Below are 57,671 nucleotides of genomic sequence, written 5' to 3' on the forward strand. Positions count from 1 at the left end.
TAAATAAACTGAATTCAAATAAACTAATTCAAGTAAACTAAAGAAACTAAACCCCTGAGAGGAATCTCGGGGGTTTTTTTATACTCTATTACCTTATCTTAGCCTCTTATTTTCTCTCACCATAATTAAAATAAACGACTGGCTATTTCTTCTATCTAATGAGTAAAGCTAGATGAAGTATCCCTTTATATTTCCTGTCCTTATCCGTATAATATGAAAAAATTTCCCTTAAAAAATAAGAAGAATTACGCCTTCAAAAAATTCTTAGTTTTAGTACTTTTACCTGACCAAAGAATAAAGCCCTTTAAATCAACATTAAAGAGCGTTTAAATTACCTAAAACTTATAGACCAAGTTATCTTCATACTTATCTTCCTGCATATACTCAATAAAGCGAATAAACCTGACTTTGTTGAGCTAAAGAATATATTAAGTCGGTCGAGTAGTGTTGACTAACCGTAAGAAGTCAATCAAATCAAAATGCCGAGCCAGCTTATAACTCTCTTGGCGAGTGTATAAGTATGGCGGATCTAATACAAATAGCACCTTTTGATCATTGCTAAATTTAGGTGATAGGGTGTGAAACGACTCACCAATCACCTCCTGTAGCGAACCATAAAAAGTGCGAAAATTCCAAGCTGTTATTTTTTCGTTGTTTTAATGATTTCACAACCATTCATCAAAACGCTAAATCTTATGGTTTAGCGTTTATTTTTTGCTAATTTAGCTTTCAGGCGACAATATCGCCTTTCAGTTTTCCTATCTTCAATTAACACTTGCTATTAGCTTTATTGAGAGCGACAGTCGTGCTGTTTTCAATCATTGGTTGATTTCTGCAATATGCTGCAACCGCTCGGTGTAGCCATCAGAATCGTTGTAAATAACACGATCCTTTGGTTTGTGATGTTTGGCTATGTGGCTCAATAAACCACTACCACCAAAAATATCGACAATCGTCCAGCCTTCGCCATCGCTTGGGATATGGCTTAATACCTTCTGAAAATGGTTTAAAAACATTCTTTTTTGACCGATAAACGGCAGTGGGGTTTGTTTAAACATTGTTTGATTTGCCATAGTCTGTCCTTTTCTATGGCGTTCTGGCATTCTTGAAAGTTTATTTGCAACCAGTCCTAATTCATTTGCCGAGCTTTTTAAACCATTCCAAGCAAACCGCACACCAAGTGAGCTAACTCGCATTGCTACAAGTGATGTACCAACAGCCATAAGCCCTTTGACCAGTTGAGGGTTTGCGGCTGCAAAATCAATCACAGCATAGATTAAAGGGCGAGCATCATCGGTTAATTCATTGATAGCAGGTAGTAAAACCTTTCCTGTCGTGACACCTAATTCACGAAAACTATTTTTAAGTAGCTTTAAATTATTTTCAGTCGTCGCTGCACGAGCGGCAAATTCTCGCTCCATTGAACCAAGATATTTTAATTTGCCGTTTTCGTCAGTTTCTTGTAGGGTTTTTAAACTCTTTTCTAGTGCTTCAACATTGCCTGTTAAGGTGGATATATCATCGGCATATTCCAAACCAAATAAATCAACAAGCACGCCCATTCGATTTTCTTTTGGCAATTTTTCTAACCGCTTGAGAAAATCTGTTAATGCACCTTGCCCATCTTTCGCTATATTGGCTTTTAATTGTTTCGCTGAAATACCGACTTCTTTTAAAGCAGCTTGGAATGCCTTACCCCCTTTATCGGCAGTCATTAGCTTGGTGAGCATTCCGTTGATTGCAGTACCTGCCACTTCAGGGGATTTACCTAATGAAATAAAACTGTTGGAAAGTGCGGCTGTCGCATTTTGGGTTAATCCAAATTCTTTAGCGACACCACCGACACGCCCAAGCGTGTTTACAATATCACTAGCTTTAACTGGCGATGAATTAGAAAGTTCATTAATTGCATCACCAAGCTCACTAATTTTCTCCATAGGCAGAGCGTACACATTGGCAAGTTTTGCCATTGCATCGCCACTATCTGAGGCAGACATATCAAAGGCAGTGGACATTTTGGCAATGGTTGTGGTAAAAGATTTAAGCTCTTCTTCTTTTACACCTAACTGTCCTCCACTTGCGGCAATTTGAGCTAATTCATTTTCAGTTAAAGGGAGGGTTCGAGTCAGCTCTAATAAATCCTTGCTCAGATTTTTAAAGCCCTCAGGGGTTTTAAAATCTACCACTTTTTTAACATCTGCCATCGCAGACTCAAAATCAATGGCAAGTTTGATTGGCACAGCAGCGGTCATCACCATTCCTGCCGTCCCTAACACCTTACCTTGCAACTCTTCTCGTTCGGCTTTTAATGCTTCTCGTCTGGCTAAGCCTTGATTTAACGAGCTTTGCTTAGCTTTCAAACGATCGATGCTTGAGCCTAATTTGTCATATTTACGGGAAAGATCACCGACAATGAGGTCAGATTTCCCCATATATTTTTGAATAGTAGAACCGAGTTCAACGTGTTCACGTTCTAGCTTGTTAGTCAGGCTCGTCAAACCTTGCATTGACTTACCTAAGGATTGAAAAGCACCAACGGCACTCACTTCGATAGCTATTGCTAATTCTGTTGCCATAATTTATCCTATCCAGAAAGAAATTTAGGGGGTCAAAATGATGACATCGTTACTGGCGTTTACTTTTACTCTGTTAGGCTTTGTACTTATCGCCTACATTTTGTTTGCCTTTCCATTTCTATTTATCTTGTTATTGCCTTTTGCTGTATATAAAGTGATGAAATGGCAACAAAAAAAACAACAAAACAACCAAAAACCGCATTACCAAAATAGTGGGGTAATGCCTCGTGGCGTAGAGGAAGATCTGACGAATGAACCACTTTCATTTCAACCAAAACGTTAAACAATAAAAGTCGCTACATAGCGACTTTTGTGTATTTGGCGTTAATTTGCCGTTGGGCTTGGTTAAGCCACCGTTTAATTTCTTCTAAAGTGAGGTTTTCTAACTCGCTAGGTTGCCACCCATACCACCACGCCAAATCCGCTAATACGGCATCAAGTGCTTTAAGACTTACTTTCCCTCTTGAATTTCAACCAAGACTTTTTGAGCATTGAGATAATCCGAAATATCTAACTCATCAATATCTTCTGGCACTAACCCCGTTAAGCGAGCGAGCAAACGCATTTCACCTTCAACAGAGTTTCCTTGCATTGTTTGGCGAAAATCTTTTGCTTTAGCACGGCGAATTTTTAGCTCTGTAATCTCATTGCCTTGACCGTCTTTAATGGGGTAATTAAGTGCAATGGTTTTAAAAATAAGTAGGTCATCTAATTTTTCAGCCATAAAAAACTCCTTTGTGAGTGGTTAATTTTCACAAAGGAGTGTAATGAAATCGCCATTAAATGGCTTTTAAAGCGGTTTAGGAAAGACGCTAGAAGCCAATGTTTTGACGATACGTTGTTAAAACATCTTCTCCATTAACTCGCCATTGGTTAGTCAACACATCAAAAAACAGTACTTCTTTGCCATTTAATGACTGCTTCACACTGGATGCTTGGAAGGTCATTGCATATTCCGCCGCCTCTTTGGGCTTGTATTCCCCTTGTGGGATTTTGCTAAATGTGCCGTTTAAGGTCATCACTAAAGGCACTTCAGCAGCCAGCCCCTGTGCATTAAATACTTTGACATCAGCACGCACCATCAACTGCGGATTTTTAAACGGATTATTGGCAATGGCGGCAACGTCAGGATAGAAACCGTCCCAAATGATTTCAGCCTCCATGGCACTGACACCTGCTGGGACTTTTAGCGTGCCGACCATACCCAATGTTTTATGCTCTAGCATCTCGACTTCAAACTCAGGCAATTTAACCGATTTTGCCTTGCCGAGAAAACTGTTGCCATTGATATAGATGTTGGCGTTATCAACTTGATTAATTGTTATGCTCATTGTGTATCCTTAACTATTTTGAGGGGGTATTGCAATGGGGTTAGCTTGAACGCACCAAATTCACTAAATATTTGCGTGTGACACGTGATTCATTGCTGATACGTTCAGCAGGAATTTTAGGCGTAAAGGCATATTGAATGGGGACATTTCCCCGACTAAAGGCATCAACAAGGTCAGCATCAGGATCTAACTGCACCGAGAAGCCAACAATAGATTGTAACGTTCCCATATAGGTCTCTACCGTCGCCAACAAGCTATCTAACAAGGCTTTGTCAATAGGGCGGTCAATAAATTGCAACTCAACACGACGAATGGATTCATCAATTAAATCCGCACTGCGTTGCACGGTTTCAAAGTTGCTGATATGGGTGACCGTTGGGAAATTGGCAAGACGGTTTCCCCACAAGCGAAAGCCTGTGCCATAACTATTAAAGACGGTGGTAATACCACGAGCGTTAAGCAGATTGGTTTCAGACTGCACATCATCAACCCTTGCCGTTAAAGGCACTTCCACGCCAATTACGCCTTGTAAATTACGGTTTGAGGTAGAGAACCAATATCCGTGCTCTACATCGGTTTTCAAACGCAAACCTGCGGCGTGGGTGGCAAGACATTCCAAAGTGTTATGCTCGCCAATTACGTGCGGATAAAATAGATGCACTCTATCACTGGCGGTTTGAAAATTAATCGTACCGCTTGCCCCTCGTCCGCTTAATGCTTTTGCCAGCGTAGTCGCTTTGGGGGCTTGCACATAGGCAATCGCCCCCATCTGATGAGCAAGGGTTTCTAGGGCTGTTGACAGTGTCGCTGTGGTGCCATATTGTGGGCAGATTAAAATTTTGGCATCGGCACCAAAAAGATTAAATCCCGTTCGCAGTAACTCAAAACCTGTTCTTGCCCCAGTACTCACATCAATGCTGCCTTTAATATCTTGCTCGGTGACTTTAGTCGGATCGGCATAAGTATAAGTCGCTGTGAGGTTTTCTTGGGTTGCATTTAGGGTAATTTCCCCTGTTAGCAGATTGACTTGATAATCACTATTTACATTCAACGGACTGCCATTGGAATGGAGGGTCAGCTCAATTAAACCTGCTTGAGCGGTTTGGGTACGTAATGTTTGTGCATCTAGCGTTAAAGGCTCATTGCTTACCTCTGTGCGGTGGCGTGTGGGGTCAAGTACATTGATAACATAAACCTGCCCACTGGCATAACGGCTTAAAATATCGACTGCATCGCATATCGAATACCCTTTATCCAATACATTGCCAAATTGAGCAAAATCTTTTTTCGTTTGGCAAAGTTTTAGGATATTCACTTCACCCACAGGGGCAGAGCCAACTAGCCCAATAATTGCACCCTCTGCACTGCTTACAGGCACAGCACCTGCATTGACACGTTTAGTTTCTGTTCCGTGATGAAAGGCGACTGCCATTTTTACTCCTTATCGCCCTTTGGGGCGTTCATTTTTAATCGTTTATCAAGGGGGGAGCCTACATCTCTTGCCATTAAATTGACAAATTTTGGCGTAGAACTGACCGCTTGACACTGTTCAACTTGTACGGTATCGGCTTGTATAATCAACTGATACTGCCAAATACCTGTTTCTTGTTGTTGCCCATTATTAAATTCATCAACGAGCCAACAAGGATTACAATCAGGTGGACGAAATCCCACCACAGCCAAATGCAGGCTATCCAATAAATTCAACGCCCCCTCATCATCGTGAAGATGGCGAGTGAGGACGGTCAAGGCGACCTGTATGTGTCGGTTTTGAATAATGTGTTGCGTTGGGCGAGGGCTTTCAAATTTCGAGCCTAAATAGCTTATCAATACTGCTCCGTGAGGGTGGGAGAGATAATAGCTGTCAGGGTCGTTTGGAAACAGCTCAATTTGCCAATCAGGTAAGTGTATTTTTAAATGCTGCTCAATTGCCGTTAAAATCGCTTGTGTGCTTGCCATTTTTCCCCTCTATTGAATTAATAACCGAACGTGTCAATGCGTTGACTGCTACGCACGGTATATTCGCTTTCATCAGCGATGACATCTCCTGATGCCCTATGACCTACAGCGGTATTGGCTGTCAGTGTGGCAATACCAAGATGTAGCTTGCCGTTTGCAATTTGCTCCAGCTCTTTGAGTGCTTGCTGATAAGCGTCCTTCACACCCTCAGGCATCTTGGTTTCAGGTCGTCTAGCATAAAGCCAATAGCGAGCAAGGGTTAAAGCCTGCTGGGTGATGAGGGTGGAGACATCACTTAATGGCAGTATATAACGTGCTCGTAAGGCGGCATCAATCCGCTCGCACGCCAATTTAATCGCCATTTCAAGCACGTTTAAATTAGGTTCGGTGGCACGAGGCGAATCATTGCTGATTTGTACCATCGTGTGATGACTAAATGCCTCCATTAAATGTGCTGTCGTGATGTACATTCTCCCTCCTTAGTAGCGGTCTATTTTTGCTTGGTTTTTGCTTTTCGCTTAGTAGGCTCTGATGTTTCAGTTACTTCGGTTACTTCGGTTACTTCAGTTACTTCAGAGGCTTCAGCGTCTTTAATCGACGCCTCTGCCAGCTGGACATCTTCTTCAGTGATGATCGATTGCAAATCTTGATGATTGTTTGCCTTTTCATCTAAAACAGGGCTAAGATAAATGGCAAGCTCATCAGCCTGAAGCTGTTCAAGTGCGATCGTATCACCAAGTGCATAATAGATACCGTCATGCAAAATTGGCGAGCGTATTACCGTGAATTTGGGCATAGTGATTTCCTTTATGTGGGGTGTTTTTTTACACGGCTTCTTTAATTAAATAGCCTGCTGATGCCCCCAATAGATGCGGACGTGAAATATCGGTGGTGCGAATATATTCCACTTTGCCGCCGACATCTAAGTAGCTATCGACAAATAAGCCTTTTTTACGGCGGACGGTATAGCCAAAAGACGGCTTGTAAATACTGTGTTTAGGGGTATCCCCTGCCGCTGTTTCAGGCACATAAGCCAAGATAATCGCCTTTGACCAGATATCTTTCAGTACGCCTTGGTCTTCGTAAGTGGCTTGACCGATTTTCACTGTTTTCACATCAATTAACTCTGCAAACAGTTGTGGCGTGATAATCGCTTTTTGGCTGTATTTGATTTTCTCAATCACCGCAGGGTGAGCTTTTAACGCTGCCCATACATCACCTGAAATGATACAAACATTGACATCGTGACCGATTGAGCGTTTGACAGCGTTTTTCCCTGCCTCAATCACGGCAAACGGATCGGAGTTGTCATAATCATTAAATTTCGATGTGCCACTTAGGGTGATTTTGTTGGTCGTCTCATAGTTGGCTTCGTTAAGGGCTAAATCGGCAATCGCTTTTTCACGACCGAGTGCAATCACATCTTGCGTGGTCATCGTGGCGTATTGTCGCAGCGGAAAGTTTGCCTCTGCATCTTCACGATAATCAATTGGATAGGCGATATCGTGTTCTTCTAAAGTTACGTCAATTGAGGTAATATCTTCAGGGGTTAGCACATTCGAGCCTGCACGCAATGCACGAGCGGTCGTTTGCAGACGGAAAGCAAGGCGACCAAATTTAGGCACTTTGCCTGCTTCTTTTTCAATTTCAGCTACAGGCATTAAGGCAAGCCCAACTAATTGATTGTTGTCATAGCCTTGTGCAAGATTGGTTAGAACAGGGTCTTGTACACGCAGTTTGCTTAATTTTGCTTGGTCTGTCATTTTGGTTTCCTCTTAATTGTTAAAAATGGCGTTAAAGGCAGTGGTATAGCTGACGCTATGCTGTTTCATATAAGTGCGAACCTTTTGGTCGGCTTCAATTAATTGCGGACTCACCCCCTCACCATACTGCACCACATCGACATCTTGTGAAAATACTCGTGCTTGTGTCGCTTCCTCCCCAAAGCGAAGTACCTGCGGTTGAGCGGCGAGAAATTGCTTGGTGAGTGTGTGCAGATTTTCCCCTTCATTAAAATCAACGGTTCGACCTGCACTCATCGCAGCGGAATAATTCAGTAAAGCCAGTGCGGCTTCTTTGGCGATAGGGGCAAGCTTGCCTTGGTTCATTAAACCTTCGCAGAAATTGGCATTATCCGTTTTGACCGCTTCCAGCTGTGCGATGGCTTGAGCTTCCTCAGCAGCAGCTTTTTCGGTTTTAAGTTGAGCGTTTTCTTGCTCCGCTTTTGCCTTGGCTTGTGCCATTTGGGCTTTTTCTGCCTCCGCTTTCGCCTTGGCTTGTTCTGCTTGTGCCAGTTTTGCTTCTAATTCGGCAACTTTGTCTTTATCCATTAAGTTATCCTCTTGGTTAGGTGATAAGAAATTTTGTGAAAATTCCACAATACCGTCGTCGCCTTCTTCGTTAAATATCGGCGTTCGCAATCCTTTAACCGCAGGAGGCATTGCCCCTAAAAAGCCAATATGGCGTAGGTAGAGCGAGCCTTTTTTCGGGTTATTGGGATTGTCAGGTAGGTAGAACGACGCTGAAATTTTTTTAAAACGCCCGCTATTAACCATTTCAGCAAAGGCGGGGTCGACTTGCTCTGGTTCAGCCTTCAGTACATCGCCCTCTAATCGTAAAGACTTCGCCCAGCCATAGGCAGGGTGGTTGTCTTTTGGGTGTCCAATAACAAAAGGGGCTTCGTGAAATTTTGGGTCGTAAGCAGCGACAGCTTGCTGTAGCATTTCCGTGGTGATATTAATCTCCACCCCTGAGCTATCAGGGCGTTTGCCTGCCTTAAAAATATCAATTAGGTTCATATTGCCTCCGTTAAGGGCAATCATAGAGCAGAAAGGGGGAGCTGACTTTTAAAGGAGTTTAGGAAAAACTATTCCTATTACGCCCTAAAAAGCGTGAAGGGCGATTGGTTAAAGGCATATCACATTCAAATAGCGTTTAAATGGCGTTTAAATGAGCGTTAAAACGTTTAAATTTATTGAGCTATACATTGAGGTAGCCAAATGGAAAATGTTTAAATAAGGCGATTTTAGGCGTTATTTTGAATTTAATGACGATAAAGTCATTTATCCCAGCTTTCGGTTAAGGTGGCGATGGGCTTTTTCAATCAATAACCGCTCCTCCTGACGAGAAACGCCAAGCCACGGACGAGCAGGTATAGCCACTTTCTTCGCTCGTCCAGCCTTGCCACCAAATTGATGTAGGCGAGCGTATTTTCTAGCTGAACCAAACTCCACTTTATCTGCTTTGACGTTGTAGGCGGTTGTATCGGCAAGATAACCGTCTTGGCGTAAGATTTTAGTCGATTTCCCTCGCTGGCGTTTGTGTTCTAGTGTACGAGTTGAAAGCGGTTGCCATTTATTGCCATCAGGGGCTTTCTCTGCCTTAAAACGGTTCGTGTGAATTTTCTTTAAGGTTTCGCCCAGTACGCCATAGAGCTTACGAGGTTGCTCTAGTTGGCTTGCAATTTTTTGCAAAGCACTGACCGCTTGGGTGTCGTTGAGGGTGATTTTAATCATGGATGTTCTCCGATAAAATAAAAGCGAGGTAATGTTGCCACGCTTTAAATAAGGGAATTTATATGGAAAAAGAAACCCAAATTTTAGAAGATATATTAGTTGCTAATGTACTTACGCTTGCTAATGCTATTGCAGCTAAAAAAGCACAGAGTAACAGTTGGTCTTCTGATGGATATATTAACGAAGCGTTGAACGAGCTTGTTCAAAAGCGTCCTGCCATTCTTGAACGGTTGCGTCAAAAGCAGCGGGATCAGGTTCAAAGACTTGCAAATTTAACGCCTGTTGAGCCATCATCTGACTAATCAAGTGAATTTCATTGAGATTAAAGCCTTTGAGTTGTGCCAATAATTCAAGGGCTTTTGTCATTAATTCCGTTTCGTGTTTCATTTTTTCTCCTATTGATTAAAAAATAGTTTAGGCGTATAGTTACTTTGCTGCGGTAGGGGTTTCCTACTGGAAAGGTTACGATTGGTTTGTCGCCCGTATTATCCTGTTCGAATCAGGCAAGCTATCGCAAGTTCAATTCTCTGTAAGTGGGTTATCAAATGGAAAGAGTCCGGTGCATTTAGCAGTCCGATTATCCTGTTCGAATCAGGCAAAACTTACAGAGAACCCCATAACACCTTAAAGCTCCGTAAGGTTTCTAGTTGCTTTTCTTTTCCTAAATCTACTACACTGGCAGTTCTTACTACATTGAGTTTATGTGACGTTTTTTTGCCAGTTTCAGTATCTTTAATTTTTACTTCATAATCCATTTTTACCGCTACTTTGCCTTTGTCAGTATCAAACACAAACAACAGAACATCTGAGGCGTTTTTATTGCGTTGCTGTTCTTTCGCTTGTAGCAAAATCGCACTTGGATTTCGCAGTTTTTCTGGCAGTTTTTCCCAAAATTCCGTAGGTAGGTTAATGCCTTTGGCTTGTTTACTATCACGCAAAGCGTGCAATATATCATCATCACGCACTGCAATTACGGCAGATTGTGGGGCTTTGTGGAGTGTAGCGAGCTTGTCAATCACCTCTGATGGCAGTACACCCACATATTTTAAATTGCCTCGTGCGATTTTCTCACTTGCTACAGCCTCTACCATATCTTTCATTGCCGCATTTAACATCTGCACCGCTTGAGGGCGTTTTGTCAAAATATCATCAATCAGCAAGCTGGCAAATTTGGGGGCAGCCGTAGTGAGTTTTTGCATCAGTACGCTATCAATGCTGGCATTTCGTCCTGCCTTAATATTGTCAAAATTATGTGGCGTAAAGCCGACATCAACCCCTTTAGGCACTGCAACGACTCGTGGGTTACCTGAACGTACGCCCACCGTTTTTTCCTCAAACTCAATCTGAGGCGTTGGGCTGAGTTTTTTGCCATCGGCTTAGCACAGCCGTGTGTCAATGTGCTTAAGGTGTGCAACAATTCACGCCCTGCCTCATCTTCAATCAAGGCTTCTAAATGCAAATGCGTATGGCAAATGGGGCAACGGCATAATTTCATACGCTTACCCCCTGACGTTTTGCCCACGCTTTGAGGGCTTCAAGAACTCTATATGCTTCCTTTGCGTTTAAACGATGAAGATGATATAAGGTCAAGATTTCGCCTTTTTTGAGTTTGCCACGGTTGAGCATGGCATTAATGCAACGATTCAACCCTTTTTCGCTCGGATCTTTTAACATACCCGCCTTGCCCATGGTTATCCAGATTGCTCGGATTTAGCAGTTGATTTGTATGTTTTTTGTGAAATTCATATTTTTCTTCATTTTTATGGTTTTTTACAGCTTAGTTCACATTTTTTAATTTTGCTTACTGACAATTTGAATAAAATCAGTAGAGTGTTAGATTAGTTTTGAATTGTTAGGAAATGTTATGGAAAGCTACTCTTTTCCCGATTTAAATCAAGTTATCAAAATCATACAAATTACAGATACTCATCTTTTAGCCAATGGGGATCAAGAACTTCTTGGAGTAAATACTGCAAAAAGTTTTCAAGCTGTTATTGATGGCATTCATCGTGGTGAATTTGCCTATGATTTTATTTTGGCAACGGGTGATTTGGCACAAGATCAGTGTAGTCAGGCTTATACTCGTTTTGCTGAAATGGTAAAGCCATTAGAAAAACCTGTTTTTTGGCTGGAAGGTAATCACGATATTCAGCCTGCTATGTACCAAGGATTAACACCATTCCCACAAATTCAATCGGAAAAACACATTTTAATGGGTGAAAAATGGCAAGTTTTGTTGCTAGATAGTCATATTCCAACACTTTCTAAAGGAGAGCTGAGTCAGGATCAACTTAATTGGTTAGCTAGAAAACTTGAGGAATATTCAGAGCGTTTTACATTAATTGCTTTGCATCACAATATTTTGCCTACAAATTCTGCGTGGTTAGATCAACATAGCCTTGCTAATAGTGAGGCGTTGACGACCATTTTAGCCCAATTTTCAAAAGTGAAAGCTATTTTATATGGACACATTCATCAGGAGGTGGATCGCTTTTGGCTTGGTTACCGTGTACTGGCTACGCCCTCAACTTGTATTCAATTCAAACCGAACTGTGATCGATTTACTCTCGATCCAATGCCTCAAGGCTGGCGAGAGATCTCTTTATTTCCTGATGGTAATATAGAAACCACCGTCAGGCGGTTGAATGAGAACAATTTCTTGCCGAATTTTCACGCAACAGGTTATTGATTAATATATGCAGTAAAAATCATTGATGGCAAGCTTCGTAAAATGGTACTAATTCAGAAATAGTATTCGCAATAAAGTTCACTGCATTAATATTTGCTAAATCTGCTTTTTCTACATTGCGTCCAATGCACCAGAAGTCGCTCTTTTTTGATGGAATTAACTCATCGGCTTGCCATATTTTCACAGAACGAAAATCTGAATATTCACTCTCTGCTCCAGCCCAGAGATCGAAATCCGCATCACGTTGCCAATCTAATTTATCCAGCCATTGATTATATTGTGAAAGATTGATTTGCGAACGGCTTTCACGGTAACAATGCCAATCTAAGCTCACAGAGAGACGGCGGCGATTTAAAATTACAGACAAAATAGCGGCGGAATTTTGGTAAAATTCATACTTATAGTAGGCGAAAAAATGGGCTCTAACTTGCCAGCCATTACACCATTTTTCAATATGCGGTGGAGCAAAAGGTTGCCCTAATTGACGTGAAACAGCAAGATTCAATGCTTTCCACGTTTCCCAATGGGTTTTGTATTTTGCCTTAATCAATGGGATTTCATCAGAGCAGAATTTTTTCATTTGTGAAAATTGGAAAAAAGGAATATCGAACAATTCACAATGTTGAGAGTTGAGCATTATTTCTCCATTATATTCATTCTTCCCAATACAATAGCGGTTTCATTTTGAAGAAATTTTGCAAAAATTCTTTAGATCATCACCGCTGCTGTTGAATTAACCTTCAAGAGTAATTGCGTCCTTAATTTTTTTCAAGGCTTGATTTTCCAGCTGTCGAATGCGCTCTGCGGACACACCATATTTATCTGCTAATTGGTGTAGCGTTGCTTTATTTTCATCAGGATCAAGCCAACGAGCTTTAATAATATCTTGGCTGCGTTCATCTAGGGTAGAAAGAGCATAAGCGAGCTGAGCAGTTGCCCTTCCGTTGTGTTGCTCATCTTCTAGGTCATCAGCAAAATTTGAACCATTGTCTTCTAAATACATTGATGGCGTGTAGTTTTCATCTTCATCGCTCCCCACAGGCAAGTCAAATCCTAGATCTTGTCCTGTCATACGAGATTCCATCTCTTTCACATCTTCTGGAGAAACTCCCAGTGTATCAGCAACGTGCTTTGCTTCTTCTTCGTTAAACCACGCTAGACGCTGTTTATTTTTACGCAGATTGAAGAATAATTTACGTTGTGACTTAGTCGTAGCCACTTTAACAATTCGCCAGTTACGCAGCACATATTCGTGAATTTCAGCCTTGACCCAATGCACAGCGAAAGAAACTAAACGAACACCAACATTGGGATCAAAACGTTTAACTGCTTTCATTAATCCAATATTACCTTCTTGGATTAAATCTGCCAGTGGCAAGCCATAACCTAGATAGCCTCGTGCAATGTGAATAACAAAACGCATATGTGACAGAATCAACTGTTTTGCAGCCTCTAAGTCTTCGTCATAGTAATAACGTTCGGCAAGATCTTTCTCCTGCTCCGCCGTTAAAATTGGATATTGATTTGCCATTCGGATATAGCTATCAAGATTACCTTGCGGAACAACCATTGTGCCAGTCAGAGCAGAATGTGCTTCAGATTGGGTATTAAGTAGTTCAATTTCAGGCTCAATGACATCAATGAGTTCAGCACCTTCAAGGTCTTCAATTTGATCTTCGGAAATTAATGTTTTCATCGTAATCTCACTACAAAAAATTACTGCCATATTACAGTGTTTAAGCATAATTGCCAAATAGTCGGGCAAGTTATATTGTGCTAGACTAGATAACCTTTTTCATTGTAGGAGGATTTATGAAACTTTGGTATTCCACAACTAGCCCCTTTGCTCGTAAAGTGTCTGTGGTCATTAAACATCATCAATTGGAACAACAGATCGAAATGTGTAGTATCAGCTCTTCTTTTGATCCTAATTCACCTCATAATCAAGATAATCCACTAGGAAGAATCCCTGTGCTGCAACGAAATTGTGGACGTTGGTTATTTGGCAGTTTATTAATCGCAGAATATTTGGATCAAAAAGGGGCAAAAGCACCACTCACTCCAAAAGAAGGTAAAGCACGTTGGAACACCCTTGCATTACATAATTTAGTTGATGGCATTTTAGAAAATACCTTACCGATGATCGCAGAGAAAATGCTTCGTCCTGAAGAAGAATGGTGGATCAATCGCCATAAGCAGTTGATGGATCGCAATATAAAGAGTTTTACACAATTAGAATGTTCTCTTGAGGAATTTGGCTTTGAACTCAATATAGGCACTCTCACAGCGGTTTGTATGATCGATTGGTGGCAGTTTAGAATGGAAAAACTTGGTTACGATCTTGCAAAAAATCACCCTAAATTGACCGCTTGGGCAAGTGAAATGAATGCAATGCATACTGTTTTAGCAGAAACTAAACCTGCGTTATAAGCATATTTTTAAGTTATACCGAAAATTTTTGCAAAAAAGGGCAGGTTGCTTTACAATTACCAAGATTTTGGGGCTGATTTTGGATTCGACGGGATTAGCAAAGCCCAAGGTGCACGTCGAGGTGCGGTAGGCCTCGTAAACAAACCGCAAAAAAATAGTCGCAAACGACGAACAATACGCTTTAGCAGCTTAATAACCTGCTTATCGCCTTCACTCCCTAGCTTTCGCTCGTAAGACGGGGATCAAGTGGAGTCAAACCCAAACGAGATCGTGTTGAAGCCGCTGCTTTAGGATCGAAGCACTAAATTGAATAAAGCTAGTTTACTGATAGCGTGTCTGTCCGCAGTCAGTTTACGAATGTAAAGACCGACTAAACGTGTAGTGCTGAAGGTAGAGTGATTTCGGACGGGGGTTCAAATCCCCCCAGCTCCACCAGAACATTGTTCTATAAGAACCTATCAAATACTAAAGAGCCTTGAAATTCAACTTTTCAAGGCTTTTTTATTGTCCTATGCGTACCTATAAGATACTATGGAAGCCGAAGATTTTAGGAGTACACCTGAAATACTCCTAAAAACCATACTCCTAAAACTTAAAAAAGCTTGATATGGCAAGGGAAACAGCACTTATTTTATGTTTAAGTTCACGGCTTTTTCGACAATAGGAATACCTTTTTTATAAGTTTGCATAAATAGCTCATAGCCTTGACAGATGGCTTTGTCTGGTTGAATCAGGTTTATTTGTGTCGTGTTAAAAATTTGTTTGTCTAAATAGTCTTCCAAACTATAAGCATCTGAAATCGTGAGGAAATTGGCCAGTAATGCGATTCCCCAAGCCCCGCCATTTGATGCGGTACTTGCGGTAGCCAGTGGAATATTTAACGATGACGCTAGGATTTTCTGGGCAACCCCTTCGGTTCTAAAAATGCCTCCGTGTCCTAAAATCCGAGAAATCTCTACTTTTTCTTGGTTGATGAGAATATCCATTCCTAATTTCATTGCGGCAAAAGCAGTATAAATATGTACTCGCATAAAATTGGCTAGATTAAATTGAGATTTAGTTGGGTGTAAAAATATTGGGCAGCCTTCGGATAACCCAACATTGTGCTCGCCTGAATGGAAACCATAAGCAAGAAGCCCTCCACAATCTGCATCGCCTTGTAGGGCTTGTAGAAATAGCATCTCATACAATTCTTCCTTGCAAACGTTTACGCTAAAAGTATCTAAACATTCACCAAATAAGTTTACCCAAGCATTGATATCAGGCGTGCAGTTATTAGCGTGAGCCATTGCAACTAATTTGCCTGCAGGTGTGGTAACAATATCAAGTTCTGCATAGACTTTCGAGAGTGCTTTTTCTAGTACAATCATTGCAAACGCTGAAGTACCTGCTGAAATGTTGCCAGTTTTCTCTTTAATGCAGTTAGTGGCAATCATACCAGTGCCAGCGTCGCCTTCTGGTGGGCAGAGTGGAATTCCCGATTGTAATATGCCACTTGGGTCAAGTAATTTTGCCCCTTTTTCGGTTAATTTGCCTGCTTGTTCTCCAGCCACTAGTACTTTGGGGAGAATAGATTGCAATGTCCAAGGCATTGCAAATTTCGTGATAGCGTCATCAAATTGCGTTAGCATTTTTCGATCATAGCTATTTGAATGAGTGTCAATGGGAAACATGCCCGATGCATCACCAATTCCCAACACCTTATTATCAGTCAGTTGCCAATGAATATAGCCAGATAATGTCGTTAGGTAATCAATTTGAGGGAGATGTGCTTCTTGATTTAGTAGGGCTTGATATAGGTGAGCAATACTCCATCTTTGTGGAATTGGGTATTGAAAAAGTTCGGTTATTTTCTTGGAGGCATCTAAGGTGGTATTATTTCGCCAAGTGCGAAAAGGAACAAGCTGATTACCTTGTTTGTCAAACGGCAGATAGCCGTGCATCATTGCACTGATTCCGAGAGCTTTAGCCGTGCGGATAGCGGTATGGTATTTTTCTTTGACCGTTTTATTTAAATCTGCATAGACCGCTTGTAATTTTTCCCATATTTCGTTTTGGTGGTAAGTCCAGACCCCATCAATCAGTTGATTTTCCCAATCTGCACCGCCAGTAGCAAGTATTGAGCCATCTTTACTAATCAGCACCGCTTTAATGCGAGTTGAACCCAATTCGATTCCAATGACAACATTGCCCTGTTCAATAAGCTGTTTTGGATTTTGCATAAACCACCACCTTAATGCGTTACTTGGAAAAGACGATTTTTTTGTAGGAAAATAAAGAGCAGCAATATACTGCCCCATAAGATCATCGTTATATAGCTACTGATTCCTAGCATATTTAAACCACTTTCGATCACTTGTAATAATACGAGAGCTAACAGAATACCAAGCAATTTTCCTTTGCCGCCATCAGGATTAATGCCCCCCAATACAGTGGCTAAAATAGAAATGAGCAAATAGGAATCGCCATAAGAAGCTTTGGCGGAATTCAGTTTTGACATCATCAAAATCGCTGCAAATACGCAAAGGACAGAGGAAATAATATAAACCCAAATCAGAATTTTCTTTGTATTAATCCCTGAATAGTCAGCTGCTTTTGCATTATTACCGATAAAATAGACCGCTTTCCCCATTGCGGTTTTTTCTAGGAAAAGCCAAATCAAGCCTGCAAGTAAAAGGAAAATAAGGATTGGAATTGGAAGCCAAAGAATAGTCGAAGCACTGATATTTAAAATGCTTTGAGGAAAATTTGCGATTGTTGATCCATTTGTTACTAAAATATTGATACCATTAATCAAGGTCATCGTGCCTAAGGTTGCCAAAATTGGGGAAACTCGAATAATTGCAATCAAAGTGCCATTTAATAAACCAATCACAAAGGCACATAAAAAACTGAGTACCACCGAGAATAATAGCCAAGTCATACTCGTATATTGCGTAATAAAGTAAGCAATCACCAATGAGCAAGCATTCATACTGGCAATAATAGAGAGATTTATGCCGCCTGTAAGCATTGGCAATGCCATTGCCAGTGTGAGTATCCCTAACACTGAAATTTGTGATGCCATAGATTGAAAATTACTGACAGACCAAAATATATCAGGAATTAAAAGGCTAAATACGATCACAGAGAGGGTAAACAGAGCCAATAGATAAAAAATAGTATGATCAATTTTGTTTTTCATCGTGATACTCCTTGTCTTTTACGTTGCCCTAATGCAGCGGCACTAATACTCAAAATAATAATGCTTCCTGTAATAATGGTTTGCCAGTAGGACGATACCCCCATTAAATTAAGTCCATTTTGTATCATTGCCAATAAGGCTACGCCCATTACCGTGCCAAATAATGTCCCCCTTCCGCCAGATAAACTGGTTCCGCCTAGTACAACTGCCGCCAGTACAGTCAATTCATAACCGAGCAAGGAATCTGGAGCAACGGATTGCACGGTATAAGATTGAACAACACCTGCAAGACCTGCCATAAAGCCCATATAACCATAAGCAAAAAGACGAAGAAAAAAGAGATTAAACCCAATCCGTGAGGTCGCCTCTTGGTTACCACCTAGTGCATAGATTTTTCGTCCAATAGTTAATTTATTTGTGATTAACCAAGTGAGAAGTACGGCTAAAATTGCGATTAATGCTTGGAAAGATAAGCCAAATTCAAAGCCATCTTGAGTATTTTGCTTAAAGAAAATAATCTCTTGGGTAAACCATAGTGGGTAATCATACAGCCAAACTCCTTTGGTAAAATAAAGCAGTCCGCCGTAAAAAATATTGAGGGTGGAAATAGTGATAATAATCGAAGGTACATTAAGGCGATTAACCAAAACGGCATTGATAGCACCAAATAGCGTCCCAGCAGTTAATGACGCGATAAAAACCCCTAAAAAGCCAATATCGTATTTCCCAACAAGGGTCATCATCACATATTGCGAAATAATCGTGATAGCAGGAAACGAAATATCAATGCCACCTGAAAGTAAGACGATAAACAAACCACAAGCTAAAATCATTAACATCGAGTAGTTGTTGATGACATCGTATAGATTTTCAATGGTAGTGAAGTCCTCTGTAAATAGACTGAGTAGAACCATCAGTGTAAGAATGGTTGCAGAAAGAATGCGATTATTGCTGATTTTCATAAATCACCTCGGCAAGAGCTTTTTCACTGGATTGCATTGGCAAAATATCACTGACAATTTTGCCTTTTTTCATCACAAGAATACGATGACTGTTGTAATAGGCTTCCTCGACCTCGTCTGTTACAAAAATCACGGAAATACCTTGCTTTGCCAATGATTTAATAATTTGGAAAATACCTTCTTTATTGGCAATATCTACCCCAATGGTTGGTGCATCTAAAATTATAATTTGGGGATTAATTGCCAACCATTTTGCAATGGAAACCCGTTGTGCATTACCGCCTGAGAGCGTATTGACGGGCAAATCAGGATCAGTAATTTTAATTTTCAATGAATCAATCAAATCTTGGCTATAAGCATAGGCTTGTGCTGAATTAATAATACGAAATTTATTGGTAATTTTATGGAAAATCGTCGCAATAATATTGTGATGAATGGATTCTGCCATAATCAGTCCCGTATTCATTCTATCTTCAGAAACGTAGGCGATCCCTTTTTTGATCGCATCACGGTTGGTTTTAAATACTACTTTTTCGCCATTGACAAAAATGTCGCCAGATTGGGGTTGCGTAATACCAAATAAACTGAGACATAACTCGGTTCGCCCAGAGCCAAGTAAACCTGTTAAGGCAATGATTTCTCCCTCTCTAAGTGAAAAGTTAATCGCTTCATATTGGTGGGAAAGCGTTAAATTTTTGACTTCTAACACCGTCTTATTTTGCAAAAAGTTGGGCAAATCTAACCGCTTGTAGTCAATTTCTAATCCTGTCATTAAAAAGCCTAGGCGTTTCTCATTCATTTCGCTAATCGAATATTGCCCCACCATATTGCCATTTTTCAGCACTAAGACACTATCAGAAACCCGCATTACCTCTTGCAATTTATGACTCACAAAAATAATACTAATCCCTTTACTTTTTAATTTGAGTACAATCTTTAACAGAGCAGCCACTTCTTTTGCCGTTAATGAAGCGGTAGGTTCGTCCATAATTAATAAACGTGCCTTTTGTGCTAATGCACGACAAATAGCAACCAACTGTTGTTGGGCTATCGGTAACGTGCCTAAAATGGCATTAAGATCTAAATCCGCATTAATGCTTTGTGCTGCCTTTAAAGCAACCTGTTCAATTTTCTTTTGGCTTACCCAGCCAAATTTACGATGTAAGTTGATCGCAATATTTTCGGCCACGGTTAAATTAGGAAAGAGAGCAAGATCTTGATAAATAACTTGTATACCTTTTTCAATAGATTGTTGTGGTGTAAGTTTGGCATAGTGGCTTGCTCCAATTTGAATGCTTGCACCTTTATCGGGTTGATAAACGCCAGAGAGGATTTTAATCAAAGTTGATTTTCCACACCCGTTTTGCCCTGCAAGACAAAGTGCCTCACCACGATCCAAAGAGAGGCTCACTTGGTTTAATGCTTTTACACCGTGGAAGGTCTTGCTGATATTCTGCATAGAAATAAATGCCATAATGCCTCCGAAGCACTATATGGGTTCACAAAGAACCCATATTAGTGGGTAGATTAGTAGAGAGTATCAATATTTTCTTTTGTTACTTTTAAGACACTATGAAATTGGAGTAATTTTTTCTCGCTATCGACTTTGGCCTTGCCCACATTGGGGATCTCTAATCCCTCTTCGATTTTTTCACCGTGAAGTACTTTGGCGGCAACAGCGGCTAATGCGTAACCTGCATTGGCTGGATCGTAGGTAATGCCCATTGTAATATCACCACTCTTAATTAAATTCGCCGCTTGCGATGGGATCATCATACCAAATACGCTTAATTTATTTTTCAAGCGTTTTTCCTTTACCGCTAAGCCTGCTCCAATCGGACCTTGTGAGCCAAAAGAGACGACCGCTTTTAAGTCAGGGTGAGCTTTCACTAAATCAATGGTCGTACGGCGGGCATCATTAATATTTTCTGCAACAGGCATTCTACTAGTTACTTCAAACATATCTGGGTAATGTTCTTTTTGATATTTCACGAATAAATCTGCCCAAAGGTTATGTTGAGGTACAGTTAATCCACCAACATAAATCACATATCCGCCTTTTCCACCTATCGCTTTGGCTATCTCTTCTACATAATCAGCAGCAAATTGAACATTATCAATAATTTCAATATCCCAATCTGCACTCGGTTGTCCCACTGATTCGTTAGTTAGAACAAGAATACCGTTCTGTTTTGCCTTTTTAAGTACAGGTTCTAGTGCGTTCGCATCATTCGGTACAACGGAAATTGCACGTACTTTTTTAGCAATCAAATCTTCAATCAATTTCACCTGTTGAGGTGCATCAGTGTTAGATGGACCCACTTGGTAAGTATTGATCTGATTATCTTTACCTGCTTGCACAACCCCTTCTGCCATACGATTAAACCAAGGCATACCCTCAATTTTAGAAATATTGACCATATCGTTCGCCAATGCAGAACCATAGCAAGTGAATGCTAAAATCCCTGAAAATAATGCGTGTTTTAAGGTTAGTTTTTTCATTGCTCTTCCCTCATTTCATTAAGAAGTCATTAAATTTGGACGATCACAAAAATAGCGATATATCCCCGCTTTAATAGAAACAGCACTATTAAAGTAAGCTTAATTTTATGGAGTTAGCATAGAAAATAATAGGTAAATTCTTGTCAATGACATGGAAAATTCTGCTATCTAAATTAAAGTGAGATCTAGATCACACTTTATGCTCTTTTCCTCTTTCTACTGTTCTAAACTCTGAAGGAGAAAGTCCCGTATGCTTCTTAAAAATTTTGGAAAAATACAGTGAATCCTCATATCCTAAGGATTTAGCAATGTTTAAGATGGAAATATTGGAGAAATAAAGCAGCTTTTTAGATTCAGAAATACGTTGTAACTCTCGCCATTGAACTAAACTTACGCCAAGAGATTTTTTAAACAGGTGAGATAATCGAGAGGGAGACAAAAAGACTTTTTCTGCTATAGACTCCACACTGTCGTTAGCGGCTAAATTGGATAAAATCACATCACAGGCGGTCAATATCCGATGATCAATTGCAGGAATAATGGCAATTTTTTCAGCAGAAATACATTTCATCAATAAATATTCTAGCAAGGTTGTTGCGACATCTTCCTTGAAAAAATAGTTGGATTTTAATTCTACATCAACTTTAGAAAATAATTGGCTCATCTCTTGGAAATAGCGAGAATCGTGGATTTTAATCCGCCCAATATTTGCCTCTTTGTTTGACCAACTTAGCCATTTATTCATTGTTGGGCTAGGCATAAAATAAATCCATTTATAATGCCAAGATTGAGCGTCTGGGTGGCGATAATAATGTTGAATAGCCTTAGGAAAGAAGAGCAATAACTGCCCTTTTTGTACATCAAATGTTTGCTCCCCATCAAATATACAGCCTTGCCCAAACGTGGTCAGTTGCAACATATATCCACTCATACCTTGTGGTTTATCAAGTGCAAAATCAAGATAGTTTCCTTTTTCGCATTGAGTCAGTCCACTAACCAAACTCAAGTTAAAAGTATCATTTAAAGACAGAAGTGAAAGATTTCGATGCATAGTTATATCCGTAGTTATATCTGTTGGGTAGAGTGATAATCAATTACTAAATATCATCAAGTTGTTGCTCATTTTTCTTAAATTGACTGCTTGTTATTTGATCTGTTTCATCTTTTTTTAGGCAAGAAGCGGTTACAATAGGTCTAAATTTTGCAACTAGTGGACTATTCAATTTATGTTGCCTGAGTTGGGCTATTTTTCATTAATATTACTGGCTGGGGTAGCTAGTGTTCAAATTGGATTTTCGTTGTGGGGCGAAATCCGCCGTCAGCCACATTGGTTAAGATGGAATCCAATACTAACAGGGTTACAAACGTGGTTAGCCCTACTCTCTTTTTTCTCGCTTACTTACGCTTTCATCACCGATGATTTTAGCGTGGTCTATGTAGCAGCTCATTCCAATAGCCAACTACCCACATTTTTCAAATTTGCTGCCAGTTGGGGAGGACACGAGGGGTCAATGCTTTTTTGGCTTGCTGCATTGGGGCTGTGGAGTGGGATATTTTGCATTTTTTCAAGAAAAATTGACCGCTTGTTTGCTGATCGTACATTGGCAGCACTTTCGTTGATTATTCTTGGGTTTACGCTTTTTATTCTTTTGGTTTCAAGTCCATTTGAACGCCAGTTCCCCCCTCCACCTGAAGGGCGAGATTTAAATCCAATGCTACAAGATATTGGTCTTATTTTTCACCCCCCATTGCTTTATCTTGGCTATGTTGGATTTGCGGTCAGTTTTGCGATGACAATCGCAATGTTACTTGGCGGTGTACTTGATTTTGCCATTGTTCGATGGATTCGTCCTTGGACGATGCTTGCGTGGGGATTTCTGACGGCTGGGATTATGCTCGGTGCTTGGTGGGCGTATTATGAGCTTGGCTGGGGCGGTTGGTGGTTTTGGGATCCTGTTGAAAATGCGTCATTGATGCCTTGGTTATTAGGAACAGCACTTATTCATAGTATTATTGTCAGCGAACAACGTGGTATTTTTAGCTATTGGACGATTTTATTAAGTATTTTTATTTTTGCATTAAGTCTGCTCGGGACATTTATTGTACGCTCTGGCGTACTCACCTCCGTTCACGCCTTTGCGGTTGATGCAGATCGAGGGATTGCATTACTGATTCTTTTTTTTAGCCTGAGTGCCGTGGCTCTTTCCCTGTTTGCGTTGCGAGCAAATTTGTGGCAGGGCGATGTACGCTTTCGTCTTTTATCAAAGGAAACGGCTTTTTTAGTCATCAACAGCTTGTTTGTGATTGCCACTTGTGTTGTGGTGCTTGGCACATTTTATCCAATGATGTTTAGTGCGATGAATTGGGGAATGATTTCTGTTGGTGCACCTTATTTCAATACGATTTTTCTTCCACTGGCTTTATTCCTATTGAGCATAATGGGCTTTGCGGTCGTGTTGCGTTGGAAAATGATTTTTTACCGTCCTATGCTGTTGCGTTTAATGCTTTTTCCGATTGCAATTGGGTTGAGTATTGTGCTGATTGAATCGGCATTGCAGCGTAACACAGCACATCAGCTCACTTGGCTTCCTGTTATTTTTGTCAGTCTCGCATTTTGGGTCATTCTAACTCACCTGCCTTATCATAAAACGATGTGGCAGCTTCGTCCTCTTGCAATGAGATTAGCTCACATTGGCTTTAGTTTATGCGTAATTGGGGCGACAATGAATGGCTATTATGGTGATGAAATTGGCGTACGAATGAAACCGAATCAGCAAGCAAAAATTGCAGGTTTTCAGTTTCATTACGTTGAACATCGTTACCAGATTGGTGCAAATTACACCGCTGAACAAGCGTTGTTTGAGGTTTATGATGTTGAAAATCGTCCATTAGCAACCGTAATGCCAGAACGCCGTTATTACGATGTGCGAACGATGACAATGTCTGAAGTGGGGCTTTACCATCATTTTTTAGATGATTTGTATATTGTAATGGGTGATAAATTTGGCAATAAAGAATATGCCTTTCGCCTGCATTATAAACCCTATGTACGTACATTATGGCTGGGCAGTATGATGATGATCTTTGCCGCATTGCTGGCTGTAATCAGTTATCGAAAACAGAACAAACGAAAAAAGAGATAAGGTAAAAAGGGGAAAAATGAAAAAATTATTATTATTTACACCGCTTATATTACTATTCGCTGTTGTTTTTTTCTTAGTATTACAACTGAAAAATCCAGATTCGATTGCACCAAGTGAAGATTGGCGGGGCAAACCTCTGCCGACCTTTAGACTGCCTCATTTACTTGATGAAAAAACCATAATCAGTAACCATAGCCTTCCCCGCGAACCTTACATTTTAAATGTTTGGGCAAGCTGGTGTAGCTGGTGTATCAAGGAATTCCCAATGCTTAAGCAAATGCAACAGCAAGGCATCAGAATTGTTGGATTGACTTATGCAGACCGACCAAATGACGCCCGCCAAGCACTTAATCAATGGGGCAATCCGTTTGAATTGATCATTAATGACTACCAGCACGCCCAACTTATTACGGCGTTGAATATTCATTCTGCACCAGCCACTTACTTAGTCGATCAAAATGGAATTATCCGCTACCAGCAAAAAGGCTATAACCCAAATCTAGCAATGGATTTTCTTGAACGTTTAACTGCTTTAAAGTAAGAGAAGTAGAAAAGAAAGAGAGAGTAAAATGCGAATATCTTTGTGGCTATTAGCCTTGATGATCAGTATTAGTGTAAAAGCGGAAATGGTGGATACCTTTCAGTTTCACTCTGATCAAGAGCGAGTGCGTGCTGTGGCACTCGCTAAATCACTGCGTTGTCCACAGTGCCAGAATCAAAATCTAGTGGAATCAAATGCTACGCAGGCGTATCAATTACGTCTAGAAGTCTATGAAATGGTTCGGCAAGGCAAAAGCAACGAAGAAATTATTCAAATTATGACCGATCGTTTTGGATATTTTGTCAATTATAAACCGCCGATAAACGCACAAACCGCCATACTATGGGGAACACCCTTTGCATTAGTATTATTTGCCATTGGAGCAATTGTATGGCGTATCAGGAGCAAAAAATGAAATCTGAACGCAGCGTATTAAATGCTAAACATTACCAACAAGCGGTCAATTCCTCGCACTATTTTGCACAAAAGCAAGAGCAACAAGAGTGGCTAAATGAAGTCCACCAGCGAAGAGAATTTGAACTAAGAACTCTCCAATTAATGCAAAATATCCCCTCAAAACGACCGCTCTTTCGTTTTGTTGGGCTCGTTTTACTGCTCATTTTTACTCTAAGCAGCATCTATTATTGGCAGACGGGACGTTATCAAATTGTTCAAAATGGACAACAAGCCTTTGTTGAATTTCAACAGCAAAAATCGCAAGAAAGCAGCATACAACGCAATGAGCATTACATTGTGAACTTGCAAAATCAATTAAGAGACAGCCCAAACAATGGTGAATTATGGTTTGAACTAGGACAGGCCTACGCCCTCAACAACGATTTTGAATTCGCTCATATCGCACTGAATAATGCCCGAGTGATTTTAGACAACCGCCCTGCGGTATTAGGTGTGATCGCAACCAATGATTATTACTGGCATAAACAGCGATTGACAGACCAAGCAAAGCAGTGGATAACACAAGCGTTGGCTACCGATCCCCAAGAAAGTGCAAGCTTGCTACTATTGGCCTCCGATGCGTTTTTGCATAATGATTACCAACAGGCAATTACTTACTGGGAGAAGGTATTAGATAGTGATAATCCTGCCATCAACCGCAGCGAAATTATTAGAAGCATTGAAATGGCAAAGCAATTACACAACGCAAAGAAACGATAGAGTTTGGCTTGTTTTTATCAATATTTATCTGAGGAATTATGCTTTCTCTTTTTTACTTTACCGCCTCTAAACGCTGGATTTGTGTTTCTATAGGCAGAGACTGTATTTTTCGCATTTGAGTAAATAGGAAAACGCTAGCGAGGGTTAGGCAGAGACAAAAAATAACCCAAAATCCAGCAGCAGCCATCGGTTCAACTAGCCAGTCGGTCATTGCGAGAATATAACCGAATGGTATTCCAATCAGCCAGTAGCAAATAATCGTGATGATTAGAGTGGGTTTAGTGAATTTATAGGCACGCAGAATACCATTGCATACAACCTGTAGTGCATCAGGAATTTGAAAAATGGCTGCAAATATCAATAGGTTTGAGGCAATGACTAATGATGTTGGTTCTTGAGTGAATAAGTGTGGCAAAGAATCTTTTAGTAAGAAGATAATTACACCCATTACAATAGCAATCATCGCACAAGTAAACATTGCGTGGTAACTTAATATCTTAGCTTTCTCTATCTCTTTTGCTCCTAGAGTTTGTCCGATCAAAATAGTCGCTGCAATTGACATCGAGAGGGGGATCATAAAAAAGAATGAGCCAGTCTGTAATGCCGCTTGATGGCTTGCAACGACTTGTGCACCAAGTGGCGAGATAATCAATCCCGAAGCGGAAAATAACATCACTTCAGTAAATACGGAAAAGCCAATTGGTAGACCTAGTTTAATCAATTTAGTTAATGTTGCTTTACAGGGCTTTTCAATCCATTTTTCAAATAATCTTAAATCTCGTTGTGATTTTGTGTGATAGCAATAGCAGAGCATCAACCCAAACATTACCCAGTTTACAATTGCAGTTGCAACACCACAACCGACCGCTCCCATTTCAGGAAAGCCGAATTTTCCGAAAATAAACACATAATTTAGGATAACATTGAGAATAAGCCCCAAGAAGGTAATAACCATAGCAGGTTTTGGGTTAGATAATCCGTCATTCATACAGCGTAAATTGACCGATAACAGAGCAGGTAATAGACCAAAGCAGAGTGCAAACAGATAATCTTGTGCTTTAGTGGAAAATGCTGTTGGTGTGTGCATAAAAGAGAGGATTAGATGGCTATTTAAATAGACCAATAAAAGCGGAATGCTTAAGAAAAGGACAATCCATACACCTTGGCGTACTTGATGAGCAATCAAGTGCCGTCGTCCTGAACCATTAAGATAAGAAACTGTAGGCGTGATCGCATTTAGTATACCCAACACAAATATAAAAAGAGGAAAGTAGATCGAGTTACTCACGGCAATAGCCGACACATCAACATCACTTACTAAGCCTGCCATAATAATATCTGCCACCCCCATACCTGATGCAGCCAATTGCGAGATAAAAATCGGTGCGGATAAGCGTAATATTTTTTTTGCATTTTCTGTATAATTTTGCCACATAAGCCCTCTTTTCTATTTTTTATTCAACGATTTTCAGCATAATTTGGCCACCTTTGCGATTAACCATTTTATACCTTGCTGTACAAACGCAATTTGCAGGCGAGTTTGATCACCACTGCCTTCAATATTAATGATTGTGCCTTGTCCAAATTTCTCGTGTTTGACCTTTTGTCCAAGTTTCCAAGCCGCATCTGCGGTTTTATTGTAATCTGTTAAATTAGCGGTCGATTTTTGTGAAGATTTTGCAAACAAGTTAGCCGCTCGGTTTACACTGCCTCGTAAACGCACTTCTTGTATAAATTGTTCAGGAATTTCTGCAATAAAACGAGAAGGCAAATGACGCTCTTCTTTACCGTATAAACGGCGACTTTCTGCGTAGCTTATTGTCAGTTTCTTTTTCGCTCGGGTAATCCCCACATAAGCGAGACGGCGTTCTTCTTGCATACGCTCAAAATCTGAACTCATTCCACTTGGAAATATCCCTTCTTCTACGCCGATAATAAATACTCGAGGAAATTCTAATCCTTTTGCGGAGTGGAGTGTCATCAATTCCACATAATCTTGCTCTGGAGCGGCTTGTGCCTCACCTGCTTCAAGTGAAGCGTGAGTTAAGAAAGCGGTCAGTTCTGTCAATTCTTCTGCATCATCAGGCTTAGCAAATTGACGTGTTGCAGTAACCAATTCCTCTAAATTTTCAATACGAACCTCACCTTTTTCACCTTTTTCTTGCTTATACATTTCATATAACCCTGATTTCTTAATCACAAAATCAGTTTGTTCAAAAAGAGGCATTCCTTCAGTTTCTTGCTCTAATGCATTGATCAATTCAACAAAACGTAATAAAGCATTGGCTGCTCGCCCAGAGAGCATTTGCTCTTGGATAGCAATATTGATCGCTTGCCATAGCGTAATCTTGCGAGTACGAGTAAGCTGACGTAGTACATCAAGCGTGCGATCGCCAATGCTACGAGCAGGAGTGTTGATGACTCGCTCAAATGCCGCATCATCGTGGCGATTAGCAATCAACCGCAAATATGCCAATGCATCTTTAATTTCTTGACGTTCGAAAAATCGCATTCCACCATAGATACGATAAGGAATGTTCATTTGGATCAAGGCTTCTTCCATTACACGAGATTGGCTGTTACTTCGATAAAGTATTGCACATTGATTTAATTCACCTTCATCTTCTTTCCATTGTTTCACTTGTGAAGCGACAAAACGTGCCTCATCAAGTTCATTAAATGCACAATAAACATCAACGAGATCGCCCTCTCCGCTGTCCGTCCATAAGTTTTTGCCTAAACGGTTTTCATTATTGGCAATCAAGGCATTTGCAGCATTCAAAATATTACCTGTAGATCGATAATTTTGTTCAAGACGTATGGTTTGAGCTTGGGGGTAATCTTGCAAAAAGCGTTGAATATTTTCAACCTGTGCACCACGCCAGCCGTAGATAGATTGGTCATCATCACCAACAATCATCACTTTGCCCGAATGACCCGCTAGCAGATGAATAAGATCGTACTGAATATGGTTAGTATCCTGAAATTCATCAATCAAAATATGCCTAAAACGCTGTTGGTATCCCCTTAAAAGGGTTACATTTTTCTTCAATAATTCATAAGTGCGAATGAGCAATTCTGCAAAATCAAGTAAACCCGCTCGGTCGCAGGCTTCTTGGTAAAGTTGGTAAATTTGCACAAATTGCTTACCATTCGGATCGTCTATATTGGTTAAATCGTATGCTCGCAACCCTTTGTCTTTTTGTGCATTAATAAACCACGCAGCCTGCTTTGGTGGGAAATGCTTCTCATCAATATTATGTAATTTGAGCAAACGCTTAATAAAGCGATATTGATCTTCCGTATCCATTATTTGAAAATCTTGTGGCAGATTGGCATCAAGATAATGAGAGCGTAAAAGACGATGAGCAATACTGTGGAATGTACCGACCCACATGCCAAAAAGTCGCTGTGGGTTAAGTTGAGATAAGGTATATTCAATGCGATGACGCATTTCTGTTGCGGCTTTGTTTGTAAACGTTACTGCAAGAATGTTAGATTCAGGGATATTCTCTACACCAATTAACCACGCTATGCGGTGGGTTAAGACTCTGGTTTTACCGCTTCCTGCCCCTGCCAACACTAAATAATTGCCAATCGGGGCAGCAACTGCTTCACGCTGTTTATCATTTAAACCATCAAGGAGTAGAGAAAAATCCATCGCTGACCTCTTTTTATTGATATTTTATACAGTAAAAATGGCATTATAGCCTACAAGCGGTCAGTTGCAGTGAACTTTTTGCAAAATTATTGTGGGCGTTGATTTCGACTTTTCCAAATATAGTACGCATTCACGCCTGCGACAAAAAGGTTTAATCCAATAACAGGGTTAGAATCAATCAAAAAGCCATAAATGACGAAGCAAATCGCACCTGCTGCATTCACCAAACGTAGTTTCACCACATCTTTCAATAAAAAAGAAATTCCCACTAATACCATTGCAAAATAGCCTAAAATTTCAGCATTCATTTTAATACCTTCTTATTTTCTCGGAGATAAGTTTATTGAATAATTTTATTACTATTCTAACGGCAGTTTTCTGTTTTGTCGGCAAACATTTAAAACGCAAAGGATTGCGTCTAAAAACTTTACAAAAAAGCTGATTTTCTAGCAAAAATAACGTAGAATTTCAGCTATTTTGTACTAGTAGAGTAGTATTTCAATGGACGGCCTACTACAATTTTTAAGCGATTTTCTCACCAATATTACATGGATTGGTGCAATTGAATTGGGGTTAATTTATGCCTTGGTTGCACTGGGCGTGCTTATTTCCTATAAAATTTTGAATTTTCCTGATCTTACCGCTGATGGTAGTTTCCCATTAGGGGGTGGGGTGTGCGTTATTTGTATTTTAAATAACGTTGATCCTTGGCTAGCCAGCCTGTATGGAATGCTCGCAGGAGCTGTTGCAGGAATAATCACAGCAAGCCTACATATCAAATTTAAAATTGAAAAATTATTAGCCAGCATCTTGATGATGATCGCTCTTTACTCTATTAATTTACGCATTATGGGTAAACCTAATATGGCATTATTAGGCGATCCAACTATCTATGACAACATAGCTGTAACTAATGATCTACAGTTGGCATTGGTACGCCTATTAATGGCGGCACTAGTCGTGATCATCACTAAATTGCTGTTTGATCTGTTTTTTGCTACTCAGCTAGGGCTAGCTGTTAGAGCAACAGGTACCAATTCCAGAATGGCAAAATCACAAGGTATTAATGTGAATAAAATGATGTTAATCGGAATGGCGATCTCAAATGGACTTATTGCTCTTGCAGGTGCACTTTATGTACAAAGCAATGGCGGCTTTGATATTTCAATTGGCGTGGGAACAATCGTTATCGGACTTGCGGCGGTGATTATTGGCGAGGCTGTTTTTTCGAGTAAACGTATTATCTGGCTAAGTTTAGCGGTCATTATTGGATCAATTTTATACCGTTTTTTTATTGCTCTCGCACTCAATAATGAATCCCTAAATAGTATTGGATTTGGTCCTCAAGATCTTAATCTTATCACCGCACTTCTCGTTGTCATTGTACTCGTTATTCCTCAACTCAAACAGAAATTTTTTAGCAAGCGAATGAGATAGAAAATGATTGAAATCAAAAATGTATTTATTACTTTTAATCGTGGCACTGTCATTGAAAACCCTGTGTTGCGAGGTCTATCATTAACTGTTCAACAAGGCGAATTTATTTCTGTAATTGGCAGTAACGGAGCTGGCAAATCCACGCTGCTCAATGCAATTAGTGGCGATTATGCCATTGATTCAGGCGATATTCTTATTCACGGAAAAAGCGTTGCACATAGCACAAGTTGGCAACGGGCTAACTTAGTTGCTCGTGTATTTCAAGATCCAATGGCAGGCACTTGTGAAACGCTCACAATCGAAGAGAATATGGCACTTGCCTATCAAAGAGGACAAAAAAGAGGATTAAGATTCTCTCTTAACCGCACGTTAAGAGAACTATTTAAAGAAAAACTATCCTTGTTAGGGTTAGGATTAGAGAATCGCCTAACCGATCAAATGGGGCGATTATCAGGCGGACAAAGGCAAGCTATCAGCCTATTAATGGCATCATTACAGCCATCAAATATTTTACTGCTAGATGAACACACCGCAGCACTTGACCCTAAAACAACCGAGTTTGTACTCAATCTCACTGATAACATCGTTCGTGAACATAAACTCACTACGCTAATGGTTACACACTCAATGCGTCAGGCGCTGGACTACGGCGACAGAACCGTTATGCTCCATCAAGGGCAAGTAGCCTTTGACGTTTCAGGCTCACAACGCAAACAAATGGACGTCCCTGATTTATTAACTTTATTTGAACAACATCGCCAAGAAAAACTTAGCGATGATAGTTTGTTGCTTACGTAATGAAAAGCCTAAGTTTACCTTCACTCGAATATACTATTGCACAATTTCCAACAATGCCTGAATTGGGTGTTTTATTGAATACTTCTCAAACCGCTTAACTTGTGAACGGCAGGAGTAGCCTGTCGCTAAGCAGCGTTCTAGCGGTTTGTTTTCCAACTTTACTTGCCACGATTGTTGATAGATTGCTTTTGACATTGCAAGGTGTTTAATTTCGTGTCCAAATGTTCCTGCCATTCCACAGCACCCAACATTTTCGTGGCTTAAGATTTCCCCAAAATGAGCAAAAATTGTTTGCCACACACGCCCTGAATTAGGAAGCATAGTAGATTCTGTGCAGTGTGCCAATAAATACCACGGTGAGCGGTCTATGCTATCTATTTTTTTGCAAAATTTATTGTCAATTTGACCGCTTATCAGTTGTTTTTCTAGCCATTCGTGTGCGAGTAATACGCTAAAATTACCTCGATGTTGTTGGAGAATATGGCGATACTCATCACGGTAAATAAGTACTAACGCAGGATCAACACCCACCATTGGTAAACCGAGTTCCGCTATACGATTTAGAAAATCGGCTTGCTGCTGTGCGGTTTTGGCAAATTGTGTTAGAAAGCCTTTGATGTGTTGTGCTTTGCCACTTGGTTTAAATGGTAGCACAACAGGACGAAAGCCTAATTTTCGTATTAATTGCACAAAATCTGCAACAACTTTTGCATCATAAAATGAGGTGAAAGGATCTTGTACCACGAGTACTGTTTTGTAAAATTCTGCTGATTTTTCACCGCTTGCTTGCTGCTCAAGTTGCTCTAAGGTGTTGTTTTGGTAGCCTATTTTAACGAGTTGTTGCTGTAAATTTGGAGCAGACAAGGCAGGTAAATCCGTCATACCGATGGTGCGATTAGCTACTTTTTCAGCGAGATTTGAATTGCTAAAGAAATTAAAAAAGCGAGGTGCTTTTGCCATTGTTGGCGCGATAAATTCGAGGTTTGCTACAATGTAATCCTTCGCAGGACGTAGGTAGCGGCGATGATACAACTCATTAAATTGTGATCGGAAGGTGGGAACATCAATTTTGATAGGACACTGACTGGCACAAGCCTTGCAAGCAAGACAAGTATCCATTGCTGCTTTAACCTCGTGGGAAAAGTCGTATTCTTGATTTTTTCGCCAAGAATGACGTATTTTAGCAACAAATTCGACTAATTTTGCCGATTTTTTTGCCTTATCAAAAATAAGCGTTTGTGGTGAAACATTTTGTTCAGTCAATAATCTTAACCACTCACGCATCAAGGTCGCACGTCCTTTAGGTGAAAATAGACGATTCCCTGAGACCTTCATTGATGGACACATTGTGCTATGCACATCAAAATTAAAACATAAACCGTTGCCATTACAATTCATTGCTCCTTTGAACTCTTCACGCACACTGATCGGAATCTGGCGATCAAAATCAGCCCGCATTGTCGAATCAATTGGGTAAAGACTGGCATTACTGTTGAGAGGCGTACAAATTTTCCCTGGGTTAAGGCGGTTATGTGGATCGAAAAGCTGTTTGATATAACGCAGTTCTTGCCATAATGTTTTGCCGAAGAACGTTTCACCATACACTGATCGCATTCCTTTGCCGTGTTCTCCCCAAATTAAGCCGCCATATTTTGCGGTAAGTTCAACCACTTGATCAGAGATAGCTTTGAATTTTTGTACCTGTGTGCGGTCAGTTAAATCTAATGCAGGACGAACGTGTAATACGCCAGCATCAACGTGCCCAAACATACCGTATTCTAAGCCGTGTTGGTCTAATAGGTGGCGGAATTCCTTGATATAATCGGCAAGATTTTCAGGTGGTACGCAAGTATCCTCTACGAATGCAATAGGCTTTGCCCACCCTTTCGCATTTCCAAGTAGTCCAACCGCTTTTTTCCGCATTGCATAAATTTTGTCAATTGAATCAAGATCAGTACAAAGTTGATAGCCAATTAGACCGCTGGTGGAATCTGCCAATTTTTCATCCAATGCTTCCGTGATGGCTTTAACTCGTCCTTCAATTAATGTTTGATCATAGCCTGCATATTCAACGATATTAATACCTAAAATAGGGTTATTGGGATCTTCGGTAAGCAGGTTAGACACGGAATGCCAAATAATGTCTTGTTTTGCCAAATTGAGTACCTTGGAATCCACTGTTTCCACTGAGAGTGCTTTCGCTTGCAGCATAAAAGGAGCGGCTCGTAATGCGGCATCAAAGGAATTGTATTTCACGTTAATCAGCGTGCGATATGTGGGCAGAGGTAACAAATTGAGCTTGGCTTCACAAATAAACGCTAATGAGCCTTCAGAGCCAGTTAGAATACGAGTGAGATTAAATTCGCTTTCATCATCGTTAAATACATTCTTCAGATCATAGCCTGTCAGAAAACGGTTAAGTTGCGGTAGCTCGTGCAGTACTGTATGGCGAAGTGCTTGGGTACGAGTAAACACTTGCTCGTGTAGCCTTTTACCCATTTCAGTGAGATTTAAACGTTCAATGTTTGCAAAAAATTCACTGGATTTCACCGCTTGTGTTTCAAGTATTTCGCCATTGATTAACACGGATTTCAGTGCTAAAACGTGATCGGAGGTTTTTCCATATTGTAAAGAGCCTTGGCCTGATGCATCAGTATTAATCATACCGCCAATTGTTGCTCGATTACTAGTGGACAGTTCAGGCGAGAAAAATAAACCGTGAGGCTTAAGGAATTGATTGAGCTGATCTTTGATGACGCCAGCTTGTACCCTTACCCAACGCTCTTCTACATTAAGTTCAAGAATTTCATTGAGATGGCGAGAAAGATCAATAATGATATTATTATTAAGCGATTGCCCATTTGTACCTGTCCCTCCCCCTCGTGGTGTGAATGTCAATGATTGGTATGGCTTAAGCTGAGCTAATTTAGTCGCAGTCACCACATCGCTAACCGTTTTAGGAAATAAAATGGCTTGCGGTAATTGCTGATACACGCTGTTATCTGTGGCAAGCGAAAGGCGGTCTGCATAACTTGAAGCAATATCTCCCTCAAATTGTTGAGCGGTGAGTTCTTGTAAAAAATCTGCAACGATTGGGCTAAGTTGTGGAACTTGAGAAAGTTTTGGGATCATAAGTTTCTTTATTCAAACAGTCGCCTGCTTTTTAGTAATAATATACTGTTTAATGTTGGAAAATATTATAGCATTCAGCATTTGTTGCAATCATAAAAAAACATTTCTTTACAATCCCTTACATTTTAGTGAATGCAAAGTAGAATTTTTGTGGGATAATCAGAAGAAGAGCTTTAGTATTATCTAATTGTTTAGATAATACAAACCAGCGTTGATTTGCAAGACAATACGATACTAGAAAAGTTCTCTTGTATTTGACAATTTTTCTAGTAGAATATTTATTAAGTTTCAACTTTCTAACTCTCTTATCAAGCTTTGAAATAGCTTCTATTTGGGATAGAAGGCGAAGTGAAGTCTTAACAATTGATGTTAAGAAATTTGTTTAATTCGATGACGATTATAAGAGGATCATCAAAAATGAAAAAAACTATTATTGCATTAGCAGTATCTGGTTTAGCCGTAGCATCAGTAGCACAAGCTGCACCAAAAGCAAATACTTTCTATGTGGGTGCTAAAGCAGGTTGGACAAACTTTCATAACGATATCAACCAATTTAACTCTAAATATGCAACAGATTCACGCTTTAACACTGTAAATGTTAAAGGTCAAGATGGGTTTAAAGGTTACAGTGTTAATCGCCATGCTGTGACGTACGGTGTATTTGGTGGTTATCAAATCATTGATAACCTTGCTCTAGAGATCGGTTACGATGATTTAGGTCGTGTTCGCCTCAGCGAGAAAAACGCAAAAGATGAATCAGTTGTAATATTTAAGCACTCCGCACACGGTGCTCATTTGAGCTTAAAACCAAGTGTTGAAGTTGCAAAAGGTCTAGATCTATTTGCAAAAGTAAGTGCAGTGTTAGTACGCAATGACTACAAAAATTATAATTTAGACGGCTCTCAAGCTGACAAATACCATACTTTAAGAACTTCTTTAGGTGTAGGTGGTGGTGTTGAATACGCCATTCTTCCAGAATTATCATTACGTACTGAATATCAATGGTTACGCCGTGTAGGTAATTTTGAGAAAGCTGTTCAGAAAGCAAATGGAACTACCAACGTTAAATATAGCCCAGATTCACACTCTGTATCTTTAGGCTTAGTTTACCGTTTCGGACAAGGTTCAGATCCAGTAGCAGTTGCTGCACCTGAAGTAATTAACAAAAGTTTTGCCTTTAACTCTGATGTATTATTCGCCTTTGGTAAGGCTGATTTAGCATTATCAGGGCAACAAGTATTAGATTCAGTCAATGATGAAATCAGTAAATTAGGTATCAATAGTCCGTCAGTTCAAGTAAGCGGTTATACTGACCGTATTGGTAGCGAAGCAGCTAACTTAAAACTTTCACAACGTCGTGCTGAAACTGTTGCTAACTACATCGTTTCTAAAGGTGTAAACCCTGCAAATGTAACTGCAGTAGGTTATGGTGAAGCAAATCCTGTAACTGGTCATACTTGTGATACAGTGAAAGGTCGTAAAGCACTTATCGCTTGTTTAGCACCAGATCGCCGTGTAGAGCTTCAAGTTCAAGGTGAAAAACAAATCACTATGTAATTAAATATTTTATTTAATTCTTCGTTGAAAATGCCCACAATTAATTGTGGGCATTTTTTCTACATTCATCTTATTCCTATATTCTTAACGTTTTAGAGATTATTCAAAATAACTCAATGACTTTCCTCATTTGAACACTTTACGTTGATAAAAGTCTTGATGTTATCTAGATCGTTCGAAAATGTGTTTTACGCTTATGTAGCAATCAAATAATCGGTAAGTATTCTACGTTTTTACCTCGAACCACGGCTGGGCGTTGGTAAATTTGTTCTGACCAACGGATCAAGTTTTTATACGAATCTGTCTCTAAAAATTCAGTGAGATTATAAGAACTGATACCTAACGCTACTTGTCCATACCAAGACCAAATTGCAATATCTGCAATACTATACTCATCGCCACAGATAAAGGTACGTTCAGCTAAATGCTTGTCTAGCAGATCAAGTTGGCGTTTTATCTCCATTGCAAAACGATTAATTGGGTATTCTAATTTTTCAGGTGCGTAGTGATAAAAATGCCCTAACCCTCCGCCTAAATAAGGTGTGCTTGCCATTTGCCAAAATAGCCAAGATAAGCACTCTGTACGTTTAGCTAATGCTGTGGGAAGTAATACACTAAATTTTTCGGCCAGATAAAGCAAAATAGCTCCAGATTCAAAGACAGGCTGTGCAGGTGAAATACTTTGATCTAGCAATACTGGAATTTTAGAATTGGGGTTAAGATTCACAAACTCAGAACCAAATTGCTCGCCATTTCGAATATCGATCTTGAATAAATCATAATCAATACCTGCTATACCTAACTCACGTAATTCTTCCAACATAATGGTAATTTTTACGCCATTGGGTGTGCCGAGAGAGTAGAGCTGTAATGGTTTTGTGCCTTTAGGTAAGGATTGTTCAAATCTCGCTCCCGAAATAGGACGATTCATCCCTGAGAATGTCCCGCCACTGGATTGTTCCCATTGCCAAATTTTCGGTGGAATATAGCAGCTCATAGTACCTCCTTCATTTTGTTTAAAAAATAGGTGCATATTATTGACGTTTTAAAGATAGCTGATCGATAATTTTTTAATACGATATGTTTTTTGAACATAAAAAAATAAAGCCGATAGTAGAAGCTATCGGCTTAAATATGGCGGAGGAAGTGAGATTCGAACTCACGGAGGGCGTTAACCCTCGCCGGTTTTCAAGACCGGTGCATTCAACCGCTCTGCCATTCCTCCGAGTTGATGCAATATAAATCTTTGATTATTTCTATTTAGATAGAAAGCCTGCTGATAAAATTTCTATCAACAGGCCTAAATTCAGTGGCGGAGGAAGTGAGATTCGAACTCACGGAGGGCGTTAACCCTCGCCGGTTTTCAAGACCGGTGCATTCAACCGCTCTGCCATTCCTCCGCTGAAAACGGTTGAGATGATATAGATAAGCCTGAAATCGGTCAAGCATAAAATAGCACTGTATGACTTAATTATGCTTAAATGCTTTATTTTTCATCATCATATGAATGTTTAACTAGCCAAACTCCGCTTTCTATATGCTCTGTATAAGGGAATTGATCGAATAACGCACAACGCTCAATGCGATGTGTATGGGACAACTGCTCTAAATTTTCAACTAGAGTTTCTGGGTTACACGAAATATATAAAATACGGTCATACTGTTGTACCATCTTTAAGGTGTATGAATCCAACCCCGCACGAGGCGGATCAACTAAAATGGTGTTGCATTCATAGTCAGATAACGCAATGCCTCGCAAACGATAAAACTCTCGTTCACCATTGATCGCTTGACTAAATTCTTCTGCTGACATTCGGATAATCTGAAGATTTTTAACCCCATTTTTTTCAATGTTATATTGTGCGGAACTGACGGAAGATTTAGAAATTTCGGTTGCCAATACCTTACGAAAATTACTTGCTAACGCAATAGAAAAGTTTCCATTACCGCAATAAAGTTCCAATAAATCCCCACTGCTGTTTGCGGTACAACTTCTCGCCCATTCTAGCATCTTTATATTCATTTTGCCGTTAGGCTGGGTGAAACTATTTTCGACTTGACGATAGTAGTAATTTTTACCCTCAATCGGCAATATTTCCTCAACATAATCCTCATCTAGGGCTATTTTTTGCTTTGTAGCTCGTCCAATAATTTGGCAATTAAAACCTAAAGCGGTGAGTTTTTGCCTTAATTTTACAGCTTCTTCTTTCCATTCATCGCTCAGCTTTTTGTGATAGAGCAGCGATATGGCAATTTGTCCGCTTAAGGTACTTAAATAATCAATTTGGAATAATTTTTGTGTCAGTAATGAATTTCCTTTAATTTCCGATAGCAGCACTTGCATCATCTGATTAATCAATTGGCTTGCGATTGGAAATGTATCCACTCGATAACGTTGTTTTGTTTTCGGATCAAACATCACGTGGAACAGATCACCTTGCTCGTGCCAAATTCGGAATTCTGCACGCATTCGGAAATGTTCAAAATCAGAAGAAAACACCTCTAAAGTCGGTGCAGAAAAACGGCTAAGGTAAGCGGTCAATTCTTCGGTTTTTTTGGCAAGTAATCGAGGATAGTCGTGGGTAGGTAAATTCATTGTTTATGGTTTCTAAGTCTAATCGGTAACAAGTAAGAAATGCTGAAAAAGCTATCTTGGAATATAAGGATAAAGTATAAAGGCAAAGAAAAAAAGTAAGGGGAAAACTCCCCTTATTCTAATATGTTATTTACTAATGTATTTACTCGGAATCGTCTGTGCCAGAAAGATCGCCACTTACATCGCCAGATAATGTATAAATACGCTTCGTTTTGCCTGTTAGAGAGCGATATTTAATCCACACTTTTTCCAGTGCGGTTTGTGCTTCTTGCTCACCTTTTGCTACAGCCAAAAATTGCTTTTCTTCCGCGGTTACGGCCTGACGCTCGCCATTTTCCAATGCCAAACACGCCTGTCCAAACTGCTCTAATAATTGTGATTCACGAATGGTGTAATCTCCGTGACGAGAAAAGCCACGAGGATAATTTTTATCATCAAAAAAACGACGGGTAACACTAAAACTTTCTGCCATAATATGCCTCTTGCTAATTTTTGACTATACAAAATAAAATTGGGGGAGCATTAAAGCCAAATATAGAGAAGAAATCAATGTTTTCTTACAAAAAACGGTAAGATTTTTTTCACTCCTACCGTTTGTATTTAGTTACGCTAATATTTTCAATTATGTTAATTGCATCGCCACCAAAAAATTATATATCCAATCGCAGATCATTTTTTGTAGAATTGCCTATCAGAAGTTATAACGTAAACCTATATTTGCTCCAACTTGGTGAGTTTCTTCTGATAATCGTAAAGGGCGGTTATATTCTATCCCTAAATTTAAATCAATATTCTTATGTATCTCATATTGAACTCCGCCTAACAAACCAACACCAGATACACTACCTTTAACTTTACCTTTACCTGTAGCAGAATAGCGACCATTTATTGAAACAGTTGCTTTAAGTTCATTATACGATAGGCGTCCTCCGATGTATGGAGTAAATTGCTTGTCTGTATAAAAATTATAAAATGTACTAATTCCTAGCGATGTAATTTTGGCTGAAACCTTTGCAGAAGCATACTCATTACTTACACTACGCCCTAACTTACCAACATTCGTGTAGTCAATTGCGGCACGCCAATTTCCCCAATCATAACCTGCACTAATGCGTTGAGTAAAATCAGAAATGACGTGGATACCTTCATATTCAAGGTTTGAATACCCTAAATCGCCCTGTACATACCAACCTTCCGCTTGGGCTGAAACGGTAAAACCTGCTAATACTGTTGCAATAAGTAATTTTTTCATAGTTTAAGACCTCTAAATATGTGAAAATAACACTTGTTGCATTTGGCAAGAGATTGCAAAATGCCCAATTATTTTAGATAAAACACATAATTAGCAACAGAAAGAAACACGGCAGTTACTGCCTAATTTCGACAAAATCTGCCTAAAGAGAAAGGAATAACATCACAATGGCGATGCACGATAAAATCCGATTATTGAGAGAATTAAATCAATTTTCGCAAGAGGAAATGGCTGAAAAAATGAATATGTCGCCGAGCGGCTACGCCAAAATTGAGCGAGGCGATACCAAATTGCAATATGATAAGTTAGTGCAGATAGCTCAAATTTTTAATATGAATCTGGCGGACTTTGTAGATACCGAAAAAGGCGTATTTTTCTGCTTGAATGATAATAGCGATTACATTTATACCAATTACAGCAATAATGATGCACTTGCATTTGAGATCGAAAAACTCAAACTTCAGTTAGCCAATCAGACCAATTTATTAGCTCATAAAGATGAGTTGCTTGCCCAAAAGGAAAAAGAAATTAGCCATCTTACTAAAATTATTGCGATGCTAGAAAAAGCATAATTTCCCGAAACAAGCGGAAAAAACAAACCGAACGCTGTAGAGACGCTCGGTTTGTTATTTTTAATTAATCAATTGGCGGCACGTAAGTGCCGTTGGCAATCGAATCTTTAATCCGATTTGCCTCATTGAGTACCAGTGTCAACAATGCTTTCACATTTTCTAATGTTGCAATTGGACTTAGGGTGGTCATTTTCAGTGATTGTTTATCACCGACTTTGGTGACGCCGATGTTTGCTTCGCCACGAGCAAAAAGTTCATCTGCCACGTTTTGATTGAGTGTATCTAGCCATTCTGCTGGATAGCCTTTGGGCACAACACGGAATAAGACAGAGGCAAATTGGCTTGGTACGAGCATCTCTAGCTCATCAGCCATATTAATATAATTTTCCACCTCTTTGGTGAGTTTTACGCCGTGATCAATCATTGAAGCGTAGAGATCTTCGCCGAGTGCCTCTACGGTGAACCACAATTTTAATGCGTCAAAACGGCGAGTAGTTTGGAGCGATTTCGCCACCAAGTTTGGCACGCCGTGTGCTTCGTCATATTCGGAATTGAGATAATCTGCCTTGTAATCCATAAAACGATAATTTTCTGCCTCTTTGAGCAAAAATGCCCCACACGAAATACTCTGGAAATAATGTTTATGAAAATCAAGCGTAATCGAATCTGCTTCTTCAATGCCGTCTAGCAAATGACGGAAATCTTTTGACAGCAACAACGCTCCCCCCCATGCTGCATCAATATGTAGCCACGCACCATAGGTATGGGTAATCTCACGGATTTTTTTGATGTCGTCAATTGCCCCTGCATCGGTGGTGCCAGCTGTTGCCACTACGCAAGCAATAATGTTGCCACTAGCGGTCAAATCCGCCATCATTTTTGCAAGTGCCTCCGTGTCCATTTGTGCATTGTCGTTACAAGGCACGGTGATGACGGATTGAAAACCCATTCCCATCATCGCCATATTCTTTTGGACGGAAAAGTGTGCGTTTTCCGAACAGATGACTTTAACTTTTGTCATCGCTTCTGCTGGAATACCATCACGTTGTACTGACCATTCCGAGCCATCTGCATTTTGCCAATGTTTCGCTATCGCCCAATCACGAGCCAACATCACGCCCATTAGATTTGACTGCGTACCGCCAGAGGTAAAAACCCCTGATGTGCCTTGGCCATATCCTACCTTTTGGCGTAACCAATTAATTAAATGCTCTTCCATAATTGAGCCTGCTGGACTTTGATCCCAAGAATCCATTGACTGATTGGTCGCATTAATCAGCACTTCGGCAATTTGGCTGGCAACCATTGTTGGACAATGTAGGTGAGCTAATGAATGTGGGTGATGGACTTTGAGGCTTGGCTTAAGAAAAATTTCAACTAAATTTTCAAGTGCATTTTGGACGCCCACACCTTCCTTTGATGGTGAAAAGTTCTCGATCAATCCTCGCATTTGTCGAATTGAACCGCCTGTGTACATTTTTTCATTTTTTAGCCAAGCACTAACCGCTTGCACCGCCTCTGCCATTGCCTGCTCATAATCTGCAATTGACTGAGGATCGTTACAGAAAAGGGCTTGTTTGTGTTTTGAAATATCTGTCATGTTCTATTGTCCGTATTTTGTAGGGATACACAGCGTGTGTCTTTGTTTGAAATTTAGGACGCAAGCATTGCGTCCCTACATTCATTCCGATATAACAAAGGTGGGTATTCTTGCCACCCTGCGAGCGGTCATATTTTGCCATTTTTTTACAAAAAGCGACCGCTTGCTTAATTAGCCACGCACCGCTTTCATGGCATCTGCGATAGATTGCTTGAAACGTTTGATCATTTCTTCACATTCCGCTTGCGAGATATTAACTGCACAAAGCACACGCACCACATTGCCGCCACGTCCGCCACGCTCTAACAGCAATTTGTTATCAAAGCAGGCTTTTTGGATTGCAACTGCTAATTCTCCGTCAGCAGGGAAGGCACCTGTGCGATCGGCAGACTGACGGTCATCTACAATATCAAGGCCTAGCATTAACCCTTTACCACGCACATTGCCAATGCAAGGGAATTCAGTGGATAACGCTTGTAGTGCGGATTTTAAATACTCGCCACGATCTTGGGCATTTTGTGCGAGATTTTCTTCACGCATCACTTTTAATGAAGCATAACCTGTTGCCATTGCTAACTGGTTCCCACGGAATGTACCAGTGTGCCCAGCAGGCTGCCACGCATCAAATTCTTTTTTAATCGCTAACACAGCTAATGGTAAACTTCCGCCGACTGCTTTTGACATCACCACAATATCAGGTTGAATGCTGGCATGCTCAAAGGCAAACATTTTTCCTGAACGACAAAAACCAGCTTGCACTTCATCAACAATCATTAAAATGCCGTGCTTTTGCGTAACTTCACGCACTTTTTGTAAGAAGCTGATCGGAGCAGGCACAACCCCACCTTCGCCTTGAATAGCTTCTAAAATAACTGCTGCAGGTTTTACCACGCCGCTCTCAACATCTTCAATAAAATTCTCAAAATAATGCTCAACCGCTTTCGCCCCAGCTTCACCACCGATACCAAATGGACAGCGATATTCGTGTGGGTATGGCATAAATTGGACACCAGCCATCAAATTTTGTACTGCATTTTTGGCACTTAAATTGCCAGTCATAGATAGCGAACCATGCGTCATACCATGGTAGCCGCCAGAAAAGGAGATGACATTGCCACGCCCTGTGTAAGTTTTGGCAAGTTTCACCGCCGCTTCTGTACCATCAGCACCAGTGGGTCCACAGAACTGTAAGCAATACTCATCTTTGGGGAAGAAAGAGAGCAATTCTGCAGTAAATGCATCTTTTAATGGTGTAGTTAAGTCAAGGGTATGCAACGGCAAGCCGCTAGTCAAAACATCTTGAATCGCCTCAACGACTGCAGGGTGATTATGTCCTAAAGCTAACGTACCTGCTCCTGCTAAGAAATCAAGATATTCATTGCCTTCAACGTCGGTAACCCAACATCCTTGTGCTTTAGCAATGGCTAAAGGTAGCTTGCGTGGGTAGCTACGAACATTTGATTCCATTTCATTTTGACGTTGCAGGTAATAAGCATTCGTTGCTTGTGAGACAGGATTAACTGGAATTTTTATCATGGTTAGATAGACCTTCATAAAGAGGTTAAAAAAATAAGTCGGGTGCCTTGCGGAGGAAGCCTAAGCTCTCGAATTCTAAAAAACTCGGTGCCTTGGGGCATTTTGACTCGCTACTTATTAAAAAAAGCGTTGCAGCTTTTTTGTGTTGTCTACCTCAAGCATAGGATAAGCTGGGAGACGCTCAAACGTTGTTATATAAGTTGTTAAATAGATTGTTGTAATAAAAAACAGCTCTACATACATAGCCATATTTGAGGCGGCACATAGTACCGAATTTCTACAGAAAAGAAAGAGATTTATATTAAAAATTAGAAGCTATTTTTGATGACTGCTGAGATTTTGATTTTACACACAACTTGTATTTGACAAAAGGCTACTAATGTAAGCAATCTGTAGCAATACATATACATGACGTAGAGAGTAAAAAGTTATTTTTGATGAGATAAATAAACATCAAAGCGGTGGTTTTTTGTTGTTTGGCTAAAGTCAGGTTTTTGATTTGCGAGAAATGCGGCGTAATCGGGTCGTTTGACGACAACTCGTTTATAAGCTAATTTTTTCGCAGGGGGAAATAGGGTATCTGCATCTAAATCCGCTCCAACAAGATGCTGAAAAACCCTCATCTCTTTTTTTACTAATGCACTTTTCTGTTTATGTGGATACATTGGGTCAAGATAGACGACATCTGCTTTTTTACTAGAATCCAACAATGCAATATTTCCCATTGGTGATAAGGTCATTCGTTGTTGCATAAATTCGCCAATTTCACTATCACAATAAGCACGCTGTAAGCCATCTTCTAGTAATGCACAGACGACAGGGTTACGTTCTACTAGTAGGACGTTACAGCCAATGCTAGCTAATACAAAAGCATCTCTACCTAATCCTGCAGTAGCATCAATGACACTTGGAAAATGATTACCTTTCACCCCTATTGCCTTCGCAACAGCTTCGGCTCGACCGCCGCCAAATTTACGGCGGTGTGCCATTGCTCCATTTACAAAATCAACGGCTATCGAGCCAAGTTTAGGCTCATCAAGTTTGCGTAACTCTAGTCGCTCTTTCGTGAGGACTAAAGCGAGTGTTGCCGTATCATTATGTATGAGTTGCCACTTATGGCAAAGTGCTAAAAATTTGCCATCATCGTCGGTTTCATTCACTAATTGCACTGTCATTTTAGATCTCGAATTAGGTTTAAACACCCACTTGTTTATGGGTGTTTAAAAGTCCGTGCGTATTATTTTTGTTCTTTCTTTTCAATCTTAATCATTTGATCTTCTGGGAAATGCAAATCTAGCTGATTGTACGGAATGCCAATATTTGCATTATCGAATGCTATTTTGATTTTTTCTAGAATGTCATAGTGAACAGACCAATAGTTGTTGGTTTGTACCCAAGGGCGAACGAAGAGCTGTACACTATTTGCAGCTAATGCTCCCACAGCAACAAGTGGCTCGGGTTGATTTAACACTCGTTCATCTTCAGCTAAGATTTGTTGTACAATGGTTTTAGCTTGTTCAATATCTGCCTCGTAGCTGATGTCTAGAATAAAATCAATACGACGAGTTTCATTGCGAGAGTAGTTTGTAATGCTATCACTAAATACTTTGCCATTTGGAACAAGAATCGTTTTATTATCACCTGTACGCAGTTCTAGCATCAATAACCCCATTTGTAATACTGACCCAGATACGCTACCCGCCTCAATAAAATCGCCTTTATTGAATGGTTTAAAGATTAAAATCATCACGCCAGCAGCAAAATTTTGTAATGAATTTTGTAATGCTAAACCGATAGCAAGACCTGCCGCACCAATTAATGCCACAAGAGAACTGGTGTTAATGCCGAGTTGAGAAAGTGATGCGATAACAACGATCAATAAGAATAAGAAATAAGCGATAGAAGTAACAAAACTTTTTAACATTGCATCTTCACTTGATAAAAAGACTGCTTTTCCGATTAAGCGGCTAAGTACTCTTGCCAAATATCTTCCTACTACAAAAATAGCAATCGCAATCAAAATTTTCGTACCGTATGGAATAATCCAATCGTTAAGTAGTGTAGAAAAGCTAAAGTCTTCGCTATTTTTTATGACTTTAGAAATTGCTTGTGTAACATCAATCTGAGAGGTTTTTTCTGTGGTTTGAGTGGCGGTTTCAGTCATTTTATATCCTTGTTTAAATTAAAAATTGGCTCTCATTCTAACACAACTTAGTTGCAAAATTTATGTTAATATTCTATGCGAAAATTTTCCAAAAATATGACAGTAACGGTAAGTGATAATATAACTAGATAATTGAACGAATAGTGCAATAACAATAGCGGTCTAAAAAAATGATAAATTTTGAAAAAAAAATAAGCTCTGAAAAAATAATAAATGCCAGCGTACAATTTTTTACGATTTGCGATGATGAGGCTGGGCAACGTCTAGACAATTTTTTGCTAAATAAGTTAAAAGGTGTGCCAAAGAGCTTAATCTATCGCATTGTTCGCAAGGGGGAAGTGCGTGTAAATAAGGGCAGAAGCCAGCCAGCTTACAAGCTGCAAGAAGATGATGTCGTGCGAGTGCCGCCTGTGCGTGTTGCAGAAAAAAATGAGGCACCGATTTCGGTCAAATTAACTAAGGTGGCAGCACTTGAGAAACATATTCTATATGAAGATGATGTCATACTTGTGATCAATAAGCCTTCGGGGATTGCGGTACACGGTGGTAGTGGGTTGAATTTTGGTGTGATAGAGGCATTAAGAGCGTTACGACCTCAAGCAAAATTCCTTGAATTAGTTCATCGCATTGACCGTGATACTTCAGGTATCCTTTTGGTCGCAAAAAAACGCTCAGCACTGCGGAATTTACACGAACAGTTACGAGAAAAAACCGTCAAGAAAGAGTATCTTGCGTTGGTACGAGGACAATGGCAATCGCATGTAAAAGTGATCAAAGCTCCACTATTAAAGAATGAATTGGCAAGTGGCGAGCGTATTGTGAAAGTCAATGAAGCAGGTAAGCCATCTGAAACTCGTTTTAGCATTGAAGAGCGTTATATAAATGCAACTTTAATCAAGGCCTCGCCAGTAACAGGTCGGACTCACCAAATTCGTGTACATACCCAATATGCTGGACACCCCATTGCATTAGATGATAAATATGGCGACAGTGAATTTGATCAAAAAATGAAAGATGTGGGCTTACAGCGTTTATTTCTTCACGCTTACGCTATTCGTATTGAACACCCCAAAACAGGTGAGCCAATGGTCATTACCGCTCCGTTAGACAGCACCTTAAAATCCGTTATCGCCACATTAAGAGCAGAGCGATAAAAAGAAAAACTACACGATAAAACCTGAGCCATAAAATGAAGATTCATTTCAAAAATTATCAACAAAGAGACCGCTTACTTGATCTCACACAACCCAACATTATGGGCATTTTGAATTTTACACCTGATTCATTTTCTGATTCAGGCAAATTTTTTAGCTTGGATAAGGCATTATTTCAAGTCGAAAAGATGATTAATGACGGAGCGAATATTATTGATATTGGAGGAGAATCAACACGCCCTAATGCTGCCATCATTACATTAGAACAAGAACTAGAGCGGGTTGTGCCACTAGTTGAAGCTGTACGACAGCGTTTTGATTGCCTAATTTCGGTCGATAGTTCTAAAGCTGAAGTATTTAAACAATCTGCTATTGTTGGGGCGGATATTCTCAATGATGTGCGTGCTTTAACTGAGCCTAATGCGTTAAAAACTGCGGTTGAACTCCAATTACCCGTCTGTTTAATGCATATGCAAGGCAATCCACAAACTATGCAGAACGCACCTTATTACGATAACGTAGTAGACGAGGTGGCAGCTTTTTTGAAAAGCCATCTTTACCATTGTCAGAAAGCAGGTATTTCCGAAAAAAATATTATTATTGATGTAGGGTTTGGTTTTGGTAAAAGTGTGCAACACAATTTCCAATTATTAAAACATCTCTCGACATTTACCGAATCAGGTTACCCTGTGCTAGTTGGCTTATCTCGTAAATCAATGATCGGTACGGTATTAGATAAACCAGTAGAGCAGCGTATGATTGGTTCTGTTACAGGTGCATTGCTAGCGGTGCAAAAAGGGGCAAAAATTGTACGAGTACACGATGTCGCTGAAACAGCAGAGGCTCTAAAAATTTGGCAAGCAATGATGGAAGCCTAGTGTTTAAAACAGAAAATAAGGGAAAAATATGATTACAGTTTATGGTATTAAGAATTGCGATACGGTTAAAAAAGCCTTGAAATGGCTAGCAGATAACAATATCGAACACGAACTACATGATTACCGTGTAAACGGCTTAACTATTGATTTTTTACAGTGTGCAGAAATAGCATTTGGCTGGGAACAACTAATAAACAGACGTTCGACAACGTGGCGAAATTTAGATGAAACAGTAAAGCAAAATTTCAATCGTGAAAATGCATTACTAGTATTGATTGAACAACCGACATTAATTAAACGCCCAATTATTCTACAAGACGGTATCGCATTGATTGGTTTTGATGTTAAACAATACGAAGAGACATTGTGTTTGGAATAGGACGTAAGTGTTTTTGCTCTCATCTTGTACTTACTCTTAAATGTGGGAAAGACAGATTGGCTAGCTAATCAGCATAGAAAAAAGGAATAGTATGAAACAAACCATCATTGAGCTTGCTCAAACCCTTATCCACCGCCCTTCCATCAGCCCGAATGACGAGGGGTGCCAGAAATTAATAGCTGAACGATTGGAAAAACAAGGTTTTAGTATTGAATGGCTACCTTTTGGCAATACGCTAAATTTATGGGCAAAACACGGTACAGGTGAGCCTGTGATAGCTTTTGCTGGACACACTGATGTTGTACCCGTTGGCGATGAAAGCCAATGGAATTATCCTCCTTTTGATGCCAAAATTGTTGATAACTTGCTGTACGGACGAGGAGCGGCGGATATGAAAGGTTCTTTATCTGCAATGGTAGTTGCCGCAGAAGAATTTGTAAAAGCCAACCCAAACCACCAAGGGACTATTGCACTGCTTATCACCTCTGATGAGGAAGCTGCTGCAAAAGATGGGACAGTGAAAGTCGTGGAAACGCTTATGGCACGAGGTGAGCCGATTCACTATTGTATAGTGGGTGAGCCATCAAGTAACGAGCAGCTGGGTGATATCGTAAAGAATGGTCGGCGAGGATCAATCACTGCAGAGTTGCATATTAAAGGCGTGCAAGGGCACGTTGCTTACCCACATTTAGCAACGAACCCAATACATAAATCACTTGCTTTTTTAAACGAATTAACCACCTATCAATGGGATAATGGTAACGAATTTTTCCCACCTACTAGCCTACAAATTGCCAATATCCACGCAGGTACAGGCAGTAATAATGTCATTCCTGCTGAGCTTTATGTGCAATTTAATTTACGTTATTGTACTGAAATTAGTGATATCTTCATTCAAGAAAAAGTTTCTGAATTGCTCAATAAATATGAGCTAGAACACGAAATTAGCTGGCATTTATCAGGTAAGCCATTTTTATCAGGCAAAGGAAAACTAGTTAATGCAACCATACAAGCGGTTAAAAGTGTGGCAAAAATTACACCACGCTTAGACACAGGCGGCGGTACATCAGATGGACGTTTTATTGCATTAATGGGAGCGGAAGTGGTGGAATTCGGACCACTTAATTGCACAATCCATAAAGTCAATGAATGTATAGATGTGAATGATTTAGCCAAATGTGGCGAAATATATAAACAGATTTTGGTGAGATTATTATTGTAAATTTTTTATTGACTACTCCAGAAATCGGAGAATAGAAGGCAATGAAATCCCCTACACTTTAGAAGTGAGGGGAAATTGAGATGGAGTTAATCTACTATCAATAATGAGAGAGAGAATCTTGATCTTGCCCTTCTTTTTCTACGACAGGCTGTATCATATGTTCTCGTTCCAGTCCAAGCTGTAGTGCAAGCCCTACTGCGACATAAATAGATGAATAAGTGCCAAAACCAATTCCAATTAGCAACGCCAAAGAGAAACTATGCAAGGTTGGACCGCCTAGCCAGTACAAGGCAAATACAACAAAAAGTGTGGTAACGGAAGTCATTAAAGTACGAGACAGTGTTTGGCTTAATGATACATCAATTACCTCTGCTGGGCTTGCTCGGCGTATTTTAGGAAAATTTTCTCGTACTCGGTCAAACACTACGATACTATCATTGAGAGAATAACCTACTACCGATAAAATAGCGGCAACAAAGGTAAGATCAATTTCTATTTGTAGAAATGAAAAAAGTCCAATAGTAACCATTACATCGTGAAAGAGTGCCAAGATTCCACCAACAGCTAAACGCCATTCAAAACGAACTCCCACATAAAGTAGTAGCATACCTAACGTCGCAAGTGTGGCATAAATCGCCCCTTGAGTCAGTTCTTCTCCTACATTTGGTCCAACAAACTCAATACTTTGAATTTTTGCACCTGTATCAATATGTTGGTGGATAAGATCCATCACTTTGTTGCCAAGTGTCATATCACCTGCTGATGCGGGTAGGCGAATCATTATATCTTTTTGTCCACCAAACGTCTGTACCAAAGCACTGTGATAGCCATTTTCATCAAGCATTGTGCGAATTTTATTTAAATCAGCCGCTTGAGAGAAATTCGTCTCAATGACGGTGCCTCCAGTAAAATCTAATCCCCAGTTAAACCCCTTAGTTGCAATACAAAATATGCAAAGGAGCGTAACAATGATAGAAAATCCAAATGCGATAAAACGATACCGCATAAAAGGGATCAATTTGTAAGGCAATTTAATCTCTGAAAGCGATTGTGCTGCTGTTTTTATTGTCATTTTATGCCTCTTAAATCCAAAGTTTGTTCACACGTTTACCGCCATATACCCAATTCACTAGCATTCGTGTCCCTGTGATAGCTGTAAACATTGAGATCATCACCCCTAATGCAAGTGTTACCGCAAAGCCTTTCACGGGTCCCGTACCTGCAGCATATAGAATGGCAGAAGTGAGAACAGTCGTTAAGTTTGAGTCAAAAATACTGGTAAATGCACCATTATAACCTTCGTGGATAGCTTGCTGAATCGAACGCCCATTTCGGATCTCTTCCTTAATACGCTCATAAATTAACACATTAGCATCAACAGACATGCCAACGGCTAACACAATTCCTGCAATACCAGGCATTGTCAAGGTTGCTCCAATTACCGACATTAATCCAATGGTTAATACAAGGTTTGCAAGTAATGCTCCCGTTGCGAACAATCCAAAGACCTTATAGTACACTACACAAAATAAGATCGTTAAACCCAGCCCAAGTAAACCTGCATTCATACCCTGAGCAACATTATCCGCACCAAGTGATGCCCCAATTGTGCGTTCCTCGACGATAACAATCGGTGCAATTAATGCTCCAGAGCGAAGAAGAACCGCAAGGTTTTGAGCCTCTGCTGGGCTATTAATGCCTGTGATTTGAAACTGACTACCCAAACGAGAACGAATTGTTGCTATATTAATGATTTCTTCGTGGCGTTCTAGAATGACTTTGCCATTTGTATCACGCCGTCCAGAATCTTTAAATTCGCTATAAAGCGTTGCCATCGGTTTATCGATAGCACTTTTGGTCGCATTCGCCATTAAATCACCGCCAACACTGTCTAGATTAATACTGACTTGTGGCAAACCGTGATCATCTAAACCTGATGAGGCATTAATAATATGTTCTCCACCCAAGACGGCTTTACGTAATAACAATGAAGGTACGCCATCACGATCATATTTCAATTCCGAATCAGCAGGAATAACGCCTCGTAAAGCAGCGTCCAAGTTGGCATTAATATTCACCATACGAAACTCAAGAGTTGCGGTTGCTCCCAAAATCTCTTTTGCTCTAGCGGTATCTTGTACCCCTGGTAATTCAACAACAATACGATCTGCCCCTTGACGCTGAATAGTTGGCTCTGAAACGCCTAATTCATTCACTCGTTTACGCAAAATAGATAAATTCTGTGTAATTGCGGCATCACGAGAGTCGGCAAATCCTTGAGCAGATTGCTGAATACGAATAAGCGTAGGTGAAAGCTGATCGACTTCTAATGACGAATGCTGACGGCGAATTAAACGCTGTGCTTTAGCTGCAATTTCACTGTCTAAAAACTCGACTTCAATTGCAAAATTTTCTGCTTTTTTGACCGCTTTGTATTGCAATTTTTCTTTACGAAATTCATTGCGTAATGAATCTTGGAGCTGCTCTTGCTGTTTGGTTAAGGCGGTATTCATATCCACTTCCATCAGGAAGCGAACACCACCACGCAAATCTAAACCACGTTTCATTGGCTCGCCGCCAATAGATGCAAGCCAATCAGGAGTGGCTGGTGCAAGATTAAGAGCAACAGAATAGTTATTACCTAATGCTTCTGCGATTTTTTCTTTTGCTGGAAGCTGTTGCTCATCTTTTTCAAGACGAACCAAAATTGAACCATTTTCAAGATGAACCGCCTTCGGCGTAATCTCTAAGGATTTTAGTGCAGATTGCACCTGAGAGAGCGTTTCAGGTGTAGCCTGCTGACCACGAGTGGCAGAAATCTGAACGGACGGATCTTCACCATATAAATTTGGAAGGGCATATAAAGCACCAATGGCGATCACAAGGATCACCATTAGGTTCTTCCAAAGAGGGAAACGATTTAACACAATAAGTCCCCTTATCAAGGAAAAATTAAAGAGATTTTAAAGAGCCTTTCGGCAAGACAGCAACAACAAAATCACGTTTTATCGTCACTTCGGTCGTATCATTGAGTGCAATCACAATATTATCATTGTCATTTGAAACTTTGCTAATTTTGCCAATTAAGCCACCGCTTGTCAGAACTTCATTCCCTTTAGCAAGACTGGCTAATAACTCACGTTGCTGCTTTTGGCGTTTTGCTTGTGGACGGTAGATCATAAAATAAAAAATTAAACCAAATATGACCAGAATAAAGATCATCTCCATTCCACCACCTTGTTGCATATTAAGCTCCTATAAATTAAATAAAAGTGAAATAATCTTCTTAACCTGATGACTTTTCCTCTTGAAAAGAGCTAAGCCATAGCCTAGAAACCGCAATAAAATAGCATAAATTCAGCTATTAAACGAGAGAAAATTCAATACTCGAGAAAGATTTTCCGCTATGCAATAGGCAGTTTTGCTATAGAATAATACTCTGTCTAATCTATTAGCCTTTAAGAGGGAAGTTTAATGAAAAAATTACTCACAATCACTTTAGGTGCATTTTTTGTAAACATTGCAGCAGCACATAACATTCAACTGAATACTTCATTACCCACTGTTTCTGTAATTGAAGACGGCGAATTAGTTGCTTCAGACAATAACATCACCTATCGACCTTGGCAATCCACAAGCCTTATAGGAAAAGTACGAGTGGTACATCATCTTGCTGGTCGCAGTAGTGTAAAAGCAAAAAATGAAGCACTCTTTGAAGCAATTAAAGCTTCTAATTTTGATAGAACTCGCTATCAAACCACTACAATTATCAATGCAGATGACGCAATTATTGCAACAGGAGCATTTGTCAAAAATAGTGCTGAAGATGGAAAACTGGCTAATGCACATAGCCAAGTTATCTTAGATCAAAATAGTACCGTCAAAAAAGCGTGGCAACTTAAAGAGAAAGAAAGTTTTATCGCTGTGCTTGATAAAAATGGCAAAGTACAATTTGTTTCTGAAGGAAAACTATCCTCTGAACAAATTCAAACTGTAATTAATAATGTAAAAGCATTATTGAAATGAATGATCTCAGGATTCGTCCATAAGTAATTAAGTTATCACTGCCTTAGAAGCAGGCACTACGCAATCACCCATAGTAAGCCAAATAATTTGTAAAATAGGTTGTTGAGCAAAATTAATGTGATGCCAAATACCATAACGGATAAATCCAGCATACCTGTACGAGGCAATATTCTGCGGATCAATCCTAATACTGGCTCTGTAATTTGAGCAACGGTGTAATCTAAGGGGTGATTACCTTGTGTTATCCAGCTCATTAATGCTCGAATAATGGTGGTAAAAAAGAGAATCTGTCCGAAAGTCTTCATTATACCGAGTAACCCCACTAATATTGCGACCGTTAAAGGCAAGTTGAGTAGTAATTTTTCTACGGTGAGTAGAATTAACGCCAGCAGCAATGCGGCAAAATTGATTCTTTTGAAATTGGAAATCACTCGTTGTAGCGGTGAGATAAGTGGCGAGGTCATTCGGATTAGGCTTTGGGAGATAGGTAGCCTAGGATCAACACGGCAAAATTCCAGCCAAGTGCGGAGAATGAGAATAAACGTGATGAAACCAACAATAATAGAAACGATAGGAAGTAATATTTCACTCATAACAACTCTACTTACAAAGGGGAAAAGAGAGCGGTGAGATTGAGGGACATTTTGTAAAATTATCTGTCAATCTGACCGCTTGTGGTGATTAGGCGGTTGGGTAATCCCACCAAATATCAAATAATTCGCTGATTTCGATGTGTACCAGTCCATTGTTTTCTAACCAAATTTTCACTGTTTGGCGGTGTGACTCATCACATTTACCCAATTTTTCTAAACACACTAAACCTTCCCATTGTAAGTAGCCACTACCTTCATAGGCTAAGCCATTAGGTTTGATGACTTCGTCAATGAAGCGGTCGATAGTACTATCAATCACATCGATCCCCGTTCCTTCAACAAATTGGAATTTGACTAAAAAGCCTAGCTCTTGGTATTCGCCTAAGTGCATTTTTTTGCGTTGTCTTGTGTTACGTTTAATCGCCATTTTGTATTTCCTCTTTTCAAAAGTGAACGTTATAGTAGCTGATTTTAATGGTAAAAGTAAATGAAAAGCTAGCAAAATCAAGCTTAAGTTTAAATCCAGTTCAATCAAATAGTTTATCTAACGCTTCAACTAGCTCCGCACTCGGCTTTTCAAAAAATACCCCTTTATTTGGTTCGCCATTCATTCCTCGCAAGAAGAGATAGGCAATGCCACCAACATCACGATCATAATCGTAATCTTGTTGTAAACGTGAACCTAAATAGCGATGCAATGCTAAAATGTACAGCAAATATTGTAAATCGTAACGGTATTTCCCCATCACTGTTTTCAGCTTCTCTGGCGTATAATCCTGTGCGAAGTAGCCAAGAAAATTAGATTTATAATCAATTAGATAGAACTTTCCGTGTATTTTTACAATGCAATCAACGAAACCTCGCACAAATCCTTCAAGTTGTGGTAATTGCAAATCAGGCAGCTTTTGTGCAAGTACGCTGTACTTGTTAAGTAATTGATTCAATTTTGGTAAGGCATTGACATTGCGTAAGCGTAAGTAGAATTGCCACTCGTTAAGTCGTTGAGTAGGATCGATTTGCGATAAGCTAAATGCAGGTTTGCCAAAAGGTGTGCGAGCAATTTGGCTGAACCAGTGTTGTAGAGGCTCGATCCATTCAGATGATAAACCCAGTGTAGCACAAAGCTGTGTAATGGCTTCCAATGCCAAGGGTTGGCGAAAATCCCAATGCTCAAGCAATTTATGCAGCAAAGTACCAACTTTAGTGCTATGTGGAAACAGATAAGGGCTATAAGGCTGCGAAACATTGTCAGGTTCAAGCACTGCAGTGGTATTCAATATCTGTTGAGCATATGTCTGTTGATAGTCGTAGTCTTGTCCATCATCTTGCCAACTCGTAAGCGGTGATTTATGAATGAAATTTTGCAACCGCTCATTTTGTGCTTGCAACGCACTGAAACTGGTTACTTGCCCTGTGGTTTTTATTTGTCCAGAAAATTCTCGTGCTTGAATATTCGTAGTTTGGTATTGTTCAAGCTGTTGGGACACATTCTGCCTATCACTGACGGCTATTTCCAAATCTTCTGAGTCCTGTAAATTTTCGGCTGCCTGTGAATCATCTATAAGCTGGCAGGGAATATTTTTCTGCTGAATGTAGTCTGCGGTTGAACAGCTCGGTGCAACCTGTTCAAATCGGATCTCAGCATTGGTAAGCAAATAACTCATTGCACTCCAACCTGTCTCAAATTGAGTCGGTAGTAACATATTTAGCTGGTATTTTGCCCGTGTTATCGCCACATAAAGTAAGCGAACATCTTCGGCGAATTCCGCTTGAGCTAATGCAGAATCAACTTCATCACTATGCCGCCCAAAATGCCAACGTTTCTGTTGCTGATGATCGTGATAAGTTGTAATCAGTTGATTTTTCGTTAAATGGCTAGCCTTACCGACAAAAGGCAACCAAACAATGGAGTATTCTAGCCCTTTTGAGCCGTGAATAGTGATAATCTTGATCAAGCTTTCTTCGCTTTCAAGCCGTAATGTCTGTTCGTCTTGCTGTCCATCTGGTTTATCCAGCTGCTGTTCATACCAACGTAGCAGTGCAAATTCATTTTCTGTGTTGCCCATTGCATTTTGTAACAATTCAGCTAAATGCAGTAAGTCTGTCATTCGTCTGTCTGCCAAAAGCGTGCTATGCATTCGCTCAATAATACCTTGCTGAATAAATAATTGATGCAACATTGGTAAAATGCCCTGCTGCTGCCAGATTTTATGGTATTTCACAAACGTATCAATCCAGCGATCCCACGCATTTTCGTCTTGTTTAAGCTCGAAAACTTGAGCCAAATCCAGCCCCCAGAGCTGCGTACCTAATGCACTCAACACCGCCGTTTGCTGGTAAGGATTTAAACAAGCTCTTAAAATAAAACGCAAATCTTGAGCTTCTTGGCTTTGATATACACTGCTTTTTTCAGATAAAAAAACCGATTGAATCTGCCGTGCTAATAAGGCTTGGCGAATGAGCGTAGCCTGTGTATGACTTCGTACTAAAATGGCAATATCTTGTGCTTCAAGCGGTCGCTTTTCGCCATTTTTTTGCACGCCTTTTGTATGATAATACAACGCTTCTGTTGCGGCCTTTTGTAATTGCTGCTGAATATGATATGCACAGCGTTCAGCCGCTTGCTGTTCATCAAATGTAGGTTGTAGATAACAATTTACGCTTGCTTCACCACACAGCGGATTATCCGAGATCTTCGCCTGCACAGGGTGAAATTGAATGCCTTGATACACGAAGGGGCTATATGATGAGTTTGGAAATTGGAAAAGTGCATTCGTGAAATTAACGATATCGGCGGCAGAACGCCAATTTTGGGTGAGAGTTGCTTTATAACTCACTTGGCTTGCAGCGGTGAGATAGGTAAAAATATCTGCCCCTCGGAATTTATAGATAGATTGTTTAGGATCACCAATCATAATAAATCCGTGAGTGGCTTTTTCTTGTGCAAGAAAAATTCGCTGAAAAATCTCATATTGCTCTTGGTTAGTATCTTGGAACTCATCGATCATTGCAAAAGGAAATAATGCTCGAATATTCGCAGCCAATGCTTCGCCTCGTTCAGCGTGTAAGGCCTGATGCAATGCACTCAAAATATCACCAAAACTTT

Annotated in this window: 55 protein-coding genes, 2 tRNA genes, 1 other RNA gene and 2 pseudogenes (1 of these 60 running past the window's edge); 17 read left to right on the top strand and 43 right to left on the bottom strand. The window is 40.0% G+C overall.

Annotation, left to right across the window (positions count from 1 at the left end; genetic code table 11):
• Positions 1 to 335: 335 nt before the first annotated feature.
• Positions 336 to 1,073 (bottom strand): annotated as a pseudogene (locus EV693_RS09755) (hypothetical protein).
• A 129-nt stretch (positions 1,074 to 1,202) separates the two neighbouring features.
• Positions 1,203 to 2,576: pseudogene (locus EV693_RS09725) on the bottom strand (phage tail tape measure protein); the annotation flags it as partial.
• Positions 2,577 to 2,613: 37 nt separating this feature from the next.
• On the opposite strand from EV693_RS09725, the gene EV693_RS04840 reads away from it, so the two are divergent.
• On the top strand, positions 2,614 to 2,859 hold the full coding sequence (locus EV693_RS04840) for a hypothetical protein (RefSeq protein WP_132501253.1): 246 nt from the start codon (positions 2,614 to 2,616) through the stop codon (positions 2,857 to 2,859).
• A gap of 13 nt (positions 2,860 to 2,872) precedes the next feature.
• On the opposite strand, the gene EV693_RS04845 is transcribed toward EV693_RS04840, so the two are convergent.
• From EV693_RS04845 to EV693_RS04910, 13 genes are all read right to left on the bottom strand, one after another.
• On the bottom strand, positions 2,873 to 2,995 hold the full coding sequence (locus tag EV693_RS04845; protein WP_132501254.1) for a GpE family phage tail protein: 123 nt from the start codon (positions 2,993 to 2,995) through the stop codon (positions 2,873 to 2,875).
• Between the two features lie 32 nt (positions 2,996 to 3,027).
• On the bottom strand, positions 3,028 to 3,300 hold the full coding sequence (locus EV693_RS04850) for a phage tail assembly protein (protein ID WP_132501255.1): 273 nt from the start codon (positions 3,298 to 3,300) through the stop codon (positions 3,028 to 3,030).
• Positions 3,301 to 3,388: 88 nt separating this feature from the next.
• The gene (locus EV693_RS04855; RefSeq protein WP_132501256.1) at positions 3,389 to 3,907 is read right to left on the bottom strand and encodes a phage major tail tube protein; all 519 of its coding nucleotides are present in this window, start codon (positions 3,905 to 3,907) and stop codon (positions 3,389 to 3,391) included.
• 40 nt (positions 3,908 to 3,947) lie between these two features.
• Complete coding sequence (locus EV693_RS04865; protein WP_132501257.1) at positions 3,948 to 5,339, bottom strand: phage tail sheath family protein; 1,392 nt, start codon at positions 5,337 to 5,339, stop codon at positions 3,948 to 3,950.
• A gap of 2 nt (positions 5,340 to 5,341) precedes the next feature.
• Positions 5,342 to 5,866 (bottom strand): Gp37 family protein, encoded by a 525-nt coding sequence (locus EV693_RS04870; RefSeq protein WP_132501258.1) that lies wholly within the window; start codon positions 5,864 to 5,866, stop codon positions 5,342 to 5,344.
• A gap of 17 nt (positions 5,867 to 5,883) precedes the next feature.
• Positions 5,884 to 6,336, bottom strand: a complete 453-nt coding sequence (locus EV693_RS04875) for a DUF1320 domain-containing protein (protein WP_132501259.1) — start codon at positions 6,334 to 6,336, stop codon at positions 5,884 to 5,886.
• A gap of 20 nt (positions 6,337 to 6,356) precedes the next feature.
• Positions 6,357 to 6,662: a hypothetical protein gene (locus EV693_RS04880; protein ID WP_132501260.1), complete on the bottom strand. Its 306-nt coding sequence runs from the start codon at positions 6,660 to 6,662 to the stop codon at positions 6,357 to 6,359.
• Positions 6,663 to 6,690: 28 nt separating this feature from the next.
• Positions 6,691 to 7,629, bottom strand: a complete 939-nt coding sequence (locus EV693_RS04885; protein WP_132501261.1) for a major capsid protein — start codon at positions 7,627 to 7,629, stop codon at positions 6,691 to 6,693.
• Between the two features lie 12 nt (positions 7,630 to 7,641).
• Entirely contained in the window at positions 7,642 to 8,664 is a 1,023-nt protein-coding gene (locus EV693_RS04890) for a peptidase (RefSeq protein ID WP_132501262.1), read from the bottom strand.
• 264 nt (positions 8,665 to 8,928) lie between these two features.
• A complete protein-coding gene (locus EV693_RS04895) occupies positions 8,929 to 9,381 on the bottom strand; it encodes a phage virion morphogenesis protein (RefSeq protein ID WP_132501263.1) in 453 nt (150 codons plus the stop codon).
• Between the two features lie 177 nt (positions 9,382 to 9,558).
• Positions 9,559 to 9,768 (bottom strand): hypothetical protein, encoded by a 210-nt coding sequence (locus EV693_RS04900; RefSeq protein ID WP_132501264.1) that lies wholly within the window; start codon positions 9,766 to 9,768, stop codon positions 9,559 to 9,561.
• Between the two features lie 215 nt (positions 9,769 to 9,983).
• Positions 9,984 to 10,703 carry a hypothetical protein gene (locus EV693_RS04905; RefSeq protein ID WP_207906480.1) on the bottom strand — a complete coding sequence of 240 codons (720 nt, stop codon included), beginning with the start codon at positions 10,701 to 10,703 and terminating at the stop codon, positions 9,984 to 9,986.
• 169 nt (positions 10,704 to 10,872) lie between these two features.
• Positions 10,873 to 11,091: a phage protein GemA/Gp16 family protein gene (locus tag EV693_RS04910; RefSeq protein WP_341802523.1), complete on the bottom strand. Its 219-nt coding sequence runs from the start codon at positions 11,089 to 11,091 to the stop codon at positions 10,873 to 10,875.
• 154 nt (positions 11,092 to 11,245) lie between these two features.
• Here EV693_RS04910 and cpdA point away from each other — a divergent pair, with 154 nt between their 5' ends.
• Positions 11,246 to 12,070 (top strand): 3',5'-cyclic-AMP phosphodiesterase, encoded by an 825-nt coding sequence (cpdA, locus tag EV693_RS04915; RefSeq protein WP_132501266.1) that lies wholly within the window; start codon positions 11,246 to 11,248, stop codon positions 12,068 to 12,070.
• A gap of 19 nt (positions 12,071 to 12,089) precedes the next feature.
• Here cpdA and EV693_RS04920 read toward each other — a convergent pair whose 3' ends face one another.
• Together EV693_RS04920 and rpoH are read right to left on the bottom strand one after the other, a co-directional pair.
• The gene (locus EV693_RS04920) at positions 12,090 to 12,707 is read right to left on the bottom strand and encodes an HI_0552 family protein (protein ID WP_132501267.1); all 618 of its coding nucleotides are present in this window, start codon (positions 12,705 to 12,707) and stop codon (positions 12,090 to 12,092) included.
• A 96-nt stretch (positions 12,708 to 12,803) separates the two neighbouring features.
• On the bottom strand, positions 12,804 to 13,766 hold the full coding sequence (rpoH, locus tag EV693_RS04925) for an RNA polymerase sigma factor RpoH (protein WP_132501268.1): 963 nt from the start codon (positions 13,764 to 13,766) through the stop codon (positions 12,804 to 12,806).
• A 116-nt stretch (positions 13,767 to 13,882) separates the two neighbouring features.
• Here rpoH and EV693_RS04930 point away from each other — a divergent pair, with 116 nt between their 5' ends.
• Entirely contained in the window at positions 13,883 to 14,500 is a 618-nt protein-coding gene (locus tag EV693_RS04930; protein ID WP_132501269.1) for a glutathione S-transferase, read from the top strand.
• A gap of 69 nt (positions 14,501 to 14,569) precedes the next feature.
• Positions 14,570 to 14,935: a transfer-messenger RNA gene (gene ssrA / locus EV693_RS04935) on the top strand.
• Positions 14,936 to 15,126: 191 nt separating this feature from the next.
• Here the strand turns inward: ssrA and EV693_RS04940 are convergent.
• The 6 genes from EV693_RS04940 to araC all read right to left on the bottom strand — a co-directional run bounded on the left by EV693_RS04940 (position 15,127) and on the right by araC (position 22,199).
• Positions 15,127 to 16,722 carry a xylulokinase gene (locus tag EV693_RS04940; protein ID WP_132501270.1) on the bottom strand — a complete coding sequence of 532 codons (1,596 nt, stop codon included), beginning with the start codon at positions 16,720 to 16,722 and terminating at the stop codon, positions 15,127 to 15,129.
• 11 nt (positions 16,723 to 16,733) lie between these two features.
• Complete coding sequence (locus tag EV693_RS04945; protein ID WP_132501271.1) at positions 16,734 to 17,684, bottom strand: ABC transporter permease; 951 nt, start codon at positions 17,682 to 17,684, stop codon at positions 16,734 to 16,736.
• Positions 17,681 to 18,646, bottom strand: coding sequence for an ABC transporter permease (locus tag EV693_RS04950; RefSeq protein ID WP_132501272.1), 966 nt, complete (start codon positions 18,644 to 18,646; stop codon positions 17,681 to 17,683). Before EV693_RS04950 ends, EV693_RS04945 begins: the two co-directional genes overlap by 4 nt.
• Complete coding sequence (locus EV693_RS04955; protein WP_132501273.1) at positions 18,630 to 20,120, bottom strand: sugar ABC transporter ATP-binding protein; 1,491 nt, start codon at positions 20,118 to 20,120, stop codon at positions 18,630 to 18,632. The genes EV693_RS04950 and EV693_RS04955 overlap by 17 nt, the downstream gene beginning before the upstream one ends.
• Positions 20,121 to 20,173: 53 nt before the next feature.
• Entirely contained in the window at positions 20,174 to 21,148 is a 975-nt protein-coding gene (locus EV693_RS04960) for a substrate-binding domain-containing protein (protein WP_132501274.1), read from the bottom strand.
• Between the two features lie 190 nt (positions 21,149 to 21,338).
• Positions 21,339 to 22,199, bottom strand: a complete 861-nt coding sequence (araC, locus tag EV693_RS04965) for an arabinose operon transcriptional regulator AraC (protein WP_132501275.1) — start codon at positions 22,197 to 22,199, stop codon at positions 21,339 to 21,341.
• 175 nt (positions 22,200 to 22,374) lie between these two features.
• Here araC and nrfE point away from each other — a divergent pair, with 175 nt between their 5' ends.
• Genes nrfE through EV693_RS04985 form a run of 4 tightly spaced genes read left to right on the top strand, consistent with a single transcriptional unit; the run spans position 22,375 to position 26,008 of the window.
• On the top strand, positions 22,375 to 24,291 hold the full coding sequence (nrfE, locus tag EV693_RS04970) for a heme lyase NrfEFG subunit NrfE (protein ID WP_132501276.1): 1,917 nt from the start codon (positions 22,375 to 22,377) through the stop codon (positions 24,289 to 24,291).
• A gap of 16 nt (positions 24,292 to 24,307) precedes the next feature.
• Positions 24,308 to 24,832 carry a redoxin family protein gene (locus tag EV693_RS04975; protein WP_132501277.1) on the top strand — a complete coding sequence of 175 codons (525 nt, stop codon included), beginning with the start codon at positions 24,308 to 24,310 and terminating at the stop codon, positions 24,830 to 24,832.
• 28 nt (positions 24,833 to 24,860) lie between these two features.
• Entirely contained in the window at positions 24,861 to 25,247 is a 387-nt protein-coding gene (gene nrfF, locus EV693_RS04980; protein WP_132501278.1) for a heme lyase NrfEFG subunit NrfF, read from the top strand.
• Positions 25,244 to 26,008: a TPR domain-containing protein gene (locus EV693_RS04985; protein ID WP_132501279.1), complete on the top strand. Its 765-nt coding sequence runs from the start codon at positions 25,244 to 25,246 to the stop codon at positions 26,006 to 26,008. The genes nrfF and EV693_RS04985 overlap by 4 nt, the downstream gene beginning before the upstream one ends.
• Positions 26,009 to 26,060: 52 nt before the next feature.
• Here the strand turns inward: EV693_RS04985 and EV693_RS04990 are convergent, their stop codons facing one another.
• From EV693_RS04990 to EV693_RS05000, 3 genes are all read right to left on the bottom strand, one after another.
• Positions 26,061 to 27,443: an MATE family efflux transporter gene (locus EV693_RS04990; RefSeq protein WP_132501280.1), complete on the bottom strand. Its 1,383-nt coding sequence runs from the start codon at positions 27,441 to 27,443 to the stop codon at positions 26,061 to 26,063.
• 33 nt (positions 27,444 to 27,476) lie between these two features.
• Entirely contained in the window at positions 27,477 to 29,669 is a 2,193-nt protein-coding gene (gene uvrD / locus EV693_RS04995) for a DNA helicase II (protein ID WP_132501281.1), read from the bottom strand.
• A gap of 86 nt (positions 29,670 to 29,755) precedes the next feature.
• Positions 29,756 to 29,977 carry a YgjV family protein gene (locus tag EV693_RS05000; RefSeq protein WP_132501282.1) on the bottom strand — a complete coding sequence of 74 codons (222 nt, stop codon included), beginning with the start codon at positions 29,975 to 29,977 and terminating at the stop codon, positions 29,756 to 29,758.
• Between the two features lie 193 nt (positions 29,978 to 30,170).
• Between EV693_RS05000 and EV693_RS05005 the strand changes: the two genes are divergently transcribed.
• Both EV693_RS05005 and EV693_RS05010 read left to right on the top strand, forming a co-directional pair.
• Complete coding sequence (locus EV693_RS05005; protein ID WP_132501283.1) at positions 30,171 to 31,106, top strand: ABC transporter permease; 936 nt, start codon at positions 30,171 to 30,173, stop codon at positions 31,104 to 31,106.
• Between the two features lie 3 nt (positions 31,107 to 31,109).
• Complete coding sequence (locus EV693_RS05010) at positions 31,110 to 31,904, top strand: ABC transporter ATP-binding protein (protein WP_132501284.1); 795 nt, start codon at positions 31,110 to 31,112, stop codon at positions 31,902 to 31,904.
• A 33-nt stretch (positions 31,905 to 31,937) separates the two neighbouring features.
• On the opposite strand, the gene ydiJ is transcribed toward EV693_RS05010, so the two are convergent.
• On the bottom strand, positions 31,938 to 35,036 hold the full coding sequence (gene ydiJ / locus EV693_RS05015; protein ID WP_132501285.1) for a D-2-hydroxyglutarate dehydrogenase YdiJ: 3,099 nt from the start codon (positions 35,034 to 35,036) through the stop codon (positions 31,938 to 31,940).
• A gap of 417 nt (positions 35,037 to 35,453) precedes the next feature.
• On the opposite strand from ydiJ, the gene ompA reads away from it, so the two are divergent.
• Entirely contained in the window at positions 35,454 to 36,593 is a 1,140-nt protein-coding gene (gene ompA, locus EV693_RS05020) for a porin OmpA (RefSeq protein WP_132501286.1), read from the top strand.
• Positions 36,594 to 36,798: 205 nt separating this feature from the next.
• On the opposite strand, the gene yghU is transcribed toward ompA, so the two are convergent.
• The 6 genes from yghU to EV693_RS05050 all read right to left on the bottom strand — a co-directional run bounded on the left by yghU (position 36,799) and on the right by EV693_RS05050 (position 40,441).
• Positions 36,799 to 37,590 carry a glutathione-dependent disulfide-bond oxidoreductase gene (yghU, locus tag EV693_RS05025; RefSeq protein WP_132501287.1) on the bottom strand — a complete coding sequence of 264 codons (792 nt, stop codon included), beginning with the start codon at positions 37,588 to 37,590 and terminating at the stop codon, positions 36,799 to 36,801.
• Positions 37,591 to 37,728: 138 nt separating this feature from the next.
• A tRNA-Ser gene (locus tag EV693_RS05030) sits at positions 37,729 to 37,818 on the bottom strand.
• Between the two features lie 85 nt (positions 37,819 to 37,903).
• Positions 37,904 to 37,993: transfer RNA gene (locus tag EV693_RS05035), tRNA-Ser, on the bottom strand.
• An 86-nt stretch (positions 37,994 to 38,079) separates the two neighbouring features.
• Positions 38,080 to 39,189 (bottom strand): tRNA (uridine(54)-C5)-methyltransferase TrmA, encoded by a 1,110-nt coding sequence (trmA, locus tag EV693_RS05040; protein ID WP_132501288.1) that lies wholly within the window; start codon positions 39,187 to 39,189, stop codon positions 38,080 to 38,082.
• Between the two features lie 142 nt (positions 39,190 to 39,331).
• The gene (locus tag EV693_RS05045; protein WP_132501289.1) at positions 39,332 to 39,661 is read right to left on the bottom strand and encodes a MaoP family protein; all 330 of its coding nucleotides are present in this window, start codon (positions 39,659 to 39,661) and stop codon (positions 39,332 to 39,334) included.
• 219 nt (positions 39,662 to 39,880) lie between these two features.
• Positions 39,881 to 40,441: an opacity family porin gene (locus EV693_RS05050; protein WP_132501290.1), complete on the bottom strand. Its 561-nt coding sequence runs from the start codon at positions 40,439 to 40,441 to the stop codon at positions 39,881 to 39,883.
• Positions 40,442 to 40,608: 167 nt separating this feature from the next.
• On the opposite strand from EV693_RS05050, the gene EV693_RS05055 reads away from it, so the two are divergent.
• Positions 40,609 to 41,013: a helix-turn-helix domain-containing protein gene (locus tag EV693_RS05055; RefSeq protein ID WP_132501291.1), complete on the top strand. Its 405-nt coding sequence runs from the start codon at positions 40,609 to 40,611 to the stop codon at positions 41,011 to 41,013.
• Between the two features lie 64 nt (positions 41,014 to 41,077).
• On the opposite strand, the gene ddc is transcribed toward EV693_RS05055, so the two are convergent.
• The 4 genes from ddc to EV693_RS05075 all read right to left on the bottom strand — a co-directional run bounded on the left by ddc (position 41,078) and on the right by EV693_RS05075 (position 46,313).
• Positions 41,078 to 42,613 carry an L-2,4-diaminobutyrate decarboxylase gene (gene ddc / locus EV693_RS05060; protein WP_132501292.1) on the bottom strand — a complete coding sequence of 512 codons (1,536 nt, stop codon included), beginning with the start codon at positions 42,611 to 42,613 and terminating at the stop codon, positions 41,078 to 41,080.
• Positions 42,614 to 42,784: 171 nt separating this feature from the next.
• On the bottom strand, positions 42,785 to 44,149 hold the full coding sequence (locus tag EV693_RS05065; RefSeq protein WP_132501293.1) for a diaminobutyrate--2-oxoglutarate transaminase: 1,365 nt from the start codon (positions 44,147 to 44,149) through the stop codon (positions 42,785 to 42,787).
• Between the two features lie 428 nt (positions 44,150 to 44,577).
• The gene (locus EV693_RS05070; RefSeq protein ID WP_132501294.1) at positions 44,578 to 45,324 is read right to left on the bottom strand and encodes a class I SAM-dependent methyltransferase; all 747 of its coding nucleotides are present in this window, start codon (positions 45,322 to 45,324) and stop codon (positions 44,578 to 44,580) included.
• Between the two features lie 62 nt (positions 45,325 to 45,386).
• The gene (locus tag EV693_RS05075; protein WP_132501295.1) at positions 45,387 to 46,313 is read right to left on the bottom strand and encodes a mechanosensitive ion channel family protein; all 927 of its coding nucleotides are present in this window, start codon (positions 46,311 to 46,313) and stop codon (positions 45,387 to 45,389) included.
• Between the two features lie 191 nt (positions 46,314 to 46,504).
• On the opposite strand from EV693_RS05075, the gene rluC reads away from it, so the two are divergent.
• The 4 genes from rluC to dapE all read left to right on the top strand — a co-directional run bounded on the left by rluC (position 46,505) and on the right by dapE (position 49,946).
• Positions 46,505 to 47,467: a 23S rRNA pseudouridine(955/2504/2580) synthase RluC gene (rluC, locus tag EV693_RS05080; RefSeq protein ID WP_132501359.1), complete on the top strand. Its 963-nt coding sequence runs from the start codon at positions 46,505 to 46,507 to the stop codon at positions 47,465 to 47,467.
• Positions 47,468 to 47,502: 35 nt separating this feature from the next.
• On the top strand, positions 47,503 to 48,345 hold the full coding sequence (gene folP / locus EV693_RS05085) for a dihydropteroate synthase (RefSeq protein WP_132501296.1): 843 nt from the start codon (positions 47,503 to 47,505) through the stop codon (positions 48,343 to 48,345).
• A 28-nt stretch (positions 48,346 to 48,373) separates the two neighbouring features.
• Positions 48,374 to 48,724, top strand: a complete 351-nt coding sequence (locus tag EV693_RS05090; protein WP_132501297.1) for an ArsC family reductase — start codon at positions 48,374 to 48,376, stop codon at positions 48,722 to 48,724.
• Between the two features lie 91 nt (positions 48,725 to 48,815).
• Entirely contained in the window at positions 48,816 to 49,946 is a 1,131-nt protein-coding gene (gene dapE / locus EV693_RS05095) for a succinyl-diaminopimelate desuccinylase (RefSeq protein ID WP_132501298.1), read from the top strand.
• Between the two features lie 97 nt (positions 49,947 to 50,043).
• Here the strand turns inward: dapE and secF are convergent, their stop codons facing one another.
• The 3 genes from secF to yajC are packed head-to-tail and all read right to left on the bottom strand — an operon-like array spanning position 50,044 to position 53,192.
• A complete protein-coding gene (gene secF, locus EV693_RS05100; RefSeq protein ID WP_132501299.1) occupies positions 50,044 to 51,018 on the bottom strand; it encodes a protein translocase subunit SecF in 975 nt (324 codons plus the stop codon).
• Positions 51,019 to 51,028: 10 nt separating this feature from the next.
• Positions 51,029 to 52,873: a protein translocase subunit SecD gene (gene secD, locus EV693_RS05105; RefSeq protein WP_132501300.1), complete on the bottom strand. Its 1,845-nt coding sequence runs from the start codon at positions 52,871 to 52,873 to the stop codon at positions 51,029 to 51,031.
• Positions 52,874 to 52,898: 25 nt separating this feature from the next.
• Positions 52,899 to 53,192 (bottom strand): preprotein translocase subunit YajC, encoded by a 294-nt coding sequence (yajC, locus tag EV693_RS05110; RefSeq protein ID WP_132501301.1) that lies wholly within the window; start codon positions 53,190 to 53,192, stop codon positions 52,899 to 52,901.
• A 228-nt stretch (positions 53,193 to 53,420) separates the two neighbouring features.
• Here yajC and EV693_RS05115 point away from each other — a divergent pair, with 228 nt between their 5' ends.
• Positions 53,421 to 53,972, top strand: coding sequence for a YtfJ family protein (locus EV693_RS05115; protein ID WP_132501302.1), 552 nt, complete (start codon positions 53,421 to 53,423; stop codon positions 53,970 to 53,972).
• A 56-nt stretch (positions 53,973 to 54,028) separates the two neighbouring features.
• Here EV693_RS05115 and EV693_RS05120 read toward each other — a convergent pair whose 3' ends face one another.
• The 3 genes from EV693_RS05120 to recB form a co-directional block, all read right to left on the bottom strand.
• A complete protein-coding gene (locus EV693_RS05120; protein WP_132501303.1) occupies positions 54,029 to 54,565 on the bottom strand; it encodes a YggT family protein in 537 nt (178 codons plus the stop codon).
• 88 nt (positions 54,566 to 54,653) lie between these two features.
• On the bottom strand, positions 54,654 to 54,992 hold the full coding sequence (locus tag EV693_RS05125) for a YggL family protein (protein WP_132501304.1): 339 nt from the start codon (positions 54,990 to 54,992) through the stop codon (positions 54,654 to 54,656).
• Positions 54,993 to 55,092: 100 nt separating this feature from the next.
• Positions 55,093 to 57,671, bottom strand: the 3' portion of a protein-coding gene (recB, locus tag EV693_RS05130) for an exodeoxyribonuclease V subunit beta (RefSeq protein ID WP_132501305.1). It continues 1,090 nt past the right edge of the window; only the last 2,579 of its 3,669 coding nucleotides appear in the window; its start codon lies beyond the right edge, outside the window; it ends in the stop codon at positions 55,093 to 55,095.

The sequence above is a fragment of the Nicoletella semolina genome (assembly GCF_004345745.1).
In the GTDB taxonomy this organism is placed as follows: Bacteria; Pseudomonadota; Gammaproteobacteria; order Enterobacterales; family Pasteurellaceae; genus Nicoletella; species Nicoletella semolina.

Coding starts and splice junctions, on each gene's coding strand:
- EV693_RS04840 (WP_132501253.1), top strand. CDS start 2,614: ATGATGACATCGTTACTGGCGTTTACTTTTACTCTGTTAGGCTTTGTA.
- EV693_RS04850 (WP_132501255.1), bottom strand. CDS start 3,300: ATGGCTGAAAAATTAGATGACCTACTTATTTTTAAAACCATTGCACTT.
- EV693_RS04855 (WP_132501256.1), bottom strand. CDS start 3,907: ATGAGCATAACAATTAATCAAGTTGATAACGCCAACATCTATATCAAT.
- EV693_RS04865 (WP_132501257.1), bottom strand. CDS start 5,339: ATGGCAGTCGCCTTTCATCACGGAACAGAAACTAAACGTGTCAATGCA.
- EV693_RS04870 (WP_132501258.1), bottom strand. CDS start 5,866: ATGGCAAGCACACAAGCGATTTTAACGGCAATTGAGCAGCATTTAAAA.
- EV693_RS04875 (WP_132501259.1), bottom strand. CDS start 6,336: ATGTACATCACGACAGCACATTTAATGGAGGCATTTAGTCATCACACG.
- EV693_RS04880 (WP_132501260.1), bottom strand. CDS start 6,662: ATGCCCAAATTCACGGTAATACGCTCGCCAATTTTGCATGACGGTATC.
- EV693_RS04885 (WP_132501261.1), bottom strand. CDS start 7,629: ATGACAGACCAAGCAAAATTAAGCAAACTGCGTGTACAAGACCCTGTT.
- EV693_RS04890 (WP_132501262.1), bottom strand. CDS start 8,664: ATGAACCTAATTGATATTTTTAAGGCAGGCAAACGCCCTGATAGCTCA.
- EV693_RS04895 (WP_132501263.1), bottom strand. CDS start 9,381: ATGATTAAAATCACCCTCAACGACACCCAAGCGGTCAGTGCTTTGCAA.
- EV693_RS04900 (WP_132501264.1), bottom strand. CDS start 9,768: ATGAAACACGAAACGGAATTAATGACAAAAGCCCTTGAATTATTGGCA.
- cpdA (WP_132501266.1), top strand. CDS start 11,246: ATGGAAAGCTACTCTTTTCCCGATTTAAATCAAGTTATCAAAATCATA.
- EV693_RS04920 (WP_132501267.1), bottom strand. CDS start 12,707: ATGCTCAACTCTCAACATTGTGAATTGTTCGATATTCCTTTTTTCCAA.
- rpoH (WP_132501268.1), bottom strand. CDS start 13,766: ATGAAAACATTAATTTCCGAAGATCAAATTGAAGACCTTGAAGGTGCT.
- EV693_RS04930 (WP_132501269.1), top strand. CDS start 13,883: ATGAAACTTTGGTATTCCACAACTAGCCCCTTTGCTCGTAAAGTGTCT.
- EV693_RS04940 (WP_132501270.1), bottom strand. CDS start 16,722: ATGCAAAATCCAAAACAGCTTATTGAACAGGGCAATGTTGTCATTGGA.
- EV693_RS04945 (WP_132501271.1), bottom strand. CDS start 17,684: ATGAAAAACAAAATTGATCATACTATTTTTTATCTATTGGCTCTGTTT.
- EV693_RS04950 (WP_132501272.1), bottom strand. CDS start 18,646: ATGAAAATCAGCAATAATCGCATTCTTTCTGCAACCATTCTTACACTG.
- EV693_RS04955 (WP_132501273.1), bottom strand. CDS start 20,120: ATGGCATTTATTTCTATGCAGAATATCAGCAAGACCTTCCACGGTGTA.
- EV693_RS04960 (WP_132501274.1), bottom strand. CDS start 21,148: ATGAAAAAACTAACCTTAAAACACGCATTATTTTCAGGGATTTTAGCA.
- araC (WP_132501275.1), bottom strand. CDS start 22,199: ATGCATCGAAATCTTTCACTTCTGTCTTTAAATGATACTTTTAACTTG.
- nrfE (WP_132501276.1), top strand. CDS start 22,375: ATGTTGCCTGAGTTGGGCTATTTTTCATTAATATTACTGGCTGGGGTA.
- EV693_RS04975 (WP_132501277.1), top strand. CDS start 24,308: ATGAAAAAATTATTATTATTTACACCGCTTATATTACTATTCGCTGTT.
- nrfF (WP_132501278.1), top strand. CDS start 24,861: ATGCGAATATCTTTGTGGCTATTAGCCTTGATGATCAGTATTAGTGTA.
- EV693_RS04985 (WP_132501279.1), top strand. CDS start 25,244: ATGAAATCTGAACGCAGCGTATTAAATGCTAAACATTACCAACAAGCG.
- EV693_RS04990 (WP_132501280.1), bottom strand. CDS start 27,443: ATGTGGCAAAATTATACAGAAAATGCAAAAAAAATATTACGCTTATCC.
- uvrD (WP_132501281.1), bottom strand. CDS start 29,669: ATGGATTTTTCTCTACTCCTTGATGGTTTAAATGATAAACAGCGTGAA.
- EV693_RS05000 (WP_132501282.1), bottom strand. CDS start 29,977: ATGAATGCTGAAATTTTAGGCTATTTTGCAATGGTATTAGTGGGAATT.
- EV693_RS05005 (WP_132501283.1), top strand. CDS start 30,171: ATGGACGGCCTACTACAATTTTTAAGCGATTTTCTCACCAATATTACA.
- EV693_RS05010 (WP_132501284.1), top strand. CDS start 31,110: ATGATTGAAATCAAAAATGTATTTATTACTTTTAATCGTGGCACTGTC.
- ydiJ (WP_132501285.1), bottom strand. CDS start 35,036: ATGATCCCAAAACTTTCTCAAGTTCCACAACTTAGCCCAATCGTTGCA.
- ompA (WP_132501286.1), top strand. CDS start 35,454: ATGAAAAAAACTATTATTGCATTAGCAGTATCTGGTTTAGCCGTAGCA.
- yghU (WP_132501287.1), bottom strand. CDS start 37,590: ATGAGCTGCTATATTCCACCGAAAATTTGGCAATGGGAACAATCCAGT.
- trmA (WP_132501288.1), bottom strand. CDS start 39,189: ATGAATTTACCTACCCACGACTATCCTCGATTACTTGCCAAAAAAACC.
- EV693_RS05045 (WP_132501289.1), bottom strand. CDS start 39,661: ATGGCAGAAAGTTTTAGTGTTACCCGTCGTTTTTTTGATGATAAAAAT.
- EV693_RS05050 (WP_132501290.1), bottom strand. CDS start 40,441: ATGAAAAAATTACTTATTGCAACAGTATTAGCAGGTTTTACCGTTTCA.
- EV693_RS05055 (WP_132501291.1), top strand. CDS start 40,609: ATGGCGATGCACGATAAAATCCGATTATTGAGAGAATTAAATCAATTT.
- ddc (WP_132501292.1), bottom strand. CDS start 42,613: ATGACAGATATTTCAAAACACAAACAAGCCCTTTTCTGTAACGATCCT.
- EV693_RS05065 (WP_132501293.1), bottom strand. CDS start 44,149: ATGATAAAAATTCCAGTTAATCCTGTCTCACAAGCAACGAATGCTTAT.
- EV693_RS05070 (WP_132501294.1), bottom strand. CDS start 45,324: ATGACAGTGCAATTAGTGAATGAAACCGACGATGATGGCAAATTTTTA.
- EV693_RS05075 (WP_132501295.1), bottom strand. CDS start 46,313: ATGACTGAAACCGCCACTCAAACCACAGAAAAAACCTCTCAGATTGAT.
- folP (WP_132501296.1), top strand. CDS start 47,503: ATGAAGATTCATTTCAAAAATTATCAACAAAGAGACCGCTTACTTGAT.
- EV693_RS05090 (WP_132501297.1), top strand. CDS start 48,374: ATGATTACAGTTTATGGTATTAAGAATTGCGATACGGTTAAAAAAGCC.
- dapE (WP_132501298.1), top strand. CDS start 48,816: ATGAAACAAACCATCATTGAGCTTGCTCAAACCCTTATCCACCGCCCT.
- secF (WP_132501299.1), bottom strand. CDS start 51,018: ATGACAATAAAAACAGCAGCACAATCGCTTTCAGAGATTAAATTGCCT.
- yajC (WP_132501301.1), bottom strand. CDS start 53,192: ATGCAACAAGGTGGTGGAATGGAGATGATCTTTATTCTGGTCATATTT.
- EV693_RS05115 (WP_132501302.1), top strand. CDS start 53,421: ATGAAAAAATTACTCACAATCACTTTAGGTGCATTTTTTGTAAACATT.
- EV693_RS05120 (WP_132501303.1), bottom strand. CDS start 54,565: ATGAGTGAAATATTACTTCCTATCGTTTCTATTATTGTTGGTTTCATC.
- EV693_RS05125 (WP_132501304.1), bottom strand. CDS start 54,992: ATGGCGATTAAACGTAACACAAGACAACGCAAAAAAATGCACTTAGGC.